We start from the raw sequence: 57,671 nt of genomic DNA on the forward strand, positions 1-57,671 counted from the left end.
TTGATGGTGTTATATTGCGGCTATCAAGCATTGGATACAGCGGCATCTGAAAAATAATAGATGGACCTCCTTTATCACGAGCCATTAACGCAAGCGCTGCTGTTAGTCCACCGCCTCCACTTGCACCGGCAATCGCAACTCGATTCACATCAATGCCCAGCGATTCTGCCTCATTTGTCATCCAAACCAAGCCTGCATAGCAATCTTCGATAGCCGCTGGATAAGGATGTTCGGGAGCAAGTCGATAATCGACAGACACAACAACGCATTCAGCAGACTGAACAAAGCGTTCATACAAAACATCGTCCATATCAGGGTGTCCCATTACGTATCCACCACCGTGAATCCACAGCATAGCTGGAAGTTTATCAAGATTTTTCTCAACGGGTTCGTAAATTTTAACTAACATCTCGCCGGCTGCGCCAGGAATCATTCGCTTGGTCATGTGTACTAGCTCTGATTTTTCCAAATGTGGATTCGACAAGAGACTTCGACTCGCCTCTAAATCCTCCTCTAATTGAAAGCCTGGAAATTGTGAGAAAGCCTGTTTTAATTCTGGTAATACTCGACTGTCAATTTTCATATCAATTCCTCCAATTAAATAATGAAACTTGATGCAATCCTTATGGAATAATTAACGGAATAGATGTGTCTCCTGTTCTCCTTCAGCTTCCCATTTGGCAATTTCCTCTCTTACACGAGGGGCAACTTCTGTTCCAAGCAATTCTATGGCACGCATGACTTGATCATGTGGCATGGTACTTAATGGTACATACATCATAAAGCGTGTAATCCCTACATGCTTACGAAGATGGATGATTTTTTCGGCGACTGTATCTGGATCACCAACATACAACGCCCCTTCAAAACTTCGTGCAGCATCAAAGCTGGAACGATCATAATAAGGCCACCCCCGCTCTTTACCAAGTTTATTCATGCCTGCCTGAGTGGAAGGGAAAAATGTATCTGCTGCCAATTCCGTATTCTCTCCAACAAATCCAATCGAATGAGATCCCACCTGAAGTTTTGATACATCATGACCAGCGTGAGCCGCCGCTTTCTTATATATCTGTACAATTCGTGCAAAATGCATTGGGCTACCACCAATAATCGCCAGCATAAGTGGTAATCCCAGAAAACCGGCACGGATAGCAGATTCCTGATTCCCACCGCTACCAACCCATATCGGTAAAGGATTTTGAACAGGTCTTGGATACACACCTAAATTATTGATTGCTGGTCGATGTCCGCCTTCCCAAGTCACTTTTTCGGACTGACGTATTTTGAGCAGTAGGTCCAAATGTTCTTCAAACAGTTCATCATAGTCCTTCAATTCATAGCCAAACAGTGGAAAAGATTCGATAAAGGAACCACGACCCGCCATAATCTCTGCACGTCCATTTGAAATGCCATCCAGTGTAGAGAAATCCTGAAAAACACGTACAGGATCAGCTGAAGAAAGCACGGTTACTGCACTCGCAAGCCGTATCTTTTTCGTTTGTGGTGCCGCCGCTGATAGAACCATCGCTGGAGAGGATGCTGCATAATCCTTCCTATGGTGCTCACCAACACCAAACACATCAAGTCCTACTTGATCAGCAAGAACGATTTCTTCAACAACTTCACGCAACCGCTGTGCGTGACTTATCACTTCACCACTATGAACATCTGGTTTCGTTTCTACAAAAGACGTAATACCTATTTCCATTTGTTATCTCTCCTAGTCCAATTAGATTGTAAGTCAAAAAAATTAATCATTTCCTTTATGGTAGTAACATGTTTCTCATATTGGATAACACACGTTTATTTCATAAAATCTTAACTCGTCTGGTCATAGCCCAAAAAAGAAGAGCGAAAGCACTGACAGAGGCTCCGAGTAAGGAAACCCCTCCCCAGCCAAAGTGTGCGTATATTTGAGTCGAAGCAATTGAACCACCAGCACTGCCGATAGAATAAAACACCATATATCCAGCAGTAAGTCGACTCCGTGCTTCTGTATGCAATGGAAGAATCATGGTTTGATTCGTGACATGTATTGCTTGTACGGCCAAATCAAGTAGAACTATCCCTATCACTAATGCGATTAATGACTGCTCCATATAGCTGATGAACAACCATGAAATCAATAATAGAGCTAAAGCAATGCCTGTCGTTCGTTGTCCGTAACCTTGATCGGCCAATTTCCCTGCCCGTGCCGCAGCTAAGGCTCCAGCCACACCTACAAGACCGAATGCGCCAATTGCACTATGAGATAGAGCAATTGGCGGTGTACTAAGTGGCAGTACTAGTGAAGTCCACAAAATGCTGAAATCAGCAAAAATCAGCATGGCTAGAACGGAGCGAACGCGTAACGTTCGTTCTTGAATAAATAAAGTAAGCACCGATCTAATCAACTGAGGGTAGGATAGCGATTTTACCTCGCGCTCAACATTGGGCAACATCTTTATAAACATAAAAACCATCATAAGCATGAGCGCAGCAGAAAATAGATATACAGAACGCCATCCCGCAACATCTGTTAATATACCAGCAAAAGTACGTGCGAGAAGTATGCCAATAACTATCCCACTTGTTACAATGCCCACGACACGTCCCCTTTCTGTTGAGGAAGCGATGGTCGCTGCAAACGCCACGAGAGTCTGTGTCACAACTGCAAGCAGCCCCACCAAAGCCATACCTGCGAAAAGTACCATGCTGGAGGAAGCAGTACCAACTATAACCAGAGCTGTTGTAGATAATAGCATTTGACCGACAATTAGACGTCGCTGGTTTAGCAAATCTCCAAGCGGTACGAGTAGCAGTAAGCCCACTCCATAAAAAATTTGTGTAACGGTAATAACAACACCAATAATGGAATGGTTAATACCAAACTCATTAGATAGTTGATCAAGCAACGGCTGTGCAAAGTAAATATTGGCAACAGACATTCCACAGGCAGCCGCAAACAATAATGCCAAAGCGTGAGACATGGATGGCTGTTGATTCAAATTAGGTTTTGTTATGGAAGATTTATGACTTATCTTAGTGTAGAGTGGATCATCATCTATATTTGTCTCTGTTTTGAACATACCTTACCCTCCAATCACATTAGATTTTTAACCATAACATACCGTTCAGTACAATATGATTACTGGTAAATATAACTTAGTCTCATTCATGATGTCAACGATTTTTGAACTAAAGTTTATGTTACATTAAATGAATGCAGCTTGATTTGACATAAAGAATGGCTAATTATATAATAATTACATACTGTTTGGTAATAAAAAAACAATTGTATTTACCTACACACCTATCCTAAAACAATTAATAAAATCAAAGTTTGAGGAGGAGAATTCTTTATGGCAAGAACTCGTGAATTTGATGAGGATCAAGTTTTAGATGCAGCAATGCAGTTATTTTGGGAGAAGGGATACGAGGCTACCTCATTAAGTGACCTTACTTCTAGAATGGGCATTCAACGCCCTAGTATTTATTCGGCCTTTGGAGATAAGAAAGAATTGTTTGAAGCCGCACTTCGTAGATATACAATGTCTCGGGCCTCTGATATACGAAATAGGCTTCAAAGTCACTCCTCTGTAAAAGAGTCATTTTCTATTTTCTTTGCCGATGTCGTCAATGAAGAATACGCAGGGGATCTTAGTAAAGGTTGTTTTTGTATCAATACAATGGTTGAATTAGCACCTCATGATGAGAGATTTGAAATTTTGACCAGAGAACATCAAATGTACCTCGCCGTCATTTTTCAGGAGACGATTGAACGAGGAATCCAATCAGGTGAGCTGGAATTCAACACAGATGCAAAGTCTTTGGCACAGGCACTGATTGTAGCGTTAATCGGTCTAACGGTTATGATGAAATCTCGCCCCCAACGTTCATTTGTCGACAATGTAATAGCAGCGACGCTCACATTACTTAAGTGACATGATTGTATATGAAAGTACGAAAACTATACCTTTATAAGGGTAGCGTCACATCTCCATCAGGCTAAGAAATGCAAATACCCCAAAACGAAAAAATGAGCATTTTGTTACAATTTAGTACAAAATTTCGTTCTGGGGGTACTATAAAATTTTAGCTTGATAGCGATATGGTGCTACCCCACATCCATCAGCTTAAGAAAAATAAACGCCACCAAAACAAAAAAAGCCCCAAATTTTTCTTGAAAATAAGTTGGGGCTTTTGAACCAGAAAAGTATATTTTCAACTATGAAAACTATGATAAATTTTTCCTTTTTTCCTACTTGCTAAATTCAGCAAGTAAAATATTTTTAAAAGGATTAGGACTGCCAGTTCTACCCAAACTATTCCAATTGACGACCAACGTATGCTTGCCTCCAAGTTTACCTCCAACTAGAGTTGTAAACCCTAGAATGCCACCTGAGTGTCCCCATATCGAGACACCGCTTGGAAGCATAGTTTCATAGATTCCAAGACCATATCCATCGATTCCTTCTTTTCCTGTAGGAACTGTAGTAAGCATTTGTTTTAGTTGCTGTTCTTTCAGTAATTTGCCACCGAGCAAGTAAGAGAAGAATTTGTTTAAGTCGTCAGCAGTAGAAATCATATCTCCAGCAGAGCTACCTGCACTTGGGTTATAATAAGTAACGTCTTTTAGCTCACTTGCTCCGTCTGGTTGGACATATCCACGGGCATGGTTAGTGCCTGGAATAACACTTGAGTTGCCTGGTAGGAATGTATTCGACAATTCAAGAGGTTCAATAATTCGATTTTCAACCTCTTCCGCATAGCTGTTTCCAGTTACTTTTTCAATAAGGATACCCAGTAATACGTATCCTGTGTTTGAATAAGACCAGCCCTTTCCTGGAGCAAAGTCTGGAGGCAGAGAAACCCCCATCTTCACTAACTCTTCAGCCGTATACGATTTTTTTGTATCCGTAAAATCAGCGTCTTTTGACCTTGAGTATTCAGCGATACCACTTGTATGGTTCAATATGTGCCGGATAGTAATCTTGTTACCATCATATCCATTTCCTTGAATGACACCAGGTAACCATTTTTCGATGTAGTCGTCTAGCTTCAGGCGATTCTCTCCAACTAATTGAAGTACGACTGTTGCGGTGAACGTCTTCGTCACACTCCCAATGCGAAAGCGAAAATCTGTTTTCATTGGTTTCTTGGTTCTCAGATCCGCTATTCCAGCGGCATACCCCCACGTTTTTCCACCCTCAGAAGTTTTAGCAAGTATCCCCGGGTATCCAAGTTGCAATGTATCCCGCATTGCTTGCTTGACGGAAGTATGATCTCGTTGAGTATTTGTTTGTAACGAACTAGATACATCTTGAGTGGGCTCAGCTTTTACAATTGAGGTTGGTGTTGTATATAACAGGGAACTTCCAGCTATTAAAAGGGCCAGACTTGCACATGTAATTTGACTACGTATTTTCATATGGCATTCCTCTCCTCTATTCATATTGTATAAGTGTTGGCATACTGTTCCTTACTTCCTGACAAGACTTAGGGAAAGGCCCTCACGCATATAGATTAAAGCCCCAGTACAAAGGTATCTACTAATACCAACAATTTGAGCCAGTTAAATCTCCATCCCTTCTACAACAAAATTATTCAAAGGTATGAAAGCAAATTATGTACCCTTAGTTATTGTTAGGATTAACACAACATGAGACATAACCCCAACCCATATTTTACTTTATTTATCCATAATATGTATTGAGAAAGAATGTAAATTCGAATCCTTTCCGTCCCCCAACTATTGATCGTTTTTTTACCTATTATAAACTCGACAGAAAACTATTCACTTACGCAAATATACATTAATATCATCCTTGAATTTCAAAATACAAATTATTAATAAAACAAGTAAAGTAGCTATATTAAGAACATTGAAGATATACCCAAAAAACAACACGCCTGTCAGTACATCAGATATAAATCATTCTCTGATTTTTTTGGAGACAGCATAACTTTCTCTAGTATAAATATGCTAATGCAATAAACTCGTTTTATATATAGCAAACACGTTATATTGATTACTGAAATCTTGTTGAATATATAGGTATGAAGGATGAAGGATGAAAAAATCGAACTCATTAAACAAGAAACAAACTTAACTCAAAAGATGCGTTTTCAGCGATACAAATAGGATTGTACCAAATCGCAAAATGTTTATAACAAGGAGAAAAAGTACAGTTACTTGGTTTTTGAGGACATCCGAAGTCCAGGAACTTGCAGAGCGTAACGGTCATAATCCAAAAACAGGAGAAGCGATGAAGATTCTCCCTTCAAAATTACCAGGTTTTAAAATCAGCTAAGAACTTAAATATATGGTAAAGTAAAAAAGTATTTCCCTGCATATTAGGAAAATACTTTTTTTAAAGGAACCTCAAAACTCACACATACCCTATACAGTAAAGGAAGTTTGGTACATGCAATTTTCTATAGACGCGATTCGTAATTTCCTCATACATGACATGGAATCCTATCGTGAAATGCTCCTACAAGAAAATGATTATGACAATATGAAATGGAGTTACACTACATTCATTGATATGAATAATTACCTAAAGAAAACAGATATGGATCAAGAGGAAATTCAAGAGTTATTATCGGTAAGCCGTGAAGGGATCTCTTTTGGTTCGGTAACAAAACGTGATATGCTCTTTATACATTCTCTTACTAGTCCAAATCGATGTTTGGAACTAGTGGAAACCTATAAGTTGATGGAACGAACAAACGAATACGTTCCCAATATGAAAGAAGAATTGCAATGGCTCAAAGATCGATGGGAAAAAGGGTTTTATATTTTTGTTAATCAATAAATATGTTGTATTTATTAAAGCGCTTACCATAGCAAATGTAGAAGAGTCAAAGAATATGAATATAGCTTATAAAAAAGCAAATCTTCTTAAAAGGGAGGCTTGCTTTTTTCTTATTCCCCCTTTTCGAGGGGATGAGCAAAAACCACCCTTAGTGAACTTTATAAGTTATGTTTGGTACTTGTTAACAGCAAGAGGAGCAAAATAGGTGTTAAAGAATCGTTATTTTATTGGAATTTCCAACTCGTGTTGTTTTAGTATGTTTATCAGTGAGGAATGAAGACTGGTTTTTATTTAATATTTTTCGAAAATAAAAAAGAGACCTACTAACTAGGTCCCTTTTTATTCTACATTTAAGTTTCATTTCTGTTTGTTTTTGAAATTGTAAGATATAAAATTGTATATGATGGTGTTTTCTTAACCTTACTATCAATAGCTAATTCGTGAATCTCAAAATTGCTTACTTTCTTAGCTCTACTCTTCTGTTCCTTCCCCTAAAATTCCAATATCCCCATAACTTCTTTCGTAAATAGTTTAAAATCAGTTAAATGTTTTTCAATAATTTGACGAACAATATCTAAATTTACACTTTGATAATCATGAACAGCAATATTACGAAATCCAACCATCGCCTTTAACTTATTTGCTAGCTCTGCGTTAAGTAACCCCGCTGTAACCAATAAATCAAAAGCCTCTCGACTAGATTGGGGTAGTCCTAATTTTTTCCCAGCAACAATATGCATTGCTAAATCAATACTCGCTTCACAAGCTCTTTGTATATTCAATATTATTGAATCTTGCTTTGTGTAATCCTCCAAATTTTCAGGGGCATTTCCATATACATCTTGGATTCTTTTTATACAGCGCTCTATTGTGGAAATTTTATTTAAAATAACCTCATTCTTCATATATAGAACCTCTTTTCTTTATATCATCGAACACTATCTTGCGTTCCTCATTTAATTTTGAATACATTTTTAAAGTTTTCATTTCAAAAATAATTTTCCGTTCTTCATCAGAACAAAATATTGTCTTTCCTGTATGTATAATCTGAGCTTGAAAAACTGTAGAAGCTTCGGATAAATCAACTAAATCAACATCTCTATGAACAATGTTAGCTAATTCCTGTGCTAATAAAAAACGTTCATAGTTCCCTAAAGTTGTGTCACTTAAATAAGCAATATCAATATCACTATCTTCCCGTTCTCTGTTCTCAGCTGTTGATCCAAACACAATTATCCAATAGGGATTCACCGTCTCTTGTAATTTTTCTATAATAGCTGTTATCATGCTTTGAAAAATCATTTAATTAGTCCCCCTTATTATACTTGAATTTTATTATATCATAACCATTACAAAATCCATTAAGCTACAACAAGTACATAAACAAAATTAAACCTTCTTAGTACTTAAAGCACCTCAAAATTACGTGCTTATTCCTGTAAAAGCAAAAGACTTACAATAACTGTCAGTCTTTTGCTTTTGAAACTCTAAACAAATAGGGGCTATATTTCTCTAACAATGGCGTCTTTTATATGTTAATTCACCTTTAATTTTTCTTTTACTTTTGTAGGCAGTTCGTCTTTCTTAACCTCTTCCAACTTTTCATAAACGTAAATGACCTCCGTTGCTCCTTCTACATACTTACCTTTGGCATTGTTCGGCTTTTCTATCAATTTGTAGCCTGGAATCTCTTATTAAAGAAGGAATCGAAAAAAATGAAACTAAAAATGATATAGATGTTATGTCACTTGCTTCTTTCCTTTCTTCTTCAATGAAAGAACCTATTATGGCTAGTCGAGTATGAAAAAATAATATACACCATCATTATTTTATAGAACAAATAAGACATCTTCTTAATTCATATTCTGCATATAGAATGCAAAAGAAAACTCAAAAAAAGATTAGACTCTTTTTTTGAGCTCTTTTCTTTTCATAATGCAATTTATTATTTTAAATCTACATTTATTATTTTAAATCTACGCAAATTCTATCCTTTAATGCAGGTTAGATTTATAGCCTGTGAAAATGTTATTTCATTTTTGAAGAACTCTTCACAAAATCCTTAATATCCTTTAATTTTTTTCCACTAATATTATCTTTGATGGTTGAATCTATTTCATTTTCAATATAAAAAGTTTTCTCTTTAACCTTTACCTCAAATTTATATTTATTTTTATTTTTATCCCAATCTATTAAATTGCTTTTTAATTGCGCAATATCCCTTAAATCAAACTGAATCATAAAAGGTTCTATAGCTGGATAAAAATGTCCAAGTTTACTATTCTCTTTTAAAAAAACTATATATGTGTCACCAGATTTAGGTTTTATATACAATGGATCTTTATTTTTTACTTTTTTTGTAAAAACTTTCGTAGCACTTTTCAGAATTATTCCATTGTCATCAATAACTTCATTACTTTCCTCTAATACGAGGCTTTCTGAGTATCTATGATTTATTAAAATTTTATTCTCTACAGAGTCCCCTTTTAAAATTTCTTTAACATGAAAATTAAACAGATGGCCTTCGACATCTTCATCTTGAATCTCATATGATGAATTGTTTGCCATATTCCATTTAGAGTGTAAACCGTCATATTTACCTAGTACAATTACATCTGCTTCTTCTACCATTTCACTTAAATAATTTGTAGTTTTGAATGTCTTACTTAATACTATAGTCTCAGAATTCGATGAAACATTAGAAACTTCTGCTATGTCTGTATTTGACCAAATTGTTTTTCCAATAATAATTAAAAAAGTAAATATTAATAAACATAGACTCCATTTTATTACTTTATGTTTATACATTATAATAACGTCTCCTTAAAAGATATTTTATACCATTTTCTCAATATAAATATTCCGAATTTTTAAAAAATATTAATTCAAAACAAGATAATGATGCTATAATTCTCTTGTTAAAAATAATCTTTGGAGGGATAATATGAATTTTAGAAAAGGGATTACTGCATTTTTATTAGGTAGTGTGTTTGTCTTTTCCAGCGTTGGAGTTTCAGAAGCTTATGTAAAAGAAGGATGGCAGCTACCTTCAAAATCAGCTACATATAAGTGGGGAGACAGATTAGACGATGGCTCCAGTATCATTAAATCCGGTTGGCAAGCTGCAGATTCAGCCTGGTACACTGCTTCTCGTATTAACTTTACAGTCTCTTCTTCTTCTGTGAACAAATTAAACTCTTGGTTTGAAAGTTCCTCTACTTATTACGGAAGAATGAACACAACTTATAATACATCCACTAAAAAAGTAACGAAATTCGCTGGTGATATTAATGCAGGGAATACAAATATTACAAAATCTAATGTTGCTAAAAGTACAGGAGTACATGAGTTTGGTCATGCAATAGGAATAGGTCACAACAGTGGCACTTCAATTATGAACAGCAATCGTAATCGTACTACTATGCATGTCCCTCAAACTGACGATAAAAATGGTGTGAATGCAATCTATTAACAGAAAAAGGAGATGATTTCTTAATGTTAAGTAAAAAAGCAAAAACTATAGTAATTGCAATTCCTTTAGCTGCAGTGATTGGTTTCGGAGGATATTCAGCATATAATAGTCACTTCTCCAATGTTGCTGGCGAAGATAAGAATGCTGAAACTGTCATTCTCAGTAAAGATTTCCCTGCTACAAGTGATTTAAATCAAATGATTAATGAAGCCGATCTAGTTGTAATTGGTGAATATGGAGGTCTGGACTCTAAGTGGAATATGGCACGTAATCCAAATAATCCGTCGGAAGAGGACAAAGAAAATTATGTTGAAGGACATCTATATAATTTCAATATTTCCGAAACAATTAAAGGTGTGAATGAAAATAAACAAATAAAAATCAATCATCGTTTTGCTGAAACAGTTAAGCTTGAAGATTCTAATGCAGTTGTTGCACCAGATGGCACAGTTACAAAACAAGCTACTAAGGTAACTACTAAAGAGGTTCAAAATAAGGATCCTTTATATATCGAGCCTAAAGTTAATAAAAAATATATGATGTTTTTGAAGAAAGATCAATTATTTGGAAACTACTACGGAGCAATTGAACCATTTGCAATTACTTTTGATGAAAATAACAAAGCTGACCTTCAAACAAACATAGAAACTATTAATGAAAGTAAAATGTCTTCCAAGGCAGAAATTGCAGGTAAAACAATTGTATTGAAAAATGAAATACATGAAACTATTACTGACAATATTAGCGGTAAGACCCTTAATGAATTAAAAGATCAAGTAAAACAAAATGCAAAGTAATAACCATAACTTATAATAAGTTATCCTAATTCATACGATAGTAAAAATTAATTTATTAAATTTGTCATAAATTAAATACAAACTATCTTGAACTACCCTTACTTCCACATCGTTTAGAATTTTGGGGTGAATGTCATGAAATAATAAAAAAAAAGGGCTTATCTTTAAGTAATCCTTAATATAAGCCCCTCCTTCTATTTAATTATTTAAACACATTCGTTTCCATCACTCTATACAGCAATTTCTATAACAATGGATTACCTATTTCAAATAGTGAAAACTACAAATTAGTTGAAAAATTAAACGTTTATGCGGTTGGTTGGACTGCACTATTACCACCAATTGCCATTATGCATAAAATTGAAAAAGTAGTCCATTTCTAAATTTATAATGAGGCTACACTGAATATTATTTAAATGTTGATATAAGACACTTCACTACACTAAAAATATATCCAGGAGTATTCTCCTCCTCATATGGTTAAAAGTACAACAGATAGGCTCTTATGCTATTACACATAAGAGCCTATCTGACTAGTATTATTAACAACTATTTTTATAAAAGTCTTTCATACTAAATAAAAGATATCTCTACAATTATTCTGGGAAAATGAAGCTAGAGTTCCCTTCACTATTAGCTGAATCCTCTTTTGGGAATGTAATAGTAGATCCTTCATTTCCCTTATTTCCATTATTTATTTCTTGTTCCTCAGGAAACACAATGGAAGAATCATTACTTAAATTTGGTGAAAAACCAAGTTTAGATAAGATGGCTTTTAAGTCAGGTAACACACCAATTTTATCGGTAGTTGGATCATTAGATTTCGTTCCAGTACTAGAATCACTTAAAATATCCCTTAGCTGGCTTGGTGTATATACTTTCCCCTGATTATTTTTTGCAATCCCTTGAATTGATGCAGCAGCACCCGCAATAATAGGTGATGCACTAGACGTTCCGCTAAAGCTAGATGTATATAGATTTGTCATAAATTCACTTGGTTTTGCATCTGTTGTGTCTACTGCATTTCCCCACCCATAAACATCCACTCTACTACCGTAATTAGAGAAATATGAACGTTTATGAGGGACCCTTGCAGAAGCTGCCCCAACCATAATTGCCCCTGAATCTTTAAAATCAGGACTATTACGATTTAAAACTTGTTTACCATTACGGTCTCTAAATTGATCCAAATCATTTCCGCCGTTTGCACCTGCTTCAATAATAATAATTCCCTTATTTGCTCCTATACGAATTGCATCAAATATATCTGGTTTTACTTCTACAGGAAGATAGTTCTTATCTCCATATCCATCATATGTTGCTTGGGCTTCTAATAAAAGGATATCTCCAGCTTGCATATTGTTAACTGCACTTAATATAGCATCTGCTGTATTATATCTACCATTATCTCTAATCTGGGATACAACTTTTACCTTAGCTTTTGGTGCAATCCCAATTCCGCCTATGTTATTATCTTCTGCCGAAACAATCCCTAAGACTGAAGTACCGTGATCATGGTGTTCACTCTTATTCTGTCCTGATATCAATTCGATTTTCTGATTCACTAAATCTTCATGAGTAAATAACCAGCCATACTCCATATCTACAAAAGTTGTTCCTTTTCCATCTCCACCTTTTATACTCCAGGCATAAGGTGCATTGATTCCTAATGGTGCTGGTTCAAGGTAACCTTGCCTTGTAAGTCTAGGCTCATCATATGGATTAACAGATAAATTCGGTAAACGCTCTTCTGGTGGTGCTTCTTCTTCCTGTAAATATGCCGTTTCAACAAGAGATGATTTTTCAAATTTTACAAGTAATGCTTGTACATCAATATTACCTTGGGTTTCTACAATATAATAATTTAGCAAATTAGAAGAAATATGATCCGAGTCTTTTATTTCTTCACCTAAATTTTTAATTTCTGTAGGGTTTAAAGAATTAAAAAGTCGATTTATAGTTATATTTGGGTATTCGGCTAAAATTTTAATTAATTCAGGGTCTTGTTTTTCTTCTTTAATAAATTTTTCTACCCCATCCTGATATGGTAAATTTGCTTCATTTTTAAATTTCAAAATTAATTGTTTAGTAACTTGCTTATGTACAGTAGAATTCAATTGCTTATTTGAATAATTGTAAGTAGCGGCGTAGGCAACTTCTGATTTTTCGCTTGGAAGTATACCACCTACCCCATTAAATGCTGTTAACGCAATTGAAGAAACTAGAATTCCCTTAAAAATTTTCAAAATGTGCACCTCTTTTAATTTATATATAATTATAAAAAAATGTATATTACCTAACTTCTTTTCTTATACAAACGTCTTAAATGTAGACTTATATTTTCAACTCCATTCATTTTTTAATAATTGCTTATACATCACTATTACAACTAATTCATGTCATCAAATCTATTAATTCAGTTGCTCAGCTGTAACCATTATAGTTACAGCTATAGTGAATAGTCAACCTTATTTTTTATGCAATTTCGCATTTTTAAAAATACATACTTCTTTTAATTTTCTCCTAATTATCTTAAGAGAAGTTGAGCTTCTATCATTTTAAGTAATTGCATATATATAATAAAAAGCATATAAGGGGGATGGAAACGTGGTAATTTCAAGACAAGATTCCTGGACTAACGATGACGATTTACTTCTCGCAACAATAGTGCTTCAAAATATTCGTAACGGCGGAACACAGTTAGCTGCATTTAAAGAAGTAGCTAAACAATTGGTCAGAACTCCTGCTGCTTGCGGATTTCGTTGGAACTCTTACTTGCGAAAACAATACGAAGAAGAAATACAACAGGCAAAACATAATCGAAAAGTGGAAAATAACATTTCTCCCTCCCAACAAAAAAAAGAAACAAACTCTTTATCTATTACCTTAGATGACATTATTTCATTTCTACAAAATTATAAAGAAATGGATGAATTGAAAACTTTACAAAATCAAATTGAATGTTTAGAAGCAGAGAATCACTCTCTTTCGCAACGTTTAGCTATGTATGAAGAAGAGTATAGTATGTTACTTAATCATATCGATAAGACAAGAAATTTAATTGTAGCCAATTAAATTTAGAAATAGATTAACTTTTATGATTTCTAAACCGTAGTATTAGTTAAAAATAAAATTTGATTTATAGGCAAGTCTAAAGAGCATTTTTTGAAAATAAGATCGATAAAAACCCCTATTAACATAAAAATTAATAGGGGGTTTTTTCAAATATTTCTATCAATAATCAGACTTTGTTATAAATTATCACAAAGTCTTTTAAAGCATTAATTACTTTACCTTGTGATAATCTTCCACTCTTATTAAGAATTAGTAAATCAAATAAATTTCCCGCTTTAAATTCATTTAATACGCATAATAGGTATATACATTATTTTATTTCTGTTTTTTCATCTCTTCCATTTCTTGTTGCCATGTAGCACCAACACCACCTGATGGCGTATTCCAGCGATCCTCTTGTCGTTTAATGCGTTCCATGTCTGCATCACTCGGCTTAAATTCTTCTACTTCCTTACGTTCTTGTTCAACTTCGTTATTATTTGGTTTATGGTTGGTAGTAACTTCTTCGGGCTTATCATTGGCTTCAACATTCTTGCCTTCGTTCATTTGAGACTTGTGATTATTTGACTGACTCTCATTAGATTGCACGCTTACGTTTTTCTCTTCAGCCCAACGATTATTTTTAACATCCCATCCGACAGGAATAACTGAATACATTTCCTTATCTTGGCCAACATAATCCGCACCAAATAACTTACCGTCCTTAAATTGAACTTGTATCACCGCTTCTGGCGCCTCATAAATATATTCAATTAATTCCGTATCAAACTTCTTCGTTTTAAATGCACTTGTCGCATTACGGTGTAATGCCTTAGCTACTTCTTCATATGGCATACCATGTTCAAGTGCTTCAAAGTAATCGACAGGCATTGTAGAACTACTTTCATCTAATGGAAGCTGATACTGCACAATATCAACTTTATCTTCATTTTTTTCCGTATCAATCGCTTTGTTTTCGTTATCCCTTGGCACATTATCATCCAACTTTTCCGCGTCCTTTAATTCATCACGCTTTGTTTCATCTACCTTCTTATCGGCTTGCGCGTCCTTCTTCACTTCCTGCTCACTCATAGGCGTTTCTTTCTTGGCAGAGGCGTTCTCCTGACCACACCCCACTAATAAACTTGATAACAATAATCCTAATACTAGATATCTTTTCATGTCCATTCTCCCTGTTTGCGCTATATTTATACAATAACATTAGCGTATTTACCTTATATTACCTTATTCCCTTCGTAATATTATAACAATATATTAAAATATACAACAATTTAATTCTCTATTATGCTATCTATTACGAGATATCTAACGAGTTTAATTCTGTCAATCATGCTACGGCTTTCTAACACTTCTTTTGCACACTTTCTTCTTCTAAAATAGCGTAATAATATTCATCCCACCATTCATTCCCATGTGGTATACATTTCCTAAAATAGCCTTCTCTTCTCATTCCAATCTTCTCCATCACTCGATACGATGGGATATTTTGTGGCTGACATGTAGCGATAATCCTATGTAATTTCATTTCCTTAAAGCCATATTTCAATATAGCTTGTGCTGCTTCAGAAGCATATCCTTTATTAAAGTATTTTGGATTGAACACCCAACCAATCTCATAAGTATGCTCACCAAAATATTTATGAAATACTATATGACCAATAAGGATATCTTCATCTATTAATACCACAGGAAAGTTCTTAGCATTTTTACCAATGTTTTCATTCACAAAGTTCCTTGTATCTTCTTCAGTAAAAACCCCTTCAGGTATGTATTTCATAATATTGATATCTGATGTATACTCATGGACAGCTTGCCAATCTTTGAACTCAAATTTCCGTATTAATAATCTTTCTGCTTTTACAAACATGTACTTTTCCCCCCTCAAAAAATTGTAATTATATTTTAAATTCACATATAACCCTTAAAACAAAAAGAACCTGTAGGAATCTCTACAAGTTCTTTTTAGTTTAAGATGAATATACGGGGCAAACAAACTATCTTACAGATTCATCATAGAAACTACAGGGGTAATGCTTTGACAAATACATTATATAACAAATATTAACATCCATAGATTTTAATTTTGAAAATTATGTGAATTAAGAACAATAGTAACTTTTTTCTTAACTATTATTAATTTCATTTACTACTAACTTCTTTTCACTTAAATAAACTGCTCGATCAGATATTTTTGCAACTTCTTGTGAATGCGTAACAACAATTACACATTTATTCTCTTGATGGGCGAGCTCCTGAAACAGCTCAATAATCTCTTTCGCTGTTTCTCCATCAAGGTTTCCTGTTGGTTCATCAGCGATTAGTAAATCGACATTACAAGATAGCGCTCGAGCAATTGCTACACGTTGTTGTTGCCCGCCACTTAATTGCAAGACATTTCGTTTCGCTTCTACTTCTGTGAGTCCTACCTTCTCTAATAATTCTAATGCTCTTACTTTTTTATTTTGTACCTTCACACCTGTAATTTCCATTGCTGTTAATACATTCTGAAGAGCAGTCATATAGGTAATCAAATTATAAGATTGGAAAATTACAGATACATGTTGATTACGGTATCGATCCAAGCCAATTTTTCTAATATCCTTTCCGTTATACAGTACATAACCATTTTTAGGTATATCCAGCCCACAACCTAAGCTAAGAGTTGTAGTTTTACCAGATCCAGATGGCCCTAAAATCGTGTAGAAATGCCCTTTTTGAAAAGAAAAATTCACATTATCTAGTATCGTTACTTTTTTGCCGTTACTTTCATAATAATAATCTAAGTTTTTAAATTGTAAAATTGTCTCCATATCGAGCCTCCTTATTCATCTTTTAAAAGAATTTGTTTTGGATTTAAGCGTAGGATAGATAATGCCGGAAGAAGCGTTGCTAATATAGCAATAGTCAGTCCAATTCCCCCCATTTTCCCTAAATCCTCTCCTGTTACACTTACATCAATTTTATCAATTGGATCTTCATTTTGGTTTTGTGGAGTACCACCAGCCCCAACCATCATTACACTCCCATTTTGTGAATTGTCTTTTTCTTCGCTTGCTGTAGCAATTTCACTCGAAAGTAAGTTATCCCCTACGAATTGAGAAACTTTAGCTCCTGTTGTTAGGGATAATCCAAATGCTAAAATAGCAATACATGCTACTTCTACTACGAACTGCGCCATCAGTTTCCATTTTTTCTCTCCAATAGATAATAAGATCCCCATTTCCTTACGACGTGCTTTAATCGATAACATAATGATTAATCCTAAAATAATCGCACCTGCAATAGATACCATATAGATAATCATTTGAGACGTAGAAGCGATATTTTCTATAGGGCCAATCATTTGCTTGTACAATGAATCATGTGCATCTAACTTAAAATAATTAAAATCAATATCAGATTTTTTTGCTTCTTTTTTAAATGCATCAATATACTGTGGATCGTTCAATAAGTACACGACCTGAATACTACTCATACCTTCATCTGTTTCTAATTTCTTTAAAGTAGAGTGAGGCATATATAGTTTATTAGCTGGATTCATCATAGGAGGGGGGTTTTGACCCATTGGTTGCTCATTCGTTTCATAAATACCAATAATTTCAACTTCAAGAGTTTCCTTCTTATCCCCTGATTGAATTTTAACCTTATCTCCCACTTTCAAATTATTTTGTTCCGCTAATCGTTTTTCCATTAAAGTTACATTCTGATCTTGCATCTTTTCTGTAATTGGTTTCCCATCAATGATTTTACTATTTCCATTTTTAAAACTTTCTTGTAATAAAGTCTTGCGAACTCCTTCTATTATAAGAGAAGAATTCATATCTATTTCTGAACCTGAACCTGATCCTCCAACCATTGCAACGCTACCTTTTCCTTTTCCTTCATCTTCTCCTTCTGAAGCTCCTACTAATTTAAACCCATTTGCAATTCCGAAATTATGGGTTATATAATTATAGTCTTTAACATATTTGGACTTCGCTAATTGATCTGTTTCTTTTGTATTGAGCTGCGGCGGATTAGGCGCTTCTCCAGTTTCCCTTGCTTGTTTTCCTAATTTATCAAAATCAAGACTTAAAGTAACATCAGCACCCAGTTTTTTTCTTGCTGAATCAGCAGCTTTTTTTGATGCATTCTGGATTGCAAATCCTGCCAGCACTAAGTTTGTAACAATCAGAAAGACCGCCATCAAAATTAATGATGTTCCTATTCTTTTTTTCATACTGAGAATTGCGCGTTTTATAAAATTCATTTTTCCTAACCTCCTTGATAGTTGTTATTCTAAATACACTATCTGGAGTTTATATGAAGATATTCAGTAGATTATCTAAAGATATTAGGGCTTATCTGGAGTGCATATGTAGTGATTCGTTAATATAGTCAAGAAAAACTGGAACACAAATTAAAATACGTAATCGATTTTGAAAATTGGTAGAGAGCCAGTTCATTAATGTGGAGTGAGGACGAATGGAATGATCGTACATATAAAACTAGTAAAATAGAAAAAGCCACCAAAAGGTGGCTGTTAAGTGGTACGTGTTTGTTCCATTAATTTCACGGTTTTTGTTAGTTTTTCACCATTTCGATAAACTGTTACTTTAATTATATCCCCCAATTTTTTCTTTTCATATAAATATTTACGGAATTGAACGACATTTTCTATTTTTTGTCCATCTAATGCAATCACAACATCATATTGTTGCAATCCACCTTTTTCTGCTGGTGATTGATTTGAGATATTCCCCAACACGGCACCATTTGATATCTCTTTTGGTAATTTTAATTGATTACGTGCAGAATCTGTCATTTTCTCCACATCTAATAACTGTACACCCATCATCGGACGCTTAACTGTTCCATCTTTCTCAAGAGACTCTAGGATTGTTTTGGCTATATGAATCGGAATTGCAAATCCAATTCCTTCAACAGCTTGTTGTGCAATTTTACTCGAATTAATTCCAATGACTTCACCCCGTTCATTAAACAAAGCTCCTCCACTATTCCCAGGATTAATAGCTGCATCTGTTTGAATTACCTGTGCTTGCCAATCCACTTGTTGATTTCCGAGGGTACTAACAGGTATTTCTCGTTCCTTGCTACTAATAATCCCCTTTGTTACACTACCTTCTAGCCCCAATGGATTCCCAATGGCTATTACCGTTTCCCCTGTACGAATTTTTTCAGAGTCTCCAAGTGTTGCGACTCTTTTTACATCTGCCCCGTCAATTTCTAATACCGCTAAATCTAATAATGGATCTGTCCCTACTACTTTAGCGGGAACCTTTTTACCATCATTCAATTTCACTTCTACTTTATTCGCACCGTCTATCACATGATTATTTGTAACAATGAAAGCCCTATTGCCGTTTTTTTTATATATGACCCCTGATCCCGAACCAGCTTCTTCTGATTGATCTTGCGTATTAAATGAATTTGCATTTTGTTTATAGTTAATGACACCTACGACAACTTCTTTTGCAGATTCAATCATATTTTGAGGATTGCTCACATCTTCTGGTTTGTAAGAGATCGGCGTAGCCTGATTTACTCCGTTATGCTTAAAAGATTGACCTGCACTTCCTTTGATTTCATTTATATAAGGGGTGGTCAATCCAATGGTAATTGCACCAATCACTGCACCAATTATTCCTGTGAAAAAATACCCTGTTTTTTTATAGGCTTTATTCCTATTGCTTTCTGTTTGATTTATATCATAGTGTCCCATTGTGAACATCCCTTTCTCCTTTAATTTACAATTGAATATTTTCATCTTGATATTTGAAATAAGATATATGAATGTAATATTTAAGAATCACCATTTCAAAAAAAGAAAATTTTACCTTTCGACATGGTTTAAACATAAATCAACTGTTTTTTCGTAGAGGTAACATTATATTTGAAATTTCCTATGAATATATGTATAACGATATTCAAACCCACTTCGAGCTTGTCTCTAAAAAAAGAGCCTATTCGGCTCTCAACAAATAGAGTATTCAATGTACATAGTAGCATGCGTGTTTATACAGGTGTTTTGCAAAAAGCGGAAACAAAGGACAATAAACATCCATTAGATTATTTATTCTTTTGTTATAAACTTAGATCCTAGCATTCTCGTGAGAATGGATGGTAATAGGTTTGTGTGTAAATAAGAAGGAAGGGATAAAATTTGATAGATTGTGTAAATCGTCAACACCATGTATCATTCCTTTCTATTTGGTACATGTATCATACAAACTTAATCTGTATTCTATATGGAGTTAATCTAGAGTTATAGTAAAGATTTTCAGTATCTAGTTATTGAATACAAAAATAGAGAGAATCAATTTGATCCTCCCTACTTTTGTTCACTAGACTTATATAGCTTTCTTTTATTTACACTTGTGTATTTATTTACGCACGGTGCTGATTTCAATTTTTGTTTTTCCTCTTTGATGCGTCTATTATTCGAATGAGGGACCATCCACAGTTGTACATCTAATAAAGAAAGAATGATGTTTGCTTCCAGTGACATCTTAATTACCTCCCTCTGTCTTGTTATGTATATAACCTATCTCATGCATCTGGAACTGGTTTAAAATACATGTAGTTTTCTTGTGAAGTTTTTATAGTGTTTCTAATACGTCTCCACATCAACTCCAGATTGGAAGGTTATAATGACTACAAGAGGTGATATTATGAAGAACTATCACATTCTGGTGGTAGAAGATGATCAAGAAATACAAGAATTAATCAAACAATTTTTAATGACACAACAGTATAAAGTTATAGTTGCATCAGATGGATTAGAGGGCATGAAACAATTTAATAAGCAATCCTTCGATTTAATTCTTCTAGATGTGATGATGCCAAACCTAAATGGATTTGAAGTTGCCAAAATGATTCGAAGTCAGTCAAATATACCAATTATTATGCTAACTGCGCTAGAAGAAGAACAAGATCAAATGAAAGGATTTGATCTTGGAATCGATGATTATATTACGAAACCTTTTTCTTTTCATGTTTTGATGAGACGAGTCGAAGCAGTACTGAGAAGAAGTAATAATCAAAGTACGGATAATCATTTTGTATTTAGAGAACTACATGTCGATGGCGATGCATATAAAGTATATGTAAATAGGGTTGAAGTTCCCTTAACGACAAAAGAATTTGAAATTTTGCAACTACTACTTCAAAATGAAAAAAAGGTACTCACAAGAGAAAGTATCGTAGAAAAAATTTGGGGATATGAGTATGCCGGAGACACACGAATGATTGATACGCATATGAAAAACATACGAAAAAAATTAGATATACCCTATATTAAAACAGTAAAGGGCATTGGTTATAAAATCGATGAATAGGATTGTAAAAATCATGAAGATGAAGAGAATTACCTATAAACTCTTTATGACTACATCCCTCATTTTGTTAGCCTTTGCAGCCTTAATTTATGTAACTTTATACTTCTTTCTCCCTAAATTTTATGAGAAATACAAAACAGATCAGCTTCAAACGGGAATCGAAGAAATAATTGATAAATCTAAAGATCTTACGCTTCAAAATGCAACACCACTTGTTGATGAATACGCACAAAAAAATAATGCAATGATATATCTTCAAGATAATGAGGGAAGGGTTATTTATTATCCTTTTCTTAAAAGTACTATTCAAGGGAATACTATTCAAGGGAGTACTATTCAAGGGAGTACTATTCAGGGGAGTACTATTCAGGGGAGTACTGTTCAGGGGGGTACTGTTCAGAGGAGTACTGTTCAGGGGGGTACTCCAGCAAAAGGTTTTGTTACAACAGTACCAATAAAGGGTTTGGCTCAATCTCGTAATTCATATGAGGCTACCAAGCCAATACAATTCCAAGATGTTAACTTAACGCTTGTGGTGTTCGCAACATTTCAACCGATCGATGAAGCTTCACAGGTCTTGGTACGTTTTCTACCCTATATTAGTATCATTGTACTGGTTATTGGTTTAGGAAGTGCTTATCTCTATTCAAGGTTTATTACTAAACCACTTATATATATTAATGAAGGTGCACAAAAGATGGCAAACTTGGATTTCTCCGAAAAAATTGAGGTTCGTTCTATGGATGAATTAGGGGAATTGTCCAATAGCTTGAATGATATGTCCATCAATTTACAACAGGCAATTTTTGATTTACAAAAAGCGAATCTTCAATTGAAAAGTGATATTGAAAAAGAAAGAGAAATAGAAACAAAGCGAAGGGAATTCTTTGCTATTGTAGCACATGAATTAAAAACTCCTCTTACTGTTATGAAAGGATACTTAGAAGGGATGATATATAATATCGGCCCTTATCAAAATCGTGACCAATATTTAAAGAAAAATTTCCGAATAATTGAAAATCTGGAACAGCTGGTTCGCGAAATTTTAAGCATGTCAAGATTAGAACAACATACCTTTAAACTTCAAGTGGAAGAAGTAAATCTTTCGAAATCAATAGATACAATCACAAAAAACCTCGAATTTTTTGCTTCTCAAAAAGGCATTCAAATAATAAAAGAAGTCGATTCTGACATTTTTGTTTATACGGATTATGTTCTTTTAGAAAAAGCTTGTAAAAATATCATTCATAATGCGATTATGTATTCACCTTATAACGAAAAAGTCTATATAAAGTTAACAAAGGATTCTAAACAAAACAACATCCAAATACGAGTTATCAATACAGGTGTCAAAATAAAAGAAGAAGAAATACAACATATTTTCAAACCATTTTATCGAATCGAAAAGTCAAGAAATCGAAATACGGGAGGGAGTGGCTTAGGGTTATATATTGTAAAACAAATTTTAGAATCCCTTTTTATCACGTATTCTATGAGTAATACAAAACAAGGCGTACAATTTTTGATTACCATTCCATTATCCATAAAGTAAATAACAAAAGAGTCTCAATCTTATTTCACCTTATTGAAATAAGATTGAAATTTTTTATATAGTATACCGTCACATCGATAAAAAGACGTTTTTTTTCAATGATTTCTCAGAAAGAATAACGTCTTTTTTTATTTTAGGGGATATTTTGTATTGTTAGCCTGATAGCTATATTGCGTGACCCCTATTATAGGAATCCTGCATCAGAACATAACAAAAATATAAACAAAAAATAATTATTTAAAATATAAGTTACATTCTAATATTTTATTGTTGATGACTGACAGTATCATTTTACAGCTTATTTAGAAGGGGCATGTACATTTCGAAGAAGTTTTTCAATAAGTTTTGTTTTTTCATTTACCTTTGTGGCATATGTGAAATCACCATAACAATATGGATACCTAAAATTATTTTTATTTCCACCACAAGTGTACAACGCTGGATTTTGATCAACTTTCATCTTAGAAAACTTTTTAGCCGAATCTTCCGAGTGTTGTTTAACTTCTTGACTGGCGATAAAATCAATATACCCTGGTCCCATATTATAGCTTTGAATAATTGTCTCCATGCTAACATCTTTTTCCGTTCCATATTTGTACATTTTAGCAAAGTGTTTTACCCCTTGTTTAATGCTCAAGCTTGTCTCTTGAATTTCATTTGGCTTTAATCCCAGTGATTCAGAAGACTGCATAGGGTCGTTGCCCTCACCTCTACTCTCTTGATACATAATTCCTAATAAAACTGCTGTTTTCTCTCCTAAATTATATTTTTCTAATTCTTTTTTCAAGGTGTGCTCATATTGCAAAACACGTTTTTCGGTTGCGAGCGCTTTATTTTGTTGAATATTGGTTTTATGATTAAGATATAGTATTCCAAGCATTGTTCCTAAACCTAAAATACTAATAAACAATAATATAATAATTCGTATTTTACTCGTATTCTTCATATATTCCTCCTCGTATAAGAAATTCTATTTTTCAAAGGTAATTGGTTATTTATAAAATATGTAATAAACATCTATCTCCCGCTCCTTTTTAGACTTAAACATCAATACTTTAAGGTTTAAAGTTTAATATAAAAATTTAAAGATAAGGTAAAGATAAGATAAAGATAAGATAAAGGGCATTTTTTATGCGTACATTAAAAAGGTATTGGTACAAACGGATATGTGGGAGAACTTGTTGATATGAATGGGTTTAGTGATAATTGAGAGATTATCGTACAAGTTATTAATTTTGGAGGTATCATTCCAGAAGAAGATTTACCCTATCTTTTTAATATACTTTATATAGAAAATTAAGAGATAAAATATAATAAAAAAACGGCTAACCCTCCACGTAAGAGAATCAGCCATCACAAATAACTAATTATTTCATACTTGATATATTATCACCCTTAGTGCTATACAATGAGATATTCGTTTAACCATTGAAAATTATTTAAAGGATTACTTTCTTCATTTTTTTACTATTTCATAACTCGCTTCAAATTTACTCATCGCATTTATTGCCGTCTAACAATCATCATCACACATGACTTAATACATTATTGAAAAGAAACAGTTCTACACTATGCAGGCTTTCTTTATGATTTTACCGCTAAATTTTTTATAAAACTCTCTATAGAATTGGCCTGGAATACATGAAAATAAGAAGATTGAACGTCGTAATGTTTTTCAGTAATGATAAGGATTGAAGGAAAGAATTTAGAAGTTTTCGGTTGCCAAGATTCATTATGCCATTCTTGGCTATGGAAGTATAACTCATATCTGTTTATCTTATCTTGCATTATCTTTTTACTATACACTGACTTTTGAACTTCAATAAAGAATGGCGATCTACGCCATATTGTAAAAGCATCCGGTTCCATATATTCTTTTCCATACTTTGGTTCAACTTCGAATAGTTTAGGATTTTCATAATGAACGAGTTGTTTGTATACGTCCACAATACCTAGGAAATGAGGAATTTTTTGACTCGTTTTTTTAATAGAACTGGGTTGCGGAAAATAAATGTATGGGTGCTGCAATACGTTAGCATCAACATGCCCATCTCTTCTTAATCGTTTCATAACTGTATTACAACAAGTTATTGCATTTTTTAATCCTTGAAAATGTAAATAAATAATATCGTCACGAGACATACACCTAAATCGTTTCAAGTCATTCAAAATCCCTATATCCCTACTCTTCATCATCTAACACCCCGAATAAAGGTATTTCTTTTTGCAGAGGTTTTTTAGATTTTTTCTCCACTTTAGGCATTCGATATGGCTCAATAATTTGTTTCGCTTTACATAGTGACAAGTAAGGTGCTTGCACTTTCTTTAATCCATTTCGTTTAAAAATCATTTGGCCAGATTGCTCTAAATACTCTGAACCAGGAGTACCCATGATATTACTATTAATCACACTATCACATTTAAAGCCAATTCTTACAGTCATATTAAGTTTTAACTTACCATCTAACACCTTGGCATCTGGTCGCTGCATACTTAGCATAAGAAAGACTCCAAGCGACCGCCCGACTGCTGAAATCTTTTCAATTGTAGCCATACACTCTTTTTCATCTTTAAGCATAGCTACCTCATCGATAGCAAGTAGAATATATGGTTTTTGATAATTAGGATTTATTTTGTTGTACGCATCAATATGATCCACTTCATATTCTTCCATAAGTTTTCTTCGTTCTCTGATTTCCTTCCATAACTTTTGAAGCATTATTTTCATTTCGATTTCTTCCATACAAACTTCTTTTACATGCTTCACTCTACGCAAAAAATGAAATTCAGAGTTTTTTAAGTCACCAAGGTACAACTGCAACTTTTCAGGAGACATAAATTGAATAAGGGTTGATAATACAACACGTACCATACTACTTTTCCCGCTTCCCGTTTCCCCTGCAATTAATAAGTGCGGTGAATTGGAGTCAATCATATCGTACGCAATCATCTTTCCGAATTGGTCCCTACCGACAACAACAGGTAAACGGTACTCTTTTAATAGTGACTTCCATTCTTTATAAGAATAAGTATACGGCTTTAGCCCAGCATTCGAATCAAATACATGTAGGACAAACTTTTTCACATCCCCTTCAATCGTAATATTCCGTCCTAATATTTGCTGGAAACAAAACCACTTCTTTTCAATCTTCTGTGGATCTAATCCGTTTGGTATGGTAAATACATATCTCACACTTTCTGCTGAAGAAGAAATATTATGTACCTTTGGATAAATAAGTACTTTCCCCCCACGTGTTTGATGTTCCGTATATAGACCTGCTTTTCCAAATACCTCTATAAGTTGATTCCTTAACCTTTGTATAAGAAGCCACTTCTTAATCAGTTTCATATACTCCCCCCCTAAAACATGATTACGATGTGAATAAATACATATCCAATTAAACAAACTCCACCAATTCGCATGCCGTGATAAATTCCTTCACTTACAAATTTAGCTGCAGATATATAGTCATGTCGTACCAAATATTTTTCTAACATGACTGCCCCGATTAAAACGGTTCCCATTATGCCTAACGCAATGTAAGTATTGAGTACCTGATCCGACATATGAAGGAATGAGAAAGGACTTAATGAATTGTATTTACGTATTTTCTTTTCTTTATCTTCATATGACCGATCCATAAACTCACGAAAAGAAATTGTTTCCTTCCTACCACGCATTTAAATGCCCCCTCTATAAACAGAATGAACAAACTAGATAAAATATAGGTTTTATACGCTTATTACCTTGATAGCATTATCTTGACAGTTAAGGTGGTAGATACTTTGCTAGTTCAAAGGCTAGTTGATTTGGTATCTACTTTGGTAATTAGTTTGCTAGATACCATGGTGGCTACCTTGATACATCATATTGCGTGGGGCTTGTACATTATTAACACTTTTGTTTAAAAAAATCATGCTTTGGAGAAGATGTGATTAATAGAGGATTTAAGAATAGGAGTGTTCACAATGTTTGGCTTGGGGAAACCATTATCAAAGTTTGGTAAATTTTTAAGAAAAAATAATATTACTCAAACCGAATTAAAGGAATGGAGTGGAGTTAATCAAAATACAATTAGTCGTATTTCTCGTTCAAACACATACAAGCCTTCATTAGGGAATGGCCAAAAACTAATTAGGTCCTTAAAAAGAAAAGGTTACAGCGTAGACTTTGAGGATTTCTGGATGTAATAATCAGCTCGTTAAACCGAGCTGATTATTTTTTGAGGATTTCATCATTATTTTTGATTTTTTCAATACCGGTTCTCTATTAACAGAATGAACATATTTTTTCTAAAGGTATTACAAACTGAATCATAACTGGCAAATAAAAATCAAAGGAACATGATTTGAGGGGTTTTTGCTATACAAATAAAAGTACTAAAATTCCAAAGAACGTGTATAAAAAGTGACAAACAAAAGATATATTGTTAAGAGCAATAATATTAATACACAAGAAAAATACACGATAGAAATGCGCTTCCTATTCACCTTCCAATTACGTATACTGGAAATCATAAAACTTACTATCACCATACAACAAATCCCCACCAAAAACACCAATACATATTCGTGAATAATAACACCACAAATTAAAAATATAATTGCTAATATTGCTAATAGTGAATGTATTACACGCAAAAATAACCTCTCCTTATCTCATTGGAAATCCATTAATATATTATTATTTTATTTAGCAAACAGATGGTTTCCAATTTGTGCAACGGTTTGACGTGTTGTAATCCATTTATCAGTCGAGGTTTTGGGATTATAGAAATAAAGCCAATCAAAATTTATTCCTTTTGAAGTGAGAGCCTCTTCTACTGCCATTCTTGCTTCCTGTGTAGCAGGCTGATTAATTCTACCGTCTGTAATAGAAGTAAATGCATAACCATTTTTAATGGGTTCATAAATTACGTCTTTAATTGTATTTGGAAATCCATTAGCGTTAACCCGATTTAACACTACCTTTGCAACTGCAACCTTTCCTTCATGCGGTTCTCCCCCTGCTTCTGCATTCACTAATCGAGCCATTAAATCCACTTCTTGTAATGGAATATCCGTATCAATCTTTAAGTGTTGACCGACAAAAATTTGATTTCCGTCTACGTTATTGTTTTGTTTAATAAACTGTATTGAAACCTTATATTGTTGTGATATAGAACTTAATGTATCCCCGCTTTTCAATTGGTAAATTGCTTGATATGTATTACTTGAAACCCCCTTGGAGATGAGCAGTTAGCTTTTGCTGGCTACTCTTTTGTATTTTTCTTATCCAGTCTTTAATTAGCAACTTTTTTCTATTTATCCAATTTCATTAATTTTCACCACAAAAGGTTGATTTTAATATGTAATATTGCATATCTTCTACTTTCAGTCTTTCAACATGCGATAATTTATTTATAAAAATATACGATATTAGTAAGGATGATTTATATGAAAAATTTCCGTAAGAAGATGATTCAATCTTTACAAACGTTTTGGGGATGCTTAGCATTTGGTGTATTTATGTTTGCCATTTTCTTGATTATGGATTTATCAGATATCTCTTTAAATACATTAGGCTGGAGAGACTGGCTGGGCTCTGCAGTAGGTGCTGTCATCTTATCTGTCGGTATGTACACTTTAAGTAAATTGGATTTAAAATAAATATTCCGATAATACTGTAGATAGGCCGTATGCCAAAATTCATTTAAAGTAGTTTCCTCTGTATCTCCTTGTATTGAGCTGTTACCTTTTCAACGAGCACCTTTGTATAATACGCTTTTTAATTAAAATAACGATCTGTTTCGTTCATTATTTTAATAAATTTCTTTCCTAATTGCTTTTTCTATATGCTATACTAATTCCTAATTAATTGTAGAAAGAATGATAAAAATGAATGATAGATCCTCAAGAAGATGGATAATACAACAAAAGTTAAGAGTACTAAAAACAAAAATTAGCAATGATACAAACCCTTTATTTAATGAATGTCTTGAATCCCTCGGAGACAAAACGATAATTTTCTCCCAGGAAAAAAGCCAGCAGATTACTACTAATTTAATAAAATCTTTTCCTATAACTGTCTCCGGAAGAATAGATTGGGGCCAGATAGATAATCAATTATTAGTTACAAACAAGGAAAAATTAATTTCACTCATTAATATAAATAAACCAGATTTTGATGAACAGATTTTTATACTATGGGATAACTATAAAGTCCCTGTAGTAAGTACAAATCTTGATAAAGTATTTCAATCACTAGTTGACATTGATGCAGTCAGCTTTCATTACTGGTTATTGGATAAAGAATATAAATTCATAATTGAAATAGAAGATGAAGAGATGATTAGAGTTGGGTTTCGCTAATAATCCATTCATTTTTTCTCATCCTCCTCTTCTATAAAATGAGCTGTTTCCACCGCTGCTATGACTTTGTACCCCTTTCAATTCAATGGGCCTACATATTTGCTTCTTTAGGTACTTCATTGTTATCTGCCAGGGATCTCACTTCTCCGAGGCAGCCACTGCACTGCCACCATCTAAAAACATTGTATTACGCGTCATACTGATACGAAGACGTACCTGCAAATTTATATCTTGGTAGGATCTTAAAAACTAATATTTTTGAGACGTTAGCCTTTCTCTATTTTCATTTATAACTTTTAATGTTCCTTATAAAACATTTGAATATTTTGATATATTTTCTATCGAGAATGAAAATTACCTCTCGCAACCTGTATATTGTCATGTTATTCGCTTTCTACCTAGTAAATTGTAGCGAACGACGAGTCTTTTGTTTTGTACTTCTATTTTCGTTCATTAAGGTCGATTGTTTTTTTATCCCCATATAACTCATCCTGTTTCTAATCCAATTAAGAAAAGGATAAACCCTATCCCGATGATTTTTAATATAACTTTCAAAACAATTTCACCCACTTCGTTTATCTATATAGCCCTCATCCTTATCTTTCCTTAACAACAAACAAGACGCCACCCAGATTACGGAAGCGCCTACAATACTTGCTATTAATTTAACAAAACTTATTTACCTTCACGTCATTTATTTCTTTGCTTCCATACCCCATTCTCTTTACGATAAGTATTCTTTCCATTCATGAATCCCGCTGCATTACCAGGAATGCTATATTTCTTATTTTTAGCCTTCTTCTTCATCCTCTTTTCTTTTTGAACAGCTTGCAAATCCACCTTCCATTGTTTCAACAAATCCTTTTTACGTCGCATCGAATTTGTACCCCTTATATTGAAATGTTAATCCAATAATCATATTATATATATTCATAAATTATTTTCAATAAAAAAAAGCACCCTCAATATTGGATGCTCTCAATGTGAATTGGGTTTTATCCTGAGCATTGAATAGGACACGAAGATTCCGTCCTATTGCATAATATGCTTGTCCTTATCATAATGTGCAATAAAAAAGCGCCCTCGCCCAGGCGCCAAAAGATACATATACATTGAGGTAACTAACACGCTAGAAAAGACCCTTCCGTATCATTGTATGATTCTCAATTACCTTTATACCTAGCAAACTCATTAAATACGTTTAATGTATAATTTCTATTGATTTAACCATGCCCAATTCCATCCAATTCATGGTTAATATTCTAAATAGACCAACGATGTATTATAATCCTTTATATACACCAAGGAGGTTTATCATGCTCAACTTTCATAAAACATTCCCTATCTTAGGATTCTTTTGGTTTTTATATAGTTTCATTGGTCTCATCTTTTTATTATTATTCCTTAGCGTGTAATAACAATGCTTGTGAATATATGTTTAGTGTGTAATTTCTATATAACAAAGAAAAAAGCATCCGATTTGGGTGCTTAATGTATACTAATATTAATATTAAATAGCTTTATTGATAGACTTTCTAGAACAATAAATATACTTGCTGAAACCGATCTATATCCGATATTCTTTCCTGTAACATTAATAGTAATTTCTGCTAAATGGATTTGCACATCATCTTTTTCAAAAATTTTATCTTCAACCTTTTCAACTATTGCTACCTGATCCACTTCTTTAAAAGTTTTCAGCAATTTTGTTTCTAAAAAAGTAAAATCAAAATTTTCATCTTTAACCACACCAAATTTAATTTTCATTTTTATTTCCCCATTTTTAACTAGTTAATATAATAAAATCAATATAATTATATATTCTTTTATTATATAATTCAAAAGTTACGTTTTAATAAATTACCCATAGTTCACATATCTAATAGAGCGAAATTTTAATAAACAAATGGAAAAATTCCTCTTCTAAGTTCAAGACTACTCTCAACCTTCTCTAATCCACCGCATCATATAACTTTTTTCTATCTATCTTAGCTATTCGCTTTACGTTTGGTGGTTGAGTGAAGACTAAGAATCTTCTCATTTATACTCCATAGGTTGAGTCAATACTTAAGTTGTCCCATCATCTTCGCTAACCACTTATGGTTACACAACATGATAATTTTAAAAAATAAATAAATCTATATATATAGTTGTAAACATAATCGATTAAGTGTTAAAATAGCATGGGTACTCTTTAGCGAGTTCTCATATAATTAAGCAAGAGTTTAAAAATTCTCGAATCTTAGCCTCTTGGAGCGCCCTCCAAGGGGCTGAACTACTTAAAATATAGATTTTATGAACCTTTATTATTTTCATAAATCAATATATTGCATATACATAATATATTGATTTATGATATAATATCTCTGTGAAACATCACGTGTTTCAAATACAACATTTTTTTGATGACCTCTTATCTTTCCATAAGAGGTCTTTTTTTCAAATAACTATTTTATTTTTAAATATAACTGTAAAAAGATAATAAAGTTATTCGATTTTAAAACCTAAATCAAGCATAACCCCGTTCTGAATTTAGAACGGGGTTAAAATAAGTTATATAATTTTCGATATATGCTTTCACTGTATTCAAAAATATCACAACAAATTTGGTTAATAAGCTAAGTTTTATTCAATAATAGCGCCCAATTGTTGAATAACATGACTGGCATTTTTTAAACAATTTTATTTTTATTATCTCTGTACAATTTAATTAATTTGCAAACACTTATTTTTCTGTACGACATAACTCTTTGCTGGGAAAAATCCTAGCCCTTATTATTTAACTACTGTTGATCCTCCATCTGTGCCACGATCACTATCCAATAATTCATCCATTTCAACAAAATGAGCTGTTTATACTTTTCCTCTTCCATTTCGTTTTATACATTATGAGGATGAAGCAATGAATGCTGGAACCTTGTTAATAGTATGAGGAATCATAAAGTTAATATAAATTAACTAAATAGAGCAAAGAAAATGTTTTATTGCATAAAAAAGGCTCCATTGCTGGAGCGCTCAAAAAATAATATAAGTAAATGAATTAAAACAAATAACAGACAATTAAAATATACAGGTTATATATAAATAAATCTATATATATGTAATATTACATATATAATTCTATTTATTGATTCTATACTTACTCAATGATTGTTACATTTTTTTATGTCTTTTAAGCAATACAGTACCTTCTTAACATCAATTGTACAAGTAAAAGAAGATGGTTCAAGGCGGAGGAAGGCACTTTGGGGTGGCTTTTCTTTTGATTACTGTTTCAATCATAAATTGCTTAAATTCCAAAAATACGTAGCATAGAACTTAATGTGCTAATCCTAATAATTCAGTAATCTCAATGACCTTCTTATCTTCTACTCTGCAATAAAGTCTTGTGCCTTTGCGCTCGCTAATTACAATATTACCTATAGTTAGTTTTCGCAAATGTTGTAAAATCATAGGTTCCGAAATATGCGTCGCTGTACTCAACTGAGAAACTGTTAAGGTACCACTTACAATCAATTCACTTACAATTAATAAACGACTTGGACTACCTAATAATTCTAAGATTTTAGAACTACTTTTATAATCACTAGAATCCATGTTGAAATCACAAGACATACTATTCATCTCCCTAATATCAATACAAATATTGAATATTTTAACATAAAAATCAAAGTGAACTCCTAATATTTTCTATAAAAATGAAAAAAATTCAATTTCAGGTTATTCAAATTAGAGGAAGGCACCTTTGGGTGGCTTTTCTTTATTTCTCAATATAAGAACTTTAAGGATATGCTATTATTTAAATACAAATTCCCTTTTGTACACTCAGATAGTAATACCCAATAAAAAAGCCCGCCTATTTCCGTAGGTGGGCCTTGTCTTTATTACACAATATCAAAGTATATTCTCTTTTTCTCATAAACTTTATGTAATTATACATATTTGTAAAAATTACACTAAATAAATATTACATGTAGTAAAATATCAATTGTGGACACGTTCTATAAAGCAGATTCTTTTGAAAGACGTAACATATTGACAATTATAAAAGATGTCGCGTCACTCTAATATTGATCTCAACTCTCTTGTATTTTGTAAACTAACAATCTGGTATATATAGACGATTCTGTTTTATAGGGTGTGTTTACACGTATAACAAAGGGATAATACTGATACATTTATATTAAACGAATGTGGTTCAAGTCGGAGGAAGGCACCTTTGAGTGTCTTTTTTATTTTCAAAAGGACCTGCTCAATTAATACCTAAAAACATAAGGTAAAGTGAATCCATTAAAATACATGAGTGACCTTAATTTTCCCCTCCTACTCAAAGGAGAGATTAAAATGGGCTTTGGTGGTAGTTGCGGTAGTTGTGGCGGAGGATTTGCTTTATTAGTTGTTTTATTTATTTTATTAATCATTGTTGGAGCTTCTTGCTTCTGCTAAAAAACTATCGGAAAAGGCACTCTTATATGGGTGTCTTTTCTTTATAAAATTCACATTAAATTAATTAAACTTTATAAAAAGATGTAGTAAAATATAAATTGGGTGGGAACCCAGATATATTTGTGCTGTAAGAAAAGTCTTATGTAGATTGAGTAGAGGGAGACACCTTTGGGTGGCTTTTCTTTTTGGAAAGTAACTCTACACAAAGAAAAAAGCCTCATATATTGAAGCTTTTTAGTAAATATTTTAGTATTTTCTTCCTACAAAATCTCAGCAGGAAAAATCATTTAAAAAGCCATTGAATTACTGAAGAACTCTGTCATCAACATTACATCAGATTGGCATCAAAAATGTAAATCCTCATTTTCCTGGTATTGCCCTTTATTAAGTCTTTGTCTTATAAATAATTCTGCAACAATTAAATTTGGTACCCACGCTAACCAAGCAATAACAGCGTAACTAAGTTCAAACTGCTCTAGTCCAAATAGCAATACAAACAAAGGTAGCCAAATTCTTAATGTAACTGCCGCAAAGGTTAAGGAATAATTTCTAATCATCCAATTTCGATGATCTTTAATTTTCTTATTCTTAACTCTATTTAATGCTTGATATGCTGATGCTAGCCACAATACGGATAACAAACCGAAACCAAGCTTTGCTACCAATCCCCCCATAGCGTAAAAGGATAAGTACAGTCCTGAAACGCCACCTAATAATATACCAATCATATAGATTCTCCCAACTATTCGATGAAGGTTGATTTTCGTTCCTCTAAATTTTGTGGATAATGTAAACGGACCGATTACTAACGCTACTATACTAGTTGTAATATGTATAAATAATATAATGTACCAAAAACTACTTAATTTAGAAACAAACATAAGCTTCATTTTGACCAGCCCTGTTTGAAATCCATCCATAATAAAATATTGGACAACAACATAACTAGCTACTAAAATAGCTAAAAAAGTAAATATAAACCAAATTTTCCTGTTCAAATTTTACTTCCTCCTTGCTACATTTAGGGACAGTAGATTATACATTACTTTTCATTCTAGTAAAGAGTAGAAAAGCCTTCTTTAATTATCTATTCAACACAATGTTTTTTCATTTAAACAACTCTAATTGAAATCTATAAAAAATGAAATTAGATATATTGCAAACAAAAGTTGAACTGTGCATATCGATTCATCGTTAGAACAACAAAAAGCTGCTTCAGCATATTTACCTGAAGCAGCTTTTGTTATCTCAAAAATGGCAATGGTGCTTGCTGAATTCCGTTTTGAGTTGAGATATAAAAAGATTTTGCGAATCCCTCACTGTGAATGCATTCGTCTATTACAAGCATTATAGGGATCTTTCGTAAGTCTAACATTAGCTCCTTTCTAACATGTTCTGCTAAAGCGAGATTAGATATAGATAATATAAAAATTCCTGGTAAACTCTTCGTGTTTTCGAAATTCAATAAATTATTTGGTCCATTTTGAATGTGATCTTCCCAAATTTTCAATCGCAATTTTAAATGTTGTGCATATCGCTGACCTTGTTGTACCCTTTCAAATATGAAGTTTTGATTTCCAATTGGAGTTTTAATTTCTCCAACGGCAATTGGATTATAACCATTACCAGTACCTTTTAGCTTTGGATACCAACACCAGTTTTTTAATAGCTGTTGGCTAACTGCAAACTCATATTTTATTTGATTCATAGTGACAAATCTTTGTACCCCTGCTACTCCAAGTCTTAACCACTGTTCTGGCTTTAAAGAATAGTTTGTATTACGGTTATGATAAGCCCACATCATCAAATGACCAGCAGTATTTAAAGTGATTGGAGCAGAGGTTTTGGGTTGATCTGGAAATAGCCCCGATTTTATCTCCCATCGACTAACAAATCCATACAGTACCAGTTTTTTCAGCGATTCTGAAACCTGTGACCTACTAATTTTAGATTCCACAAAATTTTTAATTTGAGCTTCAGTAATCACTAATGAATCCCAAATAAGCTTTAGTATTAAATTGTCTTTTTCATTTATAAAACCTGAATTAATTCTGTCATATATACTACGTAAATCTGTGAGTGGTTTGAATTTATCTGGAAGAATTGGCCCCCCCTGCAAAGAGGGGTCATCCCAAAGTGATAAAGATTGGTCCCTATTAAGCCAATATTGAACCGCCTTTCCATTCTCTTGTACGGAAACCTGCGGCGCACTCATTAATTATATAAAAACGCCGTTGGATCGTTAACTTTTTTGCGTCCAAATGGAAACTTAAAGATAACCCCCGACCCTCTCTCTTTTTCCACATCCACACTTACAATTCTCATACTTACTACGTCATCCAACACTGGCTGTTCGATTGTTTTAGGGACAATTCCTTTAATTGTGCAGCCTTGGTCCAATTCAACAAAAACACCAAAACGCGGGTCAACATTTACAACCCTTCCTACAATTGTATCCCCTTCAGCTAATTCAGATAATAACTGATAAGGATTTTCCACGGCAGCTTTTCTAGAAACGTGGATTAGTCGCTGTTCTGGATTAAATTGTAGAATCTTAACTGGGATACGTTCACCAATTGGTGCATAGCGATCCACAGCGTTTTTATACACTCTTCCATAGTTTAGTTCATGTAATTTCATGAAGCATTCCGCACCATTGATACGTAAGAATATAGTAGGAACCTGAGCATTCATGTTGTATCCAGTTACTTCTGCTTCGTAGGCTGGCTCTTGCATTCTTTCATCTTGCTCCAATTCTATTAACTCACGAATTAACGCATCTGCCGATCTCCTGCTAGCTTCTTTTACTGAAACCTGTACTTTATTTATATCCAGTTCATCAGACATTTGTGTAATTACTACATTAAAAATATTACCTGTGAATTGAGTAATACTTCTAAAAGAGTAATCAGAGAAGTCTTCTTTTTTACAAATACCTATAATCTTACCATTTTCAAGGGCAAACTCAGCATATTCAGTATCTGGATCGTCTTTATCGTGTCTTTTAACCGTTCTCAATACCGCTTGAATTGGCTCTTTATATCTACGTAGTACCTGTAGCTTTTCATAATTTTTTAAATCCATAAAAATATCTCCTCTCCCTTGTTCAATATTTATAAAGTTCAAAAATAATACTTCTACTTGAATTATTGTTACTTTTAACTGAGAAACTAAGTTTTTTAATTGTTTTTTATATAGACCTACCACTTATTTTATTTATAAGAATTAACGTTAAAATAATTATATATTTAATCAATTAAATTCTTATCTAAAATTACTTCTATATGAAAAAAATCTTTTTGTTGTTTTGAATTTTTAATTGCGCGCAAAGAAATATACATATACTCCTTTACGAAAAAAGGGTATTAGAAAAAGAATCAGAAGATGGTTCACTTTATTTAGTGTTTCCTATCGATATGTTCCACAAATATATAGGTTTTCTTGGAAGTAATTCGGACCGAAAGAGTTTCTTGAGGTTGTGATTCACATGCAATAAATACAACTTGATGCAACAAAAAAAGCACCTACCACAGGTACTTTCTAAATATCTATCCATTAAATTTATTAGATGAATCTTCCTTTTCTTTTAATTGATCAATACATATATCAATTGTCTCTTGCATTATTCTCACCCTAGTTTTATCACTTTGATTCATAAGAGGTGCAATTATAGCCCCTATACTACAAAATAAAAACATAGCACCTAATCCATAATAGAATGTCTCAGAGAGCCCTTTTCCCATGTTTGGTAGAAGATTTTCTGTAATACCTTTAATTTTCCCTGTTACTAATATACTGGCAAAAGAAGATGATAATATTGACATAACAAAAGTTTGAAATACTACTACCATATTATCCTTTTCCACCACATTTAAATAAGCTTTATACCTTTTTAATTTATCCCTATCGTTATAAAAATATCGTTTTATTTTATTTTCTAATTCTTCCATGTTATAAATAATATTTTTTGAAGACTTAGAATTCCCTATTATTTCTTGGAAATCTTTTTCTACGTCTTGTATCCCACCTGTCCATGTATATAACCCTATTTTTTTTCTTTTTGAAGATTTATTACCCATCCACCTAAATATCTTCCCTATTACAATTGATAGTATTATATTTACAAAAAGACCTAAAAGAAAAAATAAAATCACCCTAATATAATCAGCTATATTACCTATGTGCTCTCTTACAATATCCATAAAAGCAGAGTATACTATAAATACCATAAATAATAATAATGTCATTGTATAAATCTTTTTCATTATCTAAGTCCACCTCTAATACACTATTAAATACAATATATCAATATAAGGTATCATAGATTAAAGCGTTTAATCAATTATTCATATAAATATATTTACCCCAATTCCAACGTTATCCCTTGTTTTGATTGCGTTCTCCTTTTTCTTCACCAAAAAATAAAATCCTTAAATATTTAAGACCTTTGTGCACTTATCCTATGTATGTTCTCAAAGCCTTTTTCTCTATCCATGCCCCTAATCTACTTTTTCCAGAACCATTTGCTTCAACTATAATAAATGCGTTATTTTCTAATTCTTCGATTCTAACCTGATTATTTTCTTAAGGAAATTTGATTCTATAACACATTCTTCACACCCCTTAGAATTAATTCCATTTTTAAAATTAAAATAAATTACTAAACTCGAAATATAGAATCTACTAAAATCGTTTTAGTTTAAAATTACTTAATACAGTTTATCTTGCTCAATTTAAGACCAATAATTATTTATTCAATAATTTTATTATCATTTATATAAATTACTAAAAAGTAAAAAATCCCCTTATTTAAAATGACAAGGGGGATTATTTCTAGTACGCTACCATATCGTGTACAGTTTCCTACTTACGGCATACGATCTTTTAAATCTGCTAAAGGTATAAGTTTGTCAACAAGCCATAACTTCTTATTTCCATCATAGATAAGATTTATTTGCATTAATGACATATTATCAGATGAAACACCATTAACTGTAATTTTACTTTTCACTTTTGCTAATACATTTGCTTTTGTAGTATCCAAAAATGCATAATATAACTCGCCACCTGTGTATTCAGATTGAAAGGAAACTTTCTTCTTTTCTTTCGCATCTCCAGTTCCAGGAGCAGATTGTGTTGGTCCACCTGGAGGTGTTAATTCTTTCTTTGCATTTGGTGTTATATATGCATCGATATTAGCAAGGTATGATTCGCCTTTACCTGTATCATAAGTACGGAAAGCTTTAAGAAATCGTTCTGCAGCTTCCTTTACTTGTTGTTGATTGTTACTCTTTAGAGCTGACAACTCCTTTTTCGTATTATTGTATTGTGCCTCCACCTTTTCCACTTTTTTCGTTAATTTTATATTATCAGTTTTAAGTTTCTCATTATCAGATTGATATTTTATTAAAAACCCTACGCTAGCTATTAATAAAATTGCTAGTATAATGGTGATTTTCTTCATGATTTACCTCCTTTTCGCAGTTTCATAAGTTGCTAGATGTTACATGCATAATTATCTAACTACACGACCATATCCCGCAAAATGCTGTTGAAAATATGGTTTACCTAAATCAGCATAGCCAATCGGATCGCCAGCATGATACATTGTATTATTTCCTACATAAATGCCAACATGCGTAATGTAGTTACTTGTAGCATAAGTACTATGGAAAAACACTAAATCTCCTGGCTTAGGATCTGTTATACGTTGGGTTTTATCCCATTGGGTTTGTGCAGTACCAAATAAATTAATACCAACTCTTGAATACGTATACTCAATAATTCCACTACAGTCAAATGACGTATTTGGTGTTCGCCCTCCAAACACATATGGCCATCCTTGATACTTTAGTGCTTCTGCCATAATTGCTTGGAATACATCATCACCTAAAACGCTACCACCAGCAATTCCACCAGAACCACTAGGGGTTTGACCAGGTTGATAGTATCTCATAATATGTGGGACATAGTCTGGATCACCATAACACCAATTATTAGCTACTGCCTCCGCACTTCGCCATGATGCACATCTATAACCATTTTTAGCTGATTGTTCTGCAGAAAATGCTCTTGCATTCTCGTGTGTATATCCACCTTTCGATACTGCATAGTTAGCGTATCCGGTTCCGTAGTTATAACATTGTAATGTAGTATTTTGATCACCATTTGATTTTTTATGACAATCAGCAAAATGCATTAAACCATATTTGATACTTTCCTCTGGATCAGTAAAATACCCCGGAGGATACCCTTGTGATTCTGAACTTTGCATAACATCCAATTGTGTTCCAGAACTTTCTTGTTGAATAAGAGCTAATATTAATGGAGTCATTGCTTCTATGCCATGTTGCGCCGCATATTTCCTTACCAATGGCTCCCATCTCATTACTTCAGGACTAACACTTGCAGTACCCGGTGCAAAAGGACCACCAATTCCCCCAGGACTGACTTCATCTTCACTCATTGTGGCAGTTAATAAAAATATCACTATACCTAAACCTAAAACAACAGCCATAATAACACCGGCAACTATTAATAACGGCTTTGCAACAGCAACTGTAGCTGCCTTCTGTGCTACTTTTACCGCTACTTTCTTCCCTACTTGTGCAACTGCTTTACCCGCTACTTTTGTTCCTTTACCAGCCATCTTCCCTAAAGAATGGCCTGCCTTTTTCAAGGCAGGCTTAGCATTCCCTAGTTCAGCTACAGGATGGTGTTCATTTTCAAAGTCGCGATTTAGTTCCGCACTCAATGTATAAACCCTCCCTCACGAGCTGAATTTTTTTGTTTTTTGGTTTCTTTTGCTTTTATATTTTTTAACGTATTCCCTGAAAGAATTCTCCTCCCTCAAGCGTGTGAATGGCGTAGCCCAACGATAAGTGGGAGATAAAATTCGGTTTGGCATAGCCAAAAACTTTTAATAAACTAACCACATGAAGTTCTTTGATAACTTGATATAGAAGGTTGCAGGAAGAAAATAGAGTGCGAAAAACAAGCCATTCGGTTCCTGCGTAAAATATCAACCGTACCAAAAGAGCGTCCATACGTTGGACATCTAGGGGTGGAACACCCCGAAGTAACGCTCAGGGAGACGAAAGGTTACTTTCTTCGCGGAACTGAGAAGCTCCCACTTCAAGCTTTGCTAAGTGGCGAGTAGTTCACAGCTTCTTGTTGTGTTTGTACTTTTGGTCAACTTTTTTAATTACTGCCCCTTCTTTTACATGTTGTTGATTATTCACTTTAGGAACATTTTTTGATTGTTGTTGATTAACTTGTTTTACCTCTACTTGTTTTTGTGGTGTACTCACCAGGGAAGTAGTGACTGGCTTACTCTCTATCGGATTCGCTGGTATTGGTGTTGTTCCTGACTGTGGTGCTGTAATTGGCTTACTCTCTATTGGATTCGCTGGTATTGGTGTCGTTCCTGACTGTGGTGTTGTAATTGGCTTACTCTCTATTGGATTCGCTGGTATTGGTGTCGTTCCTGACTGTGGTGTTGTAATTGGCTTACTCTCTATTGGGTTCGCTGGTATTGGTGTTGTTCCTGACTGTGGTGTTGTAACTGGCTTTGTTTGACCCGTTGGTGTTTTAATTGTTGCTACTGGTTTAACATCCGCCTTTACGTCTTCTTGCTTATTCTCAAGTCCACCATTATTTTGATTTGCTACTGGTCTAACATGAGCTTTCACATCTTCTTTATTATTTAGTTCTTCGTTTGATTGTCCTACTGGTTTAACATCCGCTTTTACATCTTCTTCTTTAACTTTTAGTTCTGCTTGTTGTAATTCAGGATCATTATTTTGATGTTTCCCCCGTACTGCTAATTCTGGATTCTCTTTAGTTGCGGCTACTTCTTCTTTAACCCTTTCTTGCTCCTGATTTCCTTTTCTATCGCGAACACCTAAGTTTTCTTCTTTTTTCATTTGATTAATATTTTTTTCTTTTTCCGCTTGCATTTGCTCTTTTTCCTTACGTTTACCATCTGCTACCTTTTCTTTTCTATCTGCATAGTTTTCTTTCAACTGTTTAAACTTACTATAACCTGATTTTCCCATTTTCCCGGCCATTGCCGCACTTGCAACACCCGTGGCGCCAGCTACTGCTACACCTCTTCCAACTGTCTTAGATCCACGTTTAACATCACGATATTTCTGCCTAATATTACTCATAGCATCTGATGCCCGTGCAGCTCCTGCACTTGCTGGTACTGTAGTAATAGCATCGAAAATTGTTTTACGATATAACCAAACACCTAAGAACGAAAGTACTTGTAATGCAGCAACTACTAAATAACCATACTTATCAGTTGCGCTATATAAGATTGAAGAAACCCAAAACATTAAAGTTAATAGAAAACCAATTGCAACTTTCATAAGTAGCGTTCGGAACAATTCAGATAAAAATCTCTTAGCTGTCCCAGTCCATGCAGGTACTAAAGCCATCAATAACATTACTGGTGACATCAGCGCTACGATGATAAACATTAATTGATAAAATAACATCGCCATACTACATAAGCCTAAGACAACCCATAAAGGTCCATTGATTAAGAAAAGTAGTAATACTAAAGCGCCACGCTCAAAAGTAGCATCTAAAGTTAATATCGTATTTTTCTTCTGCTCTACTTCCTCTTTTAATAGCTCCTGCCTTTCATCTGCTGCTGTTATTGTTAACATTTCCTTAATTCTTTCATCACCGATTTTCTTCATATCTGTTGTACCAAACTGTAATAATGTATAAGATTGTTTGATTAATAGGGTGTGTGTTAAATCAGTGATGGAATCGACACCGCTTGAATATCCTTCACTTGCTCCACTAATACTTTGTGTTGAATCAAGAACAGTTTTATTTACTTGTTCCGAGAAAGTGTTCAATCCTTTGATAATATAACTTGAATTTGCGAAAAAACCTAAAGTAAAAACTAAAATACCTAATGCTTTTAACAATCCTCCTAGCATATCTGACTGGCGTCGTTGTACAAAACCTACCCAGATAACCCAGCAAGCTAATAAAGCTAACATGAGTCCAATTAATTCACTATATATTCCATTACCCCAAGAACCATTGAACCCTGCTGCTTTAGATATTACATCACCTAATTTATCTCCTACATCAGCTACAATATTGAGACTCATAGATTGGCCGACCATACTTGTAACAAAAGTACTAATTCCAAGATTAATGGTCCATCCAATACTTATGAGACTAAATAATACAGCAACCATTTGTTCTTTAACTTTATCCCCCCATTTCCAGAACTTAAGGGATTCACCAAATCCACCTTCTGGTGTATAAATATCAATCCCATAGCTACTTGGAGGGTATTCCTCATATTTTAATTTTTCCTTACTCTTTGGAATAATATCATCTATAAGAGAAGGTCTGGGTTCTTCCTCTGCATATACTGGGGTAGCTTTAAAAAGTAAATTAAATGCTAAAATCAAAGTACAAATTAATAACAATAGGGTAATAAACTTTTTCATTACATGTTACTCCCCCTTTTATGGGAAACCTATTAATTTTTCGAACTAAACTCATTTGTCGGTTTAGTATTTGCTACTTCATCGATTTCATTTCGATAAGGGGCAGCATAACTTCGAACTTTGAAACCATCTTCTGTACGAACTACTCTTACCCATTTCACTGCTTTATCGATATTTTTAGGGGGCTTCTTTGAAATAAAGTTATACATAATTGTATCCTTATCTACCACATACTCTTTTACTGTATAATCTTTGTAAGATAAATTATTTTGTGGTCCTTGATTCGGATCTAAAATTTTATTTTTATCTCCATCGACGATAAGTTTTCTAATTGTTTTATTATCATGTTGTAAGTCGGCCTTTACAAAATCCAACATCATTTCTCTAGGAGTGTGCCCCTGTTTATCTTTTTCTTCTCCTACATTTGTTTCGCTATTTCCACATGCTGCACTCAAGAAAAGAGTACCTACACATAGACTTGTTAGCATGATTTTTTTGAATTTAGTTTTCAACATATTAACTCACTCCTACATTTATTTTTTCTCCCCCTTCTTCGACAAAGGTTGCATTAACTTCCTGCCTTTCATCATCATTTGACTTTCTATAATTCTTTCTTGCATTTGGTCTTGTATCGAATGCATCGTATAAATCTTTAAACACTACATCCATTGTGACAACACCTGCTCTTCCTTGAATGTCTTGGAATAGACATTGGCCTGTTTCTAAATTTGTAATAATTGCATGATTTTCTTCATTGTCAGGTAATCCAAAGAAATCTAAGATTGAAGAAATTTCTTTACTGTCTGTGTTACGGAATGAGAACTTCATACCGATATTATTCTTAAATGTCTCATCTCCAAGGTCACTTGCACTTTGAGTAGCAAAGTATACTGCAGAGTTTAATGCACGACCTTCACGCACTAACTTACGAGCTAACTCCCGCCCTTGAGAAGTTCCCATGATTGCCCATGCTTCATCTAATAGAACAATTTTGAATTTAGTAGGGTCCTTTTGAAAGAATTTTCTTGCAAAAGAAGATAGAGACATCAGCATACTAACTGATAAATTTTCTTGTAAGGTATAATCTTTCGGATCTTTTTGAATATCTGGCATATCAAGATGCTGAATTTGTATGATATTCACTGCTGTATCAAGTTCAATATCTCTATTTGTTCCATCACCAAAGATTAAGTGTGCAAATGATAAATTTTCAAATGCTTGAATGTGTGCGGCTAATTGTTGATCCACTTTATCCTCACTATCTTCAAGATATTGAGATACAGCTGTTAAGCACGGCTCTTCCATTCCTGCTACAAATTCTACAGCTGAAGCCAAGCGCGGGAATTTTTCCGAGTTATCAGGTTTAATACCTGTAATGAAAGTAAGAATTGTCATTGCTAACTCAATTGCATCTTTCCGACTATGTTTATGAATGATAAATGGGTCTAGTTTCCCTTCATCTCGTCTATCAGTCCCTAGTGTAATTACGTTTACTTTACCTTCTATACCGTGTAAATCTTCTGTCCAGTTTCCCCTCTCACCTTTTGGATCGACTATCAGTGTTTGAGCTCCTCCAAGTACTGCTAGGTAAACAATTAAGTTCGTTCCAAATGATTTACCGGAACCAGTACTTCCTGTTACTGCAACTGAAAGTGCGCTTGTTTTTTGATTTGCAACGGTATTTGTTGCTGCAAGTGAGGGTGTCATATAAACTGCTTTGTTTAAAATACCAGTTGTTCCAATATAAAACCCGATATTATCTCCTAAATCTTGTGTTGCACCAAACATACCGGCTGCTAGAACTCCAGGTTCCATAAAGTGTATATAATCATTTACATATCTTCTTGAACCAGGGATAAATTCATTAAACAGTAGGAACTGATCTCCATACGGCCTTACTAGTTCAATCATCATCTCTCTATAAATAGAAATAAGTGAATTTGTATTTCGACGCATTGTATCTAAATCTTCAGCACATATACAGAAAGATACCGATGTTTTAACTAATGGCATACGTGTCTTTTGTATAAGTGCTTGTAATTCAGTAGCTTCTTGAACGCCTTCATACACGTTTAGCCCAACAGTTTGTGCATTTTCTCTTGCATGTGCCTCTTGATCTTCTAAATCTTTTTTCTTTTTATTTAGTTTAGATAGAGCTTTGCGATGGTTAATATTTTCAGTGCGAACACTCAGTTCAATTGGAAAATCGATATTTTGAATCATATACATCCACTCTTGGTCTGGAAACTCCATCGTATATGGGATTTTAGAAGCCGATAAAAAGCTCATATATGCTAGATATTCTAACCCGTCGGTACCAATTTGAGACATTTCAATATGTCTTCCTTTAACATCAAATTCTGCCTCTGATAAACGTAATAAGCTTTCTTGATTTGGTATGATTGCAGAGTCGTCATTTTGTACGGGAGGTGTCCATCCAGCAGTTACTGGCGCCTCTAATGTGCGATAGAAGTTTCTTAATATAACCCATTGCGTTTCATTAGTTTCTAGAGCCCTTACAGCCAAATGTTTTCTTATTTTATTTTTAAAAGCGCTAGCTTCTCTTTTAAACATCTCCAAATCAGTTTTTAGTATTTTAGTATCACCAAGTAACCCAAACTGTTCTGCAGTATTTTTAAAGGTATGAAATGCTGTATACAACATTTCTTTAAGCCCTTCTTGTATGTGTCTTACCTTTAATTTCACGCCAATAAAATATCGATACTCTACTGCATTTTTCCCAAATTTTCGTTCTAGCTCATGTACCACATCATCTGTATGATCAATTGCAAGTTCTTTTAGTTCACCGCTTATTGTACCTTTAAATTCATCGGCTTTTTCCTGAAAGTTTTGATAAACAGGAATCATTAAGAGGTGCTTTTCTTCATCGAAATTCCAAAACAATCCAAGTTGGCGCATGAATAAGGTATTTTTATCATCATCTCCTCGGAATTCATATGGTATTCCGTATGCCTCGTAATACGCCCAGCAAGAACCATCTTGGTTAAAAATCAAATTATCGTGAAAGTATTTGACTGGAAATTCAACCTGATTCATTTTACCCTCCTTAAAGAAGAATATGAGACTAAAATAATCCTTCCGTATAGATTAATTACTTACTTATTATTGATTGAATCATCCTTGAATCGTATTAAGGTTTTATATTGATAGCTTCCAATATTACCAGTTGTATCTTTATAGCGACTAATCTTCTTACTTTCGAACATAAACACGAAAAATCGAAATAAAAATTTAAGTGGGCTTTTTCCATCCAATTCTACATTGCCAAAGAAGTATGCTATTCCACCTGGTAAAATTAAGTATTTTAAAAACACATTATTTCCTAAAGGTAAAAACTGATCTAGAATTAAAATTAAAAGTAAAGATCCAACAAAGAAGCCCAACTGTCTATAGGGAACTGGGAAAGGGAGAGTTAAGTCCCTTATCCCGTATAAACTCTTAGGAATATCCCATATTGAGTTGTATGTCCTAACTTCTTTACGAGTCGGCTTTTGAGTCATTTCTACCAACCCCTTTAATATTTTTAGAGATTTTTAATTTATTACTTGAATACTAAATTATATAATTTTGTACCAAGATCTTTGAAAATGTCTGGTGAGAATACAAAAACTGATAATAGTGCACAAACAATTATCCAACCAAGTAAACCAGCCATTTGTCGTTTAACTGCAAAGACGATTACTCCAATAAGTGCTACAACTAAAAAGATCGGGCCCAATTGAGCTACTAACCAGTTTTTAATATTTACTCCAAAATTTATATTACCTATTACAGCTGCATCTGTAATAGCAGGTAATTGCTGAGCAACCATATCTAATCCCAAAAGCTCCATAATTATTTACCCTCCACCTTCTCTAATGTGTTTTCAAATTTTTTCATAGAGCTAATTGAAAACTTATTATCTTTATTTACTAGATTTAAATCATATGTGTATGTGTACTCTAAGCTGCTATCGTTGTCTTTTAATTTGGCATCAACTAAGACTCTGTACCCTTTATCCTTATCTTCATAAATCCGCAAGTTTTCTAATTTGTTAAATGTCATAATACCTTTTAGTCCATTTGTTATATTGCTTTTTTCAAAGTAGTAAGCAATTTCTTCTGGTGTTCCTTCTGTATACACTTTAAATACAGATTGCAAAAATTGTTCTACTTTTTTTATTTCTGAATCTGTATTTATTTCTCGTCCTTCTGATTTAAATGTAGCCACTTTATAAGATGCCTTTTCTCTCTCTCCATGAACGATTGTAGGATGGTCAGGAATCACCATCTTCCCTTTCTCCATTAAGATTGAAATAGAGAAGTACCTTGTCACTTCTTTAGGTTCTTTTGGTGTATCTGGGGCTTGAGTCGTTCCAGGAGCTGGATTATTTACAGGTTCTAGTTTTTGAATGATTTTCAATGTAACTTCTGCTTCATTTCCTTTTTGACGAACCTCTACAGCTTCTGACTTAACTAACGTACTAGAAGCATTTTTTAAACTATCCCTATTTAATCCTCCTTGCTCATCGGATCCTTCAACTAAATATTTTTCTAATCGTTTTTTCCGTGTTTCAGCTACATTCATATCAACCTTCCAGTTAAAATAATCAGCGGCAAAACTATTGGCATATGCAATTAATTCTGCTTCCGACATCTTAACTTTTACGGGTTCCTCCTTCTTTTCTAGAACAGCTACTGCTCTAGGAGGAGCGGCAAGTTGGATAAATGAAAGGGAGCTTCCTGCAAACACGAATCCCATTACACACCAAAATGTAACCTTACCTACTTTTCTTCCTGTTATAACTGGAACTTTCTCCCTTGTATTACGTGTCTTCTTTTCTTTAAGTGCTTCTGAATTTTCTTGTTGCATATCTAATAGTTCAGTTGTTTTATTCTTTGCCTTTTTAAAGAATGTAAATTTCTTTTTTTCGGCGTTTTTCTGGGATTTCTTTTTTACCATGTCTTCACCTCTCTTTTTAAATGGTTAGGAGATTACAAGGTTCATTGTAATTTCCACTAATTAACTATCTACTTTAAGTATGATTTACTTTTTTCGAAAATCTAAGAGAAATAAAAAAAATTATGTTTTATATCAAAATTTTTTTAGAAAGATTAAACCTAAATATAATGTTTATTAAAGTACATAAAAAAACCAATTCCATTAAGAAATGAAATTGGTTTTACACAGGGTCTATTCTCTATAGTAAGTATTACACAATATAAAAACCTAATATAATATATATCTTTAATATATATAAAGAAAAAAGATAATACTTTTATACAGAGAAAAAATCGTCTTAAAACATTGCTGTGCTATGGGTTCATCATTACTCTAGCCGTAAAAAATCATAAAAAGTAAATACTGGGAACGTACTTAATGAGCTGGATGATGATTAAAAACTACAAAATATCGTAAAGTAGGTATATAAAAACTACATATAATCATCGTTAATTTGATGCGAGTGAATGAATAAATAATAAATACAAATTTTGCTGATTTATGAACAAGCTTTCCACATTTCTTAAAAACTACACACAATTTATTAACAAATTGGTCAAAGTTAGGAACAGAATCCACTTTTTAAACATAACTAACAGAAGTTTTTCTGATTTTAAGTAGATTTAGAGAAAGAACATGATAAGAACAGTACTTAAGGCTTTATGTTATACACATCAGGTCAAAATTATTAAGATATCAACAGAATTATAAAAAATATTTATGCTTTTTTGTAGATGAAATGACACAAAAGGATTGAAAATTCAGATTTAATAACTCAGAAATTGTGAATATCTCATTTTGATTTACATGCAATGTATGTAATTGCATAAAAAATAGAGAGGCGTGATCATTAAAATTGAAAACTTTCTCTCTGTTTTGTTTGAAGTAATGCATTTCATAGGGTATCTTCAACACGAATAGCCCTCCACTTTTGTTTTTTCAAAAATAGAGAGCTGTATCTTTACATTGCTGGAAGCAGCTGATCAACCGAATGTGGTGTTTCACTTGTTGAACGGTAGTATGCTTCTAAGGACTGTAGAAACTGAATTAAATCAAAGTCTTCAGGGACCTCAATTACACGAATCTTTTCCTTCGACAATTTATCAACTTTTTCAATGAACAGTTCACGAATATCACTAGGCATGTTAGTTCCTTGATGCCCGCTAGACTTTAATAGTTCACGGATTTCAATTTCTAATGCTATATATGCGTTAATATTTACTCCTTGCTCATAAGCATATTTTCTAAATAGTGATTCCTCTTGATACTGCATGTAATTACGATGGTAAGCATCTAAGGTTACAGGTACAGCATATTTCGCATGAAGCAGGTCATGCGCTTTACGGAATAGCTTTTGAACATTGCGTAAAGAGTATATAGCAAAATGAGTACCAAATTTAAAAATGGCCTCTTCTTGTTCATGTTTAGGTACATTGTGTGTAATTAAAGGATAAATACCAGTTTTAGCAGCTGTATCTAATACACGGTATTGAGAAGATTGCTTTAATAGTTTACTTAGTGTATAAACAAGCTTTTTCGGATACCCTTCTTGTCGATCAATCATTTCTCGTAAGCCACGAACTACTTGGCGAATTTGACGATGACAAGAGTGTTTTAAAACGTTAATGAATTGGTTCATATCTTTTGCAAATTCAGCAATATTCATTTCCACTAACAGATTTTCAATGAATTTAACTTTACGCTTATATGTATCTCTTGGTGTAAAAGGATCACGGTATTCTGCTCCTTCTTCTTTTGCGCATAAGAAATCAGGATGTACAGATAAATGCAATGTTGTGTATTGCTTTTTATTCTTCTTCCCTTTTTCTAACTTGCAAATTTTAAATAAAGGAGATCCAGTAGCTGATAGCTTTGTTTCTAGTTCCTCAAGCACAGCACGAATCTGATGTGGGTATTTCTTATGTAAGTAACGATACATACCGCCAAAGTGAGTTGAGTTTCCTTGTTCATCAACTTTGAATAAAGAACGTTTCAGGGTAGTTTCGCGTTTCTGCTGCATTGCTACATCCATGAATAGTTTCTTAGCTGCAATGGATAACTCAAAGAATTCTTTGGTAAATACTATCGGGCTAATAAATGTATATGCATTTGCTTTATTCGTTTCTTTATTCATGAAGTCAGTTAAGGTGATTTTATATTTACCACTGTACTCATTTTCAATTGTAATGATGTTATGGAAACTTAACTTCTTCAAAGCCACATAAAATTGCGAGTGGTGAATATGTGCAAATGCTTCTTTATAATTTTTATAATCTTCCCAAAGCATATGGATTGATACATGTGAAAGCTCACCATATGTATTACATTTTTTATGAAGAAATAGAAATACTTCTAGATCAGCATTTGTAATACCATATAGCTTATGTTTTCTGCCCTCATTTTTATCAAATCCACTTACTTTATCTACAATCTTTTTCATTTTCAGTGAAAAAGATGGCTTTGCTTGTTCAACAAATCCCTCTTCATCAGCAATTCGTTCTTCATAGGACATTGAATTCACAATGTCTTCTAGATAAGTATCTTTAAAACTGTAATACTTACCTTCCAAAGCTTCTACTAACTTTTGCCACGATTTAATTGTTACAATTACCGGTGTTGTTGTTTCACCATTCAAACTACGCTTGTTCTTTATAACGAAAGGTTTTGCCATCTTTTTCACCTCCTTTTATGTTAAGTTGCAGTTTTCCCCACAATTAGATATAGAATTTCATTTTTGATTATATCAAATCGAATGCTGGTGAAATCTGTCCCTTTAAGAGGAAAAACAAAAAAATGAAACGTGCCCAAATCCCTTGGGGGACAAGGGATTTGACGTTTCATAAAAAAAAGTTTGTTGCCACCATAGGGCTATGAAGTTTTTTGAATATGAAACGTAGTATGTTGTGGGGTGAATCTTACTAAACCATTGATTTTATAGGGTTTTACGCTAATTTCGTTTTAAAGTTGTAGCCATCATATAGCTATAACGTTTCATGTTTTGGATTGACTAAGAAATTTCTATAGATTTCGTATAAACACTGATATATAGGGAGTTATAACTGTTTTTAAATGAAAAGTCGTAGCCATCATACCGCTATAATCGTTTCATTTCGTTTCATGTTTCCTGCCGTCATATAGCTATAACGTTTCATGTTTTTAAAATAAGTTATATTTTATTGAAAGTTGCTGTAACCCTTGGTATATATAGATTTGTTTGAAGTTTTAAAGTGAAAGTTGTAGCCATCATATAGCTATAATGATTTTATTGTGTTTTCTTTCATAATTAAAGAAATGGCTTTATATCAACGTTTATTAGTAAATTACATAGAATAAAAATTTTTTTAGTCGAATGATTTTCAGGATATTCTCGTTTCATTTTTTTAAAGTTGTAGCCATCATATAGCTATAACGTTTCATAAATTACGAAATTATAACCACAATATAGCTATTCATTATTATAAGTAAGAAGTAATAGCCATGATAAGGCTACATAGTTTCAAGTAAGAAGTAATAGCCGCGATAAGGCTACATAGTTTCAAGTAAGAAGTAATAGCCGTGATAAGGCTATGCAGTTTCAAATAAGGGCTTATAGCCCCGATAAAGCTATACAGTTTCAAATAAGAGCTTATAGTCATGATAAGGCTACATAGTTTCAAGTAAGAAGTAATAGCCGCGATAAGGCTATATAGTTTCAAGTAAGAAGTAATAGCCATGATAAGGCTACATAGTTTCAAGTAAGAAGTAATAGCCGCGATAAGGCTACATAGTTTCAAGTAAGAAGTAATAGCCATGATAAGGCTACATAGTTTCAAGTAAGAAGTAATAGCCATGATAAGGCTACATAGTTTCAAGTAAGAAGTAATAGCCGCGATAAGGCTACATAGTTTTAAGTAAGAAGTAATAGCCATGATAAGGCTACATAGTTTCAAGTAAGAGGTAATAGCCGTGATAAGGCTATATAGTTTTAAGTAAGAAGTAATAGCCGTGATAAGGCTATATAATTTCAAGTAAGAAGTAATAGCCATGATAAGGCTATATAGTTTCAAATAAGAGTTTATAGCCCCGATAAGGCTATGTAGTTTCAAATAAGAGCTTATGGCCAAGATAAAGCTATATAGTTTCAAATAAGGGTTTATAGGCCCCGATAAAGCAATATAGTTTCAAATAAGAGTTTATAGCCCCGATAAGGCTATGTAGTTTCAAATAAGAGTTTATAGCCCCGATAAAGGTATATAGTTTCAAATAAGAGTTTATAGCCCTGAAAAGGCTATGTAGTTTCAAATAAGAGTTTATAGCCCCGATAAGGCTATGTAGTTTCAAATAAGAGCTTATGGCCAAGATAAAGCAATATAGTTTCAAATAAGAGTTTATAGCCCTGAAAAGGCTATGTAGTTTTTCATCTAAATGGGAAAAATAAACGCATTTTGATTCAGTCATTCGTTTAAAGTGAAATTCCATCAGTGGGAGTCTTATAGCCTGTGAATTGTGGGATGAAAAATGGACTAAGAATTTAATCTTAGTCCATTTCTTATTTTAGATCCATTTTGTGTGGAATGTACCTTCTTTATCTACTCGTTTATACGTATGCGCTCCAAAATAATCGCGCTGCGCTTGTAACAAGTTAGCAGGTAGTTTGGCAGTACGATAGCTGTCATAATAAGAAATTGCTGCTGAAAATGCAGGTATCGGAATGCCCTGTTGTACCGCCATTGAGATAATTTGGCGTAATCCGCCTTGATATGACTCTACAATTTCTTTAAAGTATGGATCAAGTAAAAGGTTCGGTAGTTCAGTGTTTGTTTCATAAGCCTCTTTAATGTTCTGTAAAAAGGCAGCACGGATAATACATCCGCCTCTCCAAAGCATAGAAATGCTGCCAAAATCAAGGTTCCAATCATATTCCTCAGAAGCTGCCTTCAATTGCGTAAATCCTTGTGCATAAGAACAAATTTTACTCATATATAAAGCTTGGCGCACTGCTTCAATTAATTCAGCTTTTTCAACTCCAATTGCTGTTTTATCTTTAGGGCCAGATAAAACTTTGCTTGCGTTTACACGCTCTTCTTTTAAAGCAGAAATGCAACGTGCAAATACAGATTCCGTGATAATAGGCAGAGAGATACCTAAATCAAGTGCGCTTTGGCTTGTCCATTTCCCTGTACCCTTTTGTCCTGCAGTATCAAGAATAACATCCACTAATGGCTTACCAGTTTCTTCATCTTTCTTCTTGAAGATATCGGCGGTAATCTCAATTAGATAGCTGTTCAGTTCACCTTTATTCCATTCAGCAAATATTTCATGGAACTCTTCTGCAGTCAAATCAAGTGTTTGTTTCAAGAAGAAATATGCTTCACAAATTAATTGCATATCTCCATACTCAATACCGTTGTGAACCATCTTTACATAGTGGCCTGCCCCATTAGGTCCGATATAAGAACAGCAAGGCTCGTTATTCACTTTTGCAGAGATGTTTTCAAGCATATCCTTTACTTTTTCGTATGCATCCTTCTGTCCGCCTGGCATAATAGATGGTCCCTTCAATGCACCCTCTTCGCCACCTGACACACCTGCCCCGATGAAATTGATTCCTTCTTCGGCAAGACGTTTGTTTCGGCGAATTGTATCGACAAAGTATGTATTACCACCGTCAATTAAAATATCACCTTTATCGAGGTGAGGAACTAGAGAATCAATCGCCTTATCTGTAATTTCCCCCGCATTCACCATTAATAAAATCTTTCTAGGTGATTCAAGTGAGTTAACAAACTCTTCAACTATATGAGTACCAACTAAGTTTTTACCACGGTTTTCCTCAATGATTTCATCAACTTTTTCCTTTGAAATATCATATAGGGCCACAGAATACCCTTTGCTCTCAAAGTTAAGTGCGAGGCTTTTTCCCATAACGCCCACACCAACAACTCCAATTTGTAACTTTTCCATATTCCATCGTTCCTTTCCATGTATGTTACTCTGTATTATAGTATATATACCTAAAATAACACTTTAATCAAATAATCAATCTTTTTCATTTCAATAGGCTCCGCCAGTATTCTTGCGAAAGGTTATAGGGACACGGCACATCACTATCAAGTTAAAAAATAAAGAGAGATTTTCATCCTTATTAATCAATCATGAAAAATAACTGGTTAATTACGGAAAATCAAATTAAACAGCTTCCGTATCCCTTTTATTGTTTAGAAAGATCTATACAAATAAACTTAATAATAAAGTAAATCCTAATCCGGCTACAGAAACGATAGTCTCAAGTAAAGTCCATGTTGCAAATGTTTCTTTCATGCTTAAACCAAAGTACTCTTTAAACATCCAGAAACCAGCATCGTTCACGTGTGAAGCAATTAAACTACCAGCCCCTGTTGCAAGGACAACTAAAGCAAGGTTAACATCAGATTGACCTAACATCGGAATCACTAAACCGACAGTTGTTAATGCAGCAACCGTAGCAGACCCCAATGAAATACGTAAGATGGCAGCGATAATCCATGCGAGCAAGATTGGTGATAATGAAGTTCCTTTGAATAATTCGGCTACATAGTTACCAACGCCGCCATCAATTAATACTTGTTTGAAAGCGCCGCCTCCACCAATAATTAAGAGCATCATCCCAATATTCGAGATCGCTGTTGTACAAGATTCCATCACGTTTTTGATTGGAATATTTCTTGCCAATCCCATTGTATAGATCGCAACAAGTAAGGATATCAACATGGCAGTATCCGCATTCCCAATAAACTCAATCGTTGCTAGTAAACTATTATCTTTGAATCCCATTGTTTTTTGCAGCAAAGTAATAATTGTAGCGACTGCCATTAAAAGAACAGGCAGTAAAGCGGTAAAAACACTGATTCCAAAGCCAGGAGTTTCTTCAAGTTTAAATACTTTCTGCTCACCTAAAGATTTGATATTACCGGTTTTTGTGAACGCATCAGGTACTAGTTTTTTTGCAAGTTTAGTAAATACAGGTCCAGCTAACACAACCGTTGGAACCGCTATCATAAAACCGTAAAGTAATACTTCACCGATGTTTGCATGCAATTCACCAGCGATAGCAGTTGGCCCTGGGTGTGGCGGTAAAAATCCGTGTGTTACAGATAAAGCTGCTGCCATTGAAATACCGAGATATAAGATAGAAACTTTTAATTCTCTTGAAATCGCAAATACAATTGGAATTAATAATACTAATCCTACTTCAAAAAATAATGCAATCCCGATAATAAATGAGGCAGTCACAACAGCCCATTGAATGTTCTTTTCACCAAATTTTTTCACAAGGGTCATGGCAATGCGTTGTGCGCCCCCAGAATCTGAAAGCAACTTACCTAACATCGCACCAAGTCCAAAAACGAGTGCTAAATGACCAAGTGTTCCGCCTAGTCCCGCTTCAATGGTCTTAAAAATCTTTTCTGGTGGCATTCCAAGTGCTAAAGCAACCCCGACCGATACAATGATTAATGAAATAAAGGTATTTAATTTAAAGCGCATAATCAGTAAAAGTAATGCTAAAATCCCAATTGCTACAATGACTAATGGCATCGTAGTTCCCCCCTAATCTTAGCTGTATTTGTATTTATCCCGCTATTCGTGGGCAGTAAGGCCCCCCACCTCGATATTTAGATAGAAGCGAGGCGTGGGGATTACTGATGAAAGTTTTACTTTATTAAATTTCTTTGATAATTTGCAATTCGTGTATAATCATCTTCTAGCGCCCTTGATAGGTTAATAAATATCGGCAGTAATTGTCTGTATTCTTTTGTTGCTTCTTCTTTCGGTGTATGTTTGTAGGTACTGCCAACCATTTCGGAAACGATTTCAAAAGAATTAATTTTTCCTGTGGCATAGAGACCTAATATACATGCACCTAGACAAGAGCTTTCGTAGCTCTTTGGAACAACGACTTCAGATGCGAAAATATCGGACATCATCTGTCGCCAAACGTCAGACCTTGCGAAGCCGCCTGTTGCTTGAATACGGGTTACAGGACCATCCATGCATTCGGTTAACGCTAAGAATACAGTGTATAAATTATATATAACGCCTTCTAAAGCTGCACGAATCATATGTTCCTTCTTATGTGACATCGTTAAACCAAAGAAGGAGCCACGTACATCTGGGTTCCATAATGGTGCACGTTCACCTGCGAGGTATGGATGGAATAATAATCCGTCTGCACCAGGTCTCACACGTTCAGCTATTTTAGTTAATACATCGTATGGATCAATTCCTAGTCTTTTCGCAGTTTCTACTTCTGATGAAGCAAGTTCATCACGAATCCAACGAAGGACCATTCCTCCATTGTTTACAGGTCCACCAATTACCCAATGCTTTTCTGTTAAGGCATAACAAAATATTCTTCCTTTTTTATCTGTTTGTGGTTTATCAATGATGGTCCGAATAGCACCACTGGTTCCAATTGTGACAGCTATCTCCCCTTTCCGAATTGCATTCACACCTAGATTAGAAAGCACCCCATCACTGGCACCAATGACAAACGGTGTTTGGGAATCGATACCAATCTTTTGGGCTAAATCTGGATTGCAGTTGCTAAATATTTGGGTGGTTGGTACGAGTTCGGATAATTGAGCTGATGTTATACCAGCAATTTTTAAAGCTTTCTCATCCCAATCTAGTTTTTTTAAGTTCATCATACCCATGCACGAGGCGATGGAATGATCAACAACATATTGATCAAAGAATTGTTTGAAGATATATTCTTTGATTCCAATATATTTCTTCGTTCTAATAGCAATTTCCGGATGATCATTCACAATCCATGTAATTTTACTTAATGGTGACATTGGGTGAATAGGTGTTCCTGTTCGTCTATAAACTTCATGGCCATTCAGTTCATCTTTGATTTTATGTGCCCATGCCTCACTACGATTATCTGCCCAAGTAATACAAGGTGTCAGCGGCTGATCATTTTCATCCATGGCAATAACACTATGCATAGCACTGCTAAATGAAATAAACGATGGTTTTTTATCTGAATGCTGTTTCGTTATATTTGATATCGCTTGTAAAACAGCTTGGAAAATCTCTTCTGGATCTTGTTCCGCTGTGGATATATCCGGTGTGCGAAGTGGATAACCAATATTCTCGGTTTGGATGACTTCGCCTTTTTCAGTAAATAAAACTGCTTTCGTACTTGTTGTACCGATATCTATACCTAACATATAGCTACTCATGTCCTTGCTCTACTCCTTTAGATAACATTTGTTGTGACATCCAGAAATCTTCAACTTTCCCTTGAACATCATCAAAATTTTGATGTAAGGCCTTAATCATGAGGGCTCGATCTTTTGATTCGATTGCTTTTATATAAAGCTCATGATTT

The 57,671-nt window shown here is 33.8% G+C and carries 51 protein-coding genes and 5 pseudogenes (2 of these 56 cut by a window edge); 15 read left to right on the plus strand and 41 right to left on the minus strand.

The genetic code is table 11. The features are described 5' to 3' along the window. The 3 genes from ACS2MN_RS15750 to ACS2MN_RS15760 all read right to left on the minus strand — a co-directional run. A protein-coding gene (locus tag ACS2MN_RS15750) for an alpha/beta hydrolase (RefSeq protein ID WP_098805731.1) crosses the window boundary here: on the minus strand, window positions 1-583 show its 5' portion. Its footprint begins 356 nt before the window's first position; only the first 583 of its 939 coding nucleotides appear in the window; the start codon lies at window positions 581-583; its stop codon lies off the left edge, out of view. Between the two features lie 51 nt (window positions 584-634). Beyond that, the gene (locus tag ACS2MN_RS15755) at window positions 635-1,708 is read right to left on the minus strand and encodes an LLM class flavin-dependent oxidoreductase (protein WP_098805730.1); all 1,074 of its coding nucleotides are present in this window, start codon (window positions 1,706-1,708) and stop codon (window positions 635-637) included. 100 nt (window positions 1,709-1,808) lie between these two features. Next, complete coding sequence (locus ACS2MN_RS15760; RefSeq protein WP_098805729.1) at window positions 1,809-3,068, minus strand: MFS transporter; 1,260 nt, start codon at window positions 3,066-3,068, stop codon at window positions 1,809-1,811. Window positions 3,069-3,341: 273 nt separating this feature from the next. Between ACS2MN_RS15760 and ACS2MN_RS15765 the strand changes: the two genes are divergently transcribed. Further along, window positions 3,342-3,923, plus strand: a complete 582-nt coding sequence (locus ACS2MN_RS15765) for a TetR/AcrR family transcriptional regulator (RefSeq protein ID WP_346994652.1) — start codon at window positions 3,342-3,344, stop codon at window positions 3,921-3,923. Window positions 3,924-4,240: 317 nt separating this feature from the next. Here ACS2MN_RS15765 and ACS2MN_RS15770 read toward each other — a convergent pair whose 3' ends face one another. After that, window positions 4,241-5,410 carry a serine hydrolase domain-containing protein gene (locus ACS2MN_RS15770; RefSeq protein WP_098805728.1) on the minus strand — a complete coding sequence of 390 codons (1,170 nt, stop codon included), beginning with the start codon at window positions 5,408-5,410 and terminating at the stop codon, window positions 4,241-4,243. 733 nt (window positions 5,411-6,143) lie between these two features. Between ACS2MN_RS15770 and ACS2MN_RS15775 the strand changes: the two genes are divergently transcribed. Then, a complete protein-coding gene (locus ACS2MN_RS15775) occupies window positions 6,144-6,293 on the plus strand; it encodes an HU family DNA-binding protein (protein WP_371399356.1) in 150 nt (49 codons plus the stop codon). A gap of 114 nt (window positions 6,294-6,407) precedes the next feature. Next, a complete protein-coding gene (locus ACS2MN_RS15780) occupies window positions 6,408-6,800 on the plus strand; it encodes a hypothetical protein (RefSeq protein WP_001160624.1) in 393 nt (130 codons plus the stop codon). Window positions 6,801-7,291: 491 nt separating this feature from the next. On the opposite strand, the gene hepT is transcribed toward ACS2MN_RS15780, so the two are convergent. From hepT to ACS2MN_RS15795, 3 genes are all read right to left on the minus strand, one after another. Continuing rightward, entirely contained in the window at window positions 7,292-7,705 is a 414-nt protein-coding gene (gene hepT, locus ACS2MN_RS15785) for a type VII toxin-antitoxin system HepT family RNase toxin (RefSeq protein WP_000787537.1), read from the minus strand. Continuing rightward, the gene (gene mntA / locus ACS2MN_RS15790; protein WP_000577221.1) at window positions 7,695-8,102 is read right to left on the minus strand and encodes a type VII toxin-antitoxin system MntA family adenylyltransferase antitoxin; all 408 of its coding nucleotides are present in this window, start codon (window positions 8,100-8,102) and stop codon (window positions 7,695-7,697) included. The genes hepT and mntA overlap by 11 nt, the downstream gene beginning before the upstream one ends. Window positions 8,103-8,335: 233 nt before the next feature. Continuing rightward, window positions 8,336-8,473, minus strand: a complete 138-nt coding sequence (locus ACS2MN_RS15795) for a hypothetical protein (protein WP_142344982.1) — start codon at window positions 8,471-8,473, stop codon at window positions 8,336-8,338. Between the two features lie 11 nt (window positions 8,474-8,484). Here ACS2MN_RS15795 and ACS2MN_RS15800 point away from each other — a divergent pair. Beyond that, a pseudogene (locus ACS2MN_RS15800) lies at window positions 8,485-8,718 on the plus strand (hypothetical protein); the annotation flags it as partial. Window positions 8,719-8,828: 110 nt separating this feature from the next. Here the strand turns inward: ACS2MN_RS15800 and ACS2MN_RS15805 are convergent. Next, window positions 8,829-9,608: a hypothetical protein gene (locus tag ACS2MN_RS15805; RefSeq protein WP_098805726.1), complete on the minus strand. Its 780-nt coding sequence runs from the start codon at window positions 9,606-9,608 to the stop codon at window positions 8,829-8,831. Window positions 9,609-9,744: 136 nt separating this feature from the next. On the opposite strand from ACS2MN_RS15805, the gene ACS2MN_RS15810 reads away from it, so the two are divergent. From ACS2MN_RS15810 to ACS2MN_RS15820, 3 genes and pseudogenes are all read left to right on the plus strand, one after another. Beyond that, window positions 9,745-10,272: a matrixin family metalloprotease gene (locus tag ACS2MN_RS15810; RefSeq protein WP_098805725.1), complete on the plus strand. Its 528-nt coding sequence runs from the start codon at window positions 9,745-9,747 to the stop codon at window positions 10,270-10,272. Window positions 10,273-10,295: 23 nt separating this feature from the next. After that, window positions 10,296-11,069: a cardiolipin synthase gene (locus tag ACS2MN_RS15815; protein ID WP_098805724.1), complete on the plus strand. Its 774-nt coding sequence runs from the start codon at window positions 10,296-10,298 to the stop codon at window positions 11,067-11,069. 257 nt (window positions 11,070-11,326) lie between these two features. After that, window positions 11,327-11,452 (plus strand): annotated as a pseudogene (locus ACS2MN_RS15820) (DUF3221 domain-containing protein); the annotation flags it as partial. Between the two features lie 213 nt (window positions 11,453-11,665). Here the strand turns inward: ACS2MN_RS15820 and ACS2MN_RS15825 are convergent. Then, window positions 11,666-13,315: a S8 family peptidase gene (locus tag ACS2MN_RS15825; protein WP_098805723.1), complete on the minus strand. Its 1,650-nt coding sequence runs from the start codon at window positions 13,313-13,315 to the stop codon at window positions 11,666-11,668. 361 nt (window positions 13,316-13,676) lie between these two features. Here ACS2MN_RS15825 and ACS2MN_RS15830 point away from each other — a divergent pair, with 361 nt between their 5' ends. Continuing rightward, complete coding sequence (locus tag ACS2MN_RS15830; RefSeq protein ID WP_438894718.1) at window positions 13,677-14,144, plus strand: RsfA family transcriptional regulator; 468 nt, start codon at window positions 13,677-13,679, stop codon at window positions 14,142-14,144. A 315-nt stretch (window positions 14,145-14,459) separates the two neighbouring features. Here the strand turns inward: ACS2MN_RS15830 and ACS2MN_RS15835 are convergent, their stop codons facing one another. From ACS2MN_RS15835 to ACS2MN_RS15860, 6 genes are all read right to left on the minus strand, one after another. Next, window positions 14,460-15,305, minus strand: a complete 846-nt coding sequence (locus ACS2MN_RS15835; RefSeq protein ID WP_098805721.1) for a hypothetical protein — start codon at window positions 15,303-15,305, stop codon at window positions 14,460-14,462. A gap of 181 nt (window positions 15,306-15,486) precedes the next feature. Continuing rightward, the gene (locus ACS2MN_RS15840) at window positions 15,487-16,011 is read right to left on the minus strand and encodes a GNAT family N-acetyltransferase (protein WP_098805720.1); all 525 of its coding nucleotides are present in this window, start codon (window positions 16,009-16,011) and stop codon (window positions 15,487-15,489) included. Between the two features lie 256 nt (window positions 16,012-16,267). Further along, window positions 16,268-16,954 (minus strand): ABC transporter ATP-binding protein, encoded by a 687-nt coding sequence (locus tag ACS2MN_RS15845; RefSeq protein ID WP_346994653.1) that lies wholly within the window; start codon window positions 16,952-16,954, stop codon window positions 16,268-16,270. A gap of 11 nt (window positions 16,955-16,965) precedes the next feature. Further along, a complete protein-coding gene (locus tag ACS2MN_RS15850; RefSeq protein WP_346994654.1) occupies window positions 16,966-18,393 on the minus strand; it encodes an ABC transporter permease in 1,428 nt (475 codons plus the stop codon). 273 nt (window positions 18,394-18,666) lie between these two features. Then, a complete protein-coding gene (locus ACS2MN_RS15855; RefSeq protein ID WP_098805718.1) occupies window positions 18,667-19,875 on the minus strand; it encodes a S1C family serine protease in 1,209 nt (402 codons plus the stop codon). A gap of 600 nt (window positions 19,876-20,475) precedes the next feature. Then, window positions 20,476-20,652, minus strand: a complete 177-nt coding sequence (locus ACS2MN_RS15860; RefSeq protein ID WP_180250214.1) for a hypothetical protein — start codon at window positions 20,650-20,652, stop codon at window positions 20,476-20,478. Window positions 20,653-20,815: 163 nt separating this feature from the next. Between ACS2MN_RS15860 and ACS2MN_RS15865 the strand changes: the two genes are divergently transcribed. Together ACS2MN_RS15865 and ACS2MN_RS15870 are read left to right on the plus strand one after the other, a co-directional pair. Beyond that, window positions 20,816-21,481 carry a response regulator transcription factor gene (locus ACS2MN_RS15865; RefSeq protein WP_098805717.1) on the plus strand — a complete coding sequence of 222 codons (666 nt, stop codon included), beginning with the start codon at window positions 20,816-20,818 and terminating at the stop codon, window positions 21,479-21,481. 13 nt (window positions 21,482-21,494) lie between these two features. After that, complete coding sequence (locus ACS2MN_RS15870) at window positions 21,495-23,033, plus strand: sensor histidine kinase (protein ID WP_218963331.1); 1,539 nt, start codon at window positions 21,495-21,497, stop codon at window positions 23,031-23,033. A 298-nt stretch (window positions 23,034-23,331) separates the two neighbouring features. Here the strand turns inward: ACS2MN_RS15870 and ACS2MN_RS15875 are convergent, their stop codons facing one another. Continuing rightward, window positions 23,332-23,979, minus strand: a complete 648-nt coding sequence (locus ACS2MN_RS15875) for a lysozyme family protein (RefSeq protein WP_098805716.1) — start codon at window positions 23,977-23,979, stop codon at window positions 23,332-23,334. A gap of 216 nt (window positions 23,980-24,195) precedes the next feature. On the opposite strand from ACS2MN_RS15875, the pseudogene ACS2MN_RS15880 reads away from it, so the two are divergent. Then, window positions 24,196-24,321, plus strand: a pseudogene (locus tag ACS2MN_RS15880) (vancomycin resistance histidine kinase VanS); the annotation flags it as partial. A 296-nt stretch (window positions 24,322-24,617) separates the two neighbouring features. Here ACS2MN_RS15880 and ACS2MN_RS15885 read toward each other — a convergent pair. From ACS2MN_RS15885 to ACS2MN_RS15895, 3 genes are read right to left on the minus strand one after another with little or no spacing between them, the layout of a single operon-like run. Further along, entirely contained in the window at window positions 24,618-25,229 is a 612-nt protein-coding gene (locus tag ACS2MN_RS15885) for a replication-relaxation family protein (protein WP_371411027.1), read from the minus strand. Continuing rightward, window positions 25,216-26,382, minus strand: coding sequence for an FtsK/SpoIIIE domain-containing protein (locus tag ACS2MN_RS15890; protein WP_098805715.1), 1,167 nt, complete (start codon window positions 26,380-26,382; stop codon window positions 25,216-25,218). The genes ACS2MN_RS15885 and ACS2MN_RS15890 overlap by 14 nt, the downstream gene beginning before the upstream one ends. Before the next feature lie 11 nt (window positions 26,383-26,393). After that, a complete protein-coding gene (locus ACS2MN_RS15895; protein WP_346994655.1) occupies window positions 26,394-26,714 on the minus strand; it encodes a hypothetical protein in 321 nt (106 codons plus the stop codon). Between the two features lie 288 nt (window positions 26,715-27,002). Here ACS2MN_RS15895 and ACS2MN_RS15900 point away from each other — a divergent pair, with 288 nt between their 5' ends. Then, entirely contained in the window at window positions 27,003-27,224 is a 222-nt protein-coding gene (locus ACS2MN_RS15900) for a helix-turn-helix domain-containing protein (RefSeq protein ID WP_000467340.1), read from the plus strand. Between the two features lie 498 nt (window positions 27,225-27,722). Here the strand turns inward: ACS2MN_RS15900 and ACS2MN_RS15905 are convergent. After that, a pseudogene (locus ACS2MN_RS15905) lies at window positions 27,723-28,250 on the minus strand (cell wall hydrolase); the annotation flags it as partial. 219 nt (window positions 28,251-28,469) lie between these two features. Between ACS2MN_RS15905 and ACS2MN_RS15910 the strand changes: the two are divergent. Continuing rightward, entirely contained in the window at window positions 28,470-28,682 is a 213-nt protein-coding gene (locus ACS2MN_RS15910; protein ID WP_098805712.1) for a hypothetical protein, read from the plus strand. Between the two features lie 228 nt (window positions 28,683-28,910). Further along, entirely contained in the window at window positions 28,911-29,384 is a 474-nt protein-coding gene (locus ACS2MN_RS15915) for a CDI toxin immunity protein (protein WP_098805711.1), read from the plus strand. Window positions 29,385-30,074: 690 nt separating this feature from the next. On the opposite strand, the gene ACS2MN_RS15920 is transcribed toward ACS2MN_RS15915, so the two are convergent. The 3 genes from ACS2MN_RS15920 to ACS2MN_RS15930 all read right to left on the minus strand — a co-directional run bounded on the left by ACS2MN_RS15920 (window position 30,075) and on the right by ACS2MN_RS15930 (window position 32,999). Continuing rightward, window positions 30,075-30,260 (minus strand): hypothetical protein, encoded by a 186-nt coding sequence (locus ACS2MN_RS15920; protein ID WP_098805710.1) that lies wholly within the window; start codon window positions 30,258-30,260, stop codon window positions 30,075-30,077. A 612-nt stretch (window positions 30,261-30,872) separates the two neighbouring features. After that, window positions 30,873-31,151, minus strand: coding sequence for a hypothetical protein (locus tag ACS2MN_RS15925; RefSeq protein ID WP_098805709.1), 279 nt, complete (start codon window positions 31,149-31,151; stop codon window positions 30,873-30,875). A 1,551-nt stretch (window positions 31,152-32,702) separates the two neighbouring features. Continuing rightward, a complete protein-coding gene (locus ACS2MN_RS15930) occupies window positions 32,703-32,999 on the minus strand; it encodes a metalloregulator ArsR/SmtB family transcription factor (RefSeq protein ID WP_098805708.1) in 297 nt (98 codons plus the stop codon). 729 nt (window positions 33,000-33,728) lie between these two features. Between ACS2MN_RS15930 and ACS2MN_RS15935 the strand changes: the two genes are divergently transcribed. Beyond that, entirely contained in the window at window positions 33,729-33,830 is a 102-nt protein-coding gene (locus ACS2MN_RS15935) for a YjcZ family sporulation protein (RefSeq protein ID WP_079995239.1), read from the plus strand. A 344-nt stretch (window positions 33,831-34,174) separates the two neighbouring features. On the opposite strand, the gene ACS2MN_RS15940 is transcribed toward ACS2MN_RS15935, so the two are convergent. The 18 genes and pseudogenes from ACS2MN_RS15940 to gntR all read right to left on the minus strand — a co-directional run. Beyond that, complete coding sequence (locus ACS2MN_RS15940; RefSeq protein ID WP_098805707.1) at window positions 34,175-34,828, minus strand: DUF2306 domain-containing protein; 654 nt, start codon at window positions 34,826-34,828, stop codon at window positions 34,175-34,177. Between the two features lie 245 nt (window positions 34,829-35,073). Beyond that, window positions 35,074-36,045, minus strand: coding sequence for a hypothetical protein (locus ACS2MN_RS15945; RefSeq protein ID WP_098805706.1), 972 nt, complete (start codon window positions 36,043-36,045; stop codon window positions 35,074-35,076). Continuing rightward, entirely contained in the window at window positions 36,045-36,914 is an 870-nt protein-coding gene (locus ACS2MN_RS15950) for an RNA-binding protein (RefSeq protein WP_438894719.1), read from the minus strand. The genes ACS2MN_RS15945 and ACS2MN_RS15950 overlap by 1 nt, the downstream gene beginning before the upstream one ends. A gap of 464 nt (window positions 36,915-37,378) precedes the next feature. After that, window positions 37,379-38,095, minus strand: a complete 717-nt coding sequence (locus ACS2MN_RS15955; RefSeq protein WP_346994657.1) for a hypothetical protein — start codon at window positions 38,093-38,095, stop codon at window positions 37,379-37,381. 602 nt (window positions 38,096-38,697) lie between these two features. Next, a complete protein-coding gene (locus tag ACS2MN_RS15960) occupies window positions 38,698-39,294 on the minus strand; it encodes a hypothetical protein (RefSeq protein WP_098805703.1) in 597 nt (198 codons plus the stop codon). A gap of 51 nt (window positions 39,295-39,345) precedes the next feature. Beyond that, a complete protein-coding gene (locus ACS2MN_RS15965) occupies window positions 39,346-40,584 on the minus strand; it encodes a bifunctional lytic transglycosylase/C40 family peptidase (RefSeq protein WP_346994658.1) in 1,239 nt (412 codons plus the stop codon). Between the two features lie 380 nt (window positions 40,585-40,964). Continuing rightward, window positions 40,965-43,315 (minus strand): annotated as a pseudogene (locus ACS2MN_RS15970) (CD3337/EF1877 family mobilome membrane protein). A 32-nt stretch (window positions 43,316-43,347) separates the two neighbouring features. Next, window positions 43,348-43,830 (minus strand): hypothetical protein, encoded by a 483-nt coding sequence (locus ACS2MN_RS15975; RefSeq protein ID WP_061530268.1) that lies wholly within the window; start codon window positions 43,828-43,830, stop codon window positions 43,348-43,350. Between the two features lies 1 nt (window position 43,831). After that, entirely contained in the window at window positions 43,832-46,372 is a 2,541-nt protein-coding gene (locus ACS2MN_RS15980) for an ATP-binding protein (protein WP_346994659.1), read from the minus strand. Window positions 46,373-46,431: 59 nt separating this feature from the next. Beyond that, window positions 46,432-46,836, minus strand: coding sequence for a TcpE family conjugal transfer membrane protein (locus tag ACS2MN_RS15985; RefSeq protein WP_000192366.1), 405 nt, complete (start codon window positions 46,834-46,836; stop codon window positions 46,432-46,434). A gap of 41 nt (window positions 46,837-46,877) precedes the next feature. Beyond that, window positions 46,878-47,168 (minus strand): hypothetical protein, encoded by a 291-nt coding sequence (locus ACS2MN_RS15990; RefSeq protein ID WP_000421392.1) that lies wholly within the window; start codon window positions 47,166-47,168, stop codon window positions 46,878-46,880. Between the two features lie 2 nt (window positions 47,169-47,170). After that, window positions 47,171-48,277, minus strand: coding sequence for a conjugal transfer protein (locus ACS2MN_RS15995; protein ID WP_098805697.1), 1,107 nt, complete (start codon window positions 48,275-48,277; stop codon window positions 47,171-47,173). 1,000 nt (window positions 48,278-49,277) lie between these two features. Continuing rightward, window positions 49,278-50,987 carry a hypothetical protein gene (locus ACS2MN_RS16000; RefSeq protein ID WP_098805696.1) on the minus strand — a complete coding sequence of 570 codons (1,710 nt, stop codon included), beginning with the start codon at window positions 50,985-50,987 and terminating at the stop codon, window positions 49,278-49,280. A gap of 784 nt (window positions 50,988-51,771) precedes the next feature. Further along, window positions 51,772-52,224 (minus strand): hypothetical protein, encoded by a 453-nt coding sequence (locus ACS2MN_RS16005; RefSeq protein WP_438894720.1) that lies wholly within the window; start codon window positions 52,222-52,224, stop codon window positions 51,772-51,774. A gap of 625 nt (window positions 52,225-52,849) precedes the next feature. After that, the gene (gndA, locus tag ACS2MN_RS16010; protein WP_098805695.1) at window positions 52,850-54,259 is read right to left on the minus strand and encodes an NADP-dependent phosphogluconate dehydrogenase; all 1,410 of its coding nucleotides are present in this window, start codon (window positions 54,257-54,259) and stop codon (window positions 52,850-52,852) included. 264 nt (window positions 54,260-54,523) lie between these two features. Then, the gene (gene gntP / locus ACS2MN_RS16015; RefSeq protein WP_001131717.1) at window positions 54,524-55,870 is read right to left on the minus strand and encodes a gluconate permease GntP; all 1,347 of its coding nucleotides are present in this window, start codon (window positions 55,868-55,870) and stop codon (window positions 54,524-54,526) included. Window positions 55,871-55,986: 116 nt separating this feature from the next. Next, window positions 55,987-57,522, minus strand: coding sequence for a gluconokinase (gntK, locus tag ACS2MN_RS16020; RefSeq protein ID WP_346994660.1), 1,536 nt, complete (start codon window positions 57,520-57,522; stop codon window positions 55,987-55,989). After that, window positions 57,515-57,671, minus strand: partial view of a gluconate operon transcriptional repressor GntR gene (gene gntR, locus ACS2MN_RS16025; protein WP_001130026.1) — the end only. It continues 575 nt past the right edge of the window; 157 of the gene's 732 nt are visible here — the last part of the coding sequence; its start codon lies off the right edge, out of view — the gene reads right to left on this strand; its stop codon occupies window positions 57,515-57,517. Before gntR ends, gntK begins: the two co-directional genes overlap by 8 nt.

The organism is Bacillus cereus group sp. BceL062, assembly GCF_051780025.1.
Classification (GTDB): Bacteria; Bacillota; Bacilli; order Bacillales; family Bacillaceae_G; genus Bacillus_A; species Bacillus_A toyonensis.

Excerpts from the sequence above, each read along its gene's own strand:
- mntA (WP_000577221.1), bottom strand. The coding sequence starts at position 8,102 with ATGATTTTTCAAAGCATGATAACAGCTATTATAGAAAAATTACAAGAG.
- ACS2MN_RS15950 (WP_438894719.1), bottom strand. The coding sequence starts at position 36,914 with ATGGATTTAAAAAATTATGAAAAGCTACAGGTACTACGTAGATATAAA.
- ACS2MN_RS15765 (WP_346994652.1), top strand. The coding sequence starts at position 3,342 with ATGGCAAGAACTCGTGAATTTGATGAGGATCAAGTTTTAGATGCAGCA.
- ACS2MN_RS15850 (WP_346994654.1), bottom strand. The coding sequence starts at position 18,393 with ATGAATTTTATAAAACGCGCAATTCTCAGTATGAAAAAAAGAATAGGA.
- ACS2MN_RS15980 (WP_346994659.1), bottom strand. The coding sequence starts at position 46,372 with ATGAATCAGGTTGAATTTCCAGTCAAATACTTTCACGATAATTTGATT.
- ACS2MN_RS15780 (WP_001160624.1), top strand. The coding sequence starts at position 6,408 with ATGCAATTTTCTATAGACGCGATTCGTAATTTCCTCATACATGACATG.
- ACS2MN_RS15890 (WP_098805715.1), bottom strand. The coding sequence starts at position 26,382 with ATGAAACTGATTAAGAAGTGGCTTCTTATACAAAGGTTAAGGAATCAA.
- ACS2MN_RS15925 (WP_098805709.1), bottom strand. The coding sequence starts at position 31,151 with ATGAAAATTAAATTTGGTGTGGTTAAAGATGAAAATTTTGATTTTACT.
- ACS2MN_RS15805 (WP_098805726.1), bottom strand. The coding sequence starts at position 9,608 with ATGTATAAACATAAAGTAATAAAATGGAGTCTATGTTTATTAATATTT.
- ACS2MN_RS15755 (WP_098805730.1), bottom strand. The coding sequence starts at position 1,708 with ATGGAAATAGGTATTACGTCTTTTGTAGAAACGAAACCAGATGTTCAT.
- ACS2MN_RS15865 (WP_098805717.1), top strand. The coding sequence starts at position 20,816 with ATGAAGAACTATCACATTCTGGTGGTAGAAGATGATCAAGAAATACAA.
- ACS2MN_RS15875 (WP_098805716.1), bottom strand. The coding sequence starts at position 23,979 with ATGAAGAATACGAGTAAAATACGAATTATTATATTATTGTTTATTAGT.
- ACS2MN_RS15870 (WP_218963331.1), top strand. The coding sequence starts at position 21,495 with ATGAAGATGAAGAGAATTACCTATAAACTCTTTATGACTACATCCCTC.
- ACS2MN_RS15915 (WP_098805711.1), top strand. The coding sequence starts at position 28,911 with ATGAATGATAGATCCTCAAGAAGATGGATAATACAACAAAAGTTAAGA.
- ACS2MN_RS15900 (WP_000467340.1), top strand. The coding sequence starts at position 27,003 with ATGTTTGGCTTGGGGAAACCATTATCAAAGTTTGGTAAATTTTTAAGA.
- ACS2MN_RS15975 (WP_061530268.1), bottom strand. The coding sequence starts at position 43,830 with ATGTTGAAAACTAAATTCAAAAAAATCATGCTAACAAGTCTATGTGTA.
- hepT (WP_000787537.1), bottom strand. The coding sequence starts at position 7,705 with ATGAAGAATGAGGTTATTTTAAATAAAATTTCCACAATAGAGCGCTGT.
- ACS2MN_RS15815 (WP_098805724.1), top strand. The coding sequence starts at position 10,296 with ATGTTAAGTAAAAAAGCAAAAACTATAGTAATTGCAATTCCTTTAGCT.
- ACS2MN_RS15760 (WP_098805729.1), bottom strand. The coding sequence starts at position 3,068 with ATGTTCAAAACAGAGACAAATATAGATGATGATCCACTCTACACTAAG.
- ACS2MN_RS15955 (WP_346994657.1), bottom strand. The coding sequence starts at position 38,095 with ATGAAAAAGATTTATACAATGACATTATTATTATTTATGGTATTTATA.
- ACS2MN_RS16005 (WP_438894720.1), bottom strand. The coding sequence starts at position 52,224 with ATGGCTATTACTTCTTACTTAAAACTATGTAGCCTTATCGCGGCTATT.
- ACS2MN_RS15855 (WP_098805718.1), bottom strand. The coding sequence starts at position 19,875 with ATGTTCACAATGGGACACTATGATATAAATCAAACAGAAAGCAATAGG.
- ACS2MN_RS15885 (WP_371411027.1), bottom strand. The coding sequence starts at position 25,229 with ATGATGAAGAGTAGGGATATAGGGATTTTGAATGACTTGAAACGATTT.
- ACS2MN_RS15845 (WP_346994653.1), bottom strand. The coding sequence starts at position 16,954 with ATGGAGACAATTTTACAATTTAAAAACTTAGATTATTATTATGAAAGT.
- ACS2MN_RS15930 (WP_098805708.1), bottom strand. The coding sequence starts at position 32,999 with ATGTCTTGTGATTTCAACATGGATTCTAGTGATTATAAAAGTAGTTCT.
- ACS2MN_RS15775 (WP_371399356.1), top strand. The coding sequence starts at position 6,144 with ATGTTTATAACAAGGAGAAAAAGTACAGTTACTTGGTTTTTGAGGACA.
- ACS2MN_RS16000 (WP_098805696.1), bottom strand. The coding sequence starts at position 50,987 with ATGGCAAAACCTTTCGTTATAAAGAACAAGCGTAGTTTGAATGGTGAA.
- ACS2MN_RS15995 (WP_098805697.1), bottom strand. The coding sequence starts at position 48,277 with ATGGTAAAAAAGAAATCCCAGAAAAACGCCGAAAAAAAGAAATTTACA.
- ACS2MN_RS15910 (WP_098805712.1), top strand. The coding sequence starts at position 28,470 with ATGAAAAATTTCCGTAAGAAGATGATTCAATCTTTACAAACGTTTTGG.
- ACS2MN_RS15770 (WP_098805728.1), bottom strand. The coding sequence starts at position 5,410 with ATGAAAATACGTAGTCAAATTACATGTGCAAGTCTGGCCCTTTTAATA.
- gndA (WP_098805695.1), bottom strand. The coding sequence starts at position 54,259 with ATGGAAAAGTTACAAATTGGAGTTGTTGGTGTGGGCGTTATGGGAAAA.
- gntP (WP_001131717.1), bottom strand. The coding sequence starts at position 55,870 with ATGCCATTAGTCATTGTAGCAATTGGGATTTTAGCATTACTTTTACTG.
- gntK (WP_346994660.1), bottom strand. The coding sequence starts at position 57,522 with ATGAGTAGCTATATGTTAGGTATAGATATCGGTACAACAAGTACGAAA.
- ACS2MN_RS15985 (WP_000192366.1), bottom strand. The coding sequence starts at position 46,836 with ATGACTCAAAAGCCGACTCGTAAAGAAGTTAGGACATACAACTCAATA.
- ACS2MN_RS15840 (WP_098805720.1), bottom strand. The coding sequence starts at position 16,011 with ATGTTTGTAAAAGCAGAAAGATTATTAATACGGAAATTTGAGTTCAAA.
- ACS2MN_RS15945 (WP_098805706.1), bottom strand. The coding sequence starts at position 36,045 with ATGAGTGCGCCGCAGGTTTCCGTACAAGAGAATGGAAAGGCGGTTCAA.
- ACS2MN_RS15960 (WP_098805703.1), bottom strand. The coding sequence starts at position 39,294 with ATGAAGAAAATCACCATTATACTAGCAATTTTATTAATAGCTAGCGTA.
- ACS2MN_RS15895 (WP_346994655.1), bottom strand. The coding sequence starts at position 26,714 with ATGCGTGGTAGGAAGGAAACAATTTCTTTTCGTGAGTTTATGGATCGG.
- ACS2MN_RS15835 (WP_098805721.1), bottom strand. The coding sequence starts at position 15,305 with ATGAAAAGATATCTAGTATTAGGATTATTGTTATCAAGTTTATTAGTG.
- ACS2MN_RS15810 (WP_098805725.1), top strand. The coding sequence starts at position 9,745 with ATGAATTTTAGAAAAGGGATTACTGCATTTTTATTAGGTAGTGTGTTT.
- ACS2MN_RS15860 (WP_180250214.1), bottom strand. The coding sequence starts at position 20,652 with ATGTCACTGGAAGCAAACATCATTCTTTCTTTATTAGATGTACAACTG.
- ACS2MN_RS15935 (WP_079995239.1), top strand. The coding sequence starts at position 33,729 with ATGGGCTTTGGTGGTAGTTGCGGTAGTTGTGGCGGAGGATTTGCTTTA.
- ACS2MN_RS15990 (WP_000421392.1), bottom strand. The coding sequence starts at position 47,168 with ATGGAGCTTTTGGGATTAGATATGGTTGCTCAGCAATTACCTGCTATT.
- ACS2MN_RS15920 (WP_098805710.1), bottom strand. The coding sequence starts at position 30,260 with ATGCGACGTAAAAAGGATTTGTTGAAACAATGGAAGGTGGATTTGCAA.